The organism is Proteus sp. HMSC14B05 (assembly GCF_001808035.1).
Lineage (GTDB): Bacteria > Pseudomonadota > Gammaproteobacteria > Enterobacterales > Enterobacteriaceae > Proteus > Proteus mirabilis.
In genome coordinates this window covers 183,797-229,114 of record NZ_KV791984.1, presented here as the reverse complement: position 1 = coordinate 229,114, position 45,318 = coordinate 183,797, and the positions used below count along the sequence as shown (strand labels likewise).

The 45,318-nt window shown below is 35.3% G+C and carries 41 protein-coding genes; 21 read left to right on the top strand and 20 right to left on the bottom strand.

The genetic code is table 11. The features are described from left to right. Positions 1-619 (top strand): FKBP-type peptidyl-prolyl cis-trans isomerase (locus HMPREF3129_RS18890; protein WP_368072760.1); only part of this gene is annotated, 619 nt, incomplete at its 5' end. Between the two features lie 57 nt (positions 620-676). Here HMPREF3129_RS18890 and HMPREF3129_RS07985 read toward each other — a convergent pair. Both HMPREF3129_RS07985 and HMPREF3129_RS07980 read right to left on the bottom strand, forming a co-directional pair. Next, entirely contained in the window at positions 677-1,537 is an 861-nt protein-coding gene (locus tag HMPREF3129_RS07985; RefSeq protein ID WP_004244001.1) for a T3SS regulon anti-activator ExsD domain-containing protein, read from the bottom strand. 66 nt (positions 1,538-1,603) lie between these two features. Continuing rightward, complete coding sequence (locus tag HMPREF3129_RS07980; RefSeq protein ID WP_004244000.1) at positions 1,604-2,440, bottom strand: helix-turn-helix domain-containing protein; 837 nt, start codon at positions 2,438-2,440, stop codon at positions 1,604-1,606. 1,261 nt (positions 2,441-3,701) lie between these two features. Here HMPREF3129_RS07980 and HMPREF3129_RS07975 point away from each other — a divergent pair. Beyond that, positions 3,702-4,214 carry a bactofilin family protein gene (locus HMPREF3129_RS07975; protein WP_004248516.1) on the top strand — a complete coding sequence of 171 codons (513 nt, stop codon included), beginning with the start codon at positions 3,702-3,704 and terminating at the stop codon, positions 4,212-4,214. A gap of 74 nt (positions 4,215-4,288) precedes the next feature. Beyond that, positions 4,289-4,849: a GNAT family N-acetyltransferase gene (locus tag HMPREF3129_RS07970; RefSeq protein ID WP_012368174.1), complete on the top strand. Its 561-nt coding sequence runs from the start codon at positions 4,289-4,291 to the stop codon at positions 4,847-4,849. Here the strand turns inward: HMPREF3129_RS07970 and HMPREF3129_RS07965 are convergent. Then, complete coding sequence (locus tag HMPREF3129_RS07965) at positions 4,827-5,174, bottom strand: nitrous oxide-stimulated promoter family protein (protein WP_070486929.1); 348 nt, start codon at positions 5,172-5,174, stop codon at positions 4,827-4,829. The two genes, HMPREF3129_RS07970 and HMPREF3129_RS07965, sit on opposite strands and share 23 nt — an antisense overlap. A gap of 184 nt (positions 5,175-5,358) precedes the next feature. Here HMPREF3129_RS07965 and HMPREF3129_RS07960 point away from each other — a divergent pair, with 184 nt between their 5' ends. After that, complete coding sequence (locus HMPREF3129_RS07960; RefSeq protein ID WP_012368173.1) at positions 5,359-5,604, top strand: DinI-like family protein; 246 nt, start codon at positions 5,359-5,361, stop codon at positions 5,602-5,604. 112 nt (positions 5,605-5,716) lie between these two features. Here the strand turns inward: HMPREF3129_RS07960 and HMPREF3129_RS07955 are convergent, their stop codons facing one another. Together HMPREF3129_RS07955 and HMPREF3129_RS07950 are read right to left on the bottom strand one after the other, a co-directional pair. Then, the gene (locus HMPREF3129_RS07955; RefSeq protein ID WP_004248513.1) at positions 5,717-5,956 is read right to left on the bottom strand and encodes a YecH family metal-binding protein; all 240 of its coding nucleotides are present in this window, start codon (positions 5,954-5,956) and stop codon (positions 5,717-5,719) included. A 144-nt stretch (positions 5,957-6,100) separates the two neighbouring features. Further along, entirely contained in the window at positions 6,101-6,316 is a 216-nt protein-coding gene (locus tag HMPREF3129_RS07950; RefSeq protein WP_004243991.1) for a DUF465 domain-containing protein, read from the bottom strand. Between the two features lie 263 nt (positions 6,317-6,579). Here HMPREF3129_RS07950 and eco point away from each other — a divergent pair, with 263 nt between their 5' ends. After that, complete coding sequence (gene eco / locus HMPREF3129_RS07945; protein WP_004248511.1) at positions 6,580-7,059, top strand: serine protease inhibitor ecotin; 480 nt, start codon at positions 6,580-6,582, stop codon at positions 7,057-7,059. Between the two features lie 62 nt (positions 7,060-7,121). Here the strand turns inward: eco and HMPREF3129_RS07940 are convergent, their stop codons facing one another. Further along, on the bottom strand, positions 7,122-7,559 hold the full coding sequence (locus HMPREF3129_RS07940; RefSeq protein ID WP_004248510.1) for a universal stress protein: 438 nt from the start codon (positions 7,557-7,559) through the stop codon (positions 7,122-7,124). A gap of 540 nt (positions 7,560-8,099) precedes the next feature. On the opposite strand from HMPREF3129_RS07940, the gene HMPREF3129_RS07935 reads away from it, so the two are divergent. Beyond that, the gene (locus tag HMPREF3129_RS07935) at positions 8,100-9,017 is read left to right on the top strand and encodes a cation diffusion facilitator family transporter (RefSeq protein ID WP_036918766.1); all 918 of its coding nucleotides are present in this window, start codon (positions 8,100-8,102) and stop codon (positions 9,015-9,017) included. Between the two features lie 75 nt (positions 9,018-9,092). Here the strand turns inward: HMPREF3129_RS07935 and ghrB are convergent, their stop codons facing one another. Then, positions 9,093-10,052: a glyoxylate/hydroxypyruvate reductase GhrB gene (gene ghrB, locus HMPREF3129_RS07930; RefSeq protein ID WP_017827165.1), complete on the bottom strand. Its 960-nt coding sequence runs from the start codon at positions 10,050-10,052 to the stop codon at positions 9,093-9,095. Between the two features lie 431 nt (positions 10,053-10,483). Between ghrB and galE the strand changes: the two genes are divergently transcribed. The 10 genes from galE to HMPREF3129_RS07880 all read left to right on the top strand — a co-directional run bounded on the left by galE (position 10,484) and on the right by HMPREF3129_RS07880 (position 23,667). After that, entirely contained in the window at positions 10,484-11,500 is a 1,017-nt protein-coding gene (gene galE / locus HMPREF3129_RS07925) for a UDP-glucose 4-epimerase GalE (RefSeq protein WP_004248507.1), read from the top strand. Between the two features lie 48 nt (positions 11,501-11,548). Next, positions 11,549-12,607 carry a UDP-glucose--hexose-1-phosphate uridylyltransferase gene (locus HMPREF3129_RS07920; RefSeq protein ID WP_004243985.1) on the top strand — a complete coding sequence of 353 codons (1,059 nt, stop codon included), beginning with the start codon at positions 11,549-11,551 and terminating at the stop codon, positions 12,605-12,607. Between the two features lie 111 nt (positions 12,608-12,718). Further along, positions 12,719-13,891, top strand: a complete 1,173-nt coding sequence (galK, locus tag HMPREF3129_RS07915) for a galactokinase (RefSeq protein WP_070486927.1) — start codon at positions 12,719-12,721, stop codon at positions 13,889-13,891. After that, positions 13,878-14,948 carry a galactose-1-epimerase gene (gene galM, locus HMPREF3129_RS07910; protein ID WP_012368169.1) on the top strand — a complete coding sequence of 357 codons (1,071 nt, stop codon included), beginning with the start codon at positions 13,878-13,880 and terminating at the stop codon, positions 14,946-14,948. Before galK ends, galM begins: the two co-directional genes overlap by 14 nt. A 179-nt stretch (positions 14,949-15,127) precedes the next feature. After that, positions 15,128-16,138: a substrate-binding domain-containing protein gene (locus HMPREF3129_RS07905; RefSeq protein WP_004243980.1), complete on the top strand. Its 1,011-nt coding sequence runs from the start codon at positions 15,128-15,130 to the stop codon at positions 16,136-16,138. A gap of 376 nt (positions 16,139-16,514) precedes the next feature. After that, the gene (locus HMPREF3129_RS07900) at positions 16,515-18,149 is read left to right on the top strand and encodes a sodium/sugar symporter (protein ID WP_004243978.1); all 1,635 of its coding nucleotides are present in this window, start codon (positions 16,515-16,517) and stop codon (positions 18,147-18,149) included. 237 nt (positions 18,150-18,386) lie between these two features. Then, on the top strand, positions 18,387-20,426 hold the full coding sequence (locus HMPREF3129_RS07895; RefSeq protein ID WP_004243977.1) for an IreA family TonB-dependent siderophore receptor: 2,040 nt from the start codon (positions 18,387-18,389) through the stop codon (positions 20,424-20,426). Between the two features lie 110 nt (positions 20,427-20,536). Then, entirely contained in the window at positions 20,537-21,364 is an 828-nt protein-coding gene (locus HMPREF3129_RS07890; protein WP_223302939.1) for an alpha/beta hydrolase, read from the top strand. 358 nt (positions 21,365-21,722) lie between these two features. Further along, positions 21,723-22,889: an MFS transporter gene (locus HMPREF3129_RS07885; protein ID WP_004248501.1), complete on the top strand. Its 1,167-nt coding sequence runs from the start codon at positions 21,723-21,725 to the stop codon at positions 22,887-22,889. Between the two features lie 124 nt (positions 22,890-23,013). Then, a complete protein-coding gene (locus tag HMPREF3129_RS07880; protein ID WP_017627947.1) occupies positions 23,014-23,667 on the top strand; it encodes a DUF1287 domain-containing protein in 654 nt (217 codons plus the stop codon). A 467-nt stretch (positions 23,668-24,134) separates the two neighbouring features. Here HMPREF3129_RS07880 and HMPREF3129_RS07875 read toward each other — a convergent pair whose 3' ends face one another. Together HMPREF3129_RS07875 and HMPREF3129_RS07870 are read right to left on the bottom strand one after the other, a co-directional pair. Then, positions 24,135-24,518: a YkgJ family cysteine cluster protein gene (locus HMPREF3129_RS07875; protein ID WP_004243972.1), complete on the bottom strand. Its 384-nt coding sequence runs from the start codon at positions 24,516-24,518 to the stop codon at positions 24,135-24,137. A gap of 387 nt (positions 24,519-24,905) precedes the next feature. Beyond that, positions 24,906-25,250, bottom strand: coding sequence for a DMT family protein (locus HMPREF3129_RS07870; RefSeq protein ID WP_004248496.1), 345 nt, complete (start codon positions 25,248-25,250; stop codon positions 24,906-24,908). A 456-nt stretch (positions 25,251-25,706) separates the two neighbouring features. Here HMPREF3129_RS07870 and umoC point away from each other — a divergent pair, with 456 nt between their 5' ends. Then, positions 25,707-26,120 (top strand): flagellar biogenesis regulator UmoC, encoded by a 414-nt coding sequence (gene umoC / locus HMPREF3129_RS07865; protein WP_036918758.1) that lies wholly within the window; start codon positions 25,707-25,709, stop codon positions 26,118-26,120. 106 nt (positions 26,121-26,226) lie between these two features. Here the strand turns inward: umoC and HMPREF3129_RS07860 are convergent, their stop codons facing one another. From HMPREF3129_RS07860 to HMPREF3129_RS07840, 5 genes are all read right to left on the bottom strand, one after another. Beyond that, positions 26,227-26,931 carry a LutC/YkgG family protein gene (locus tag HMPREF3129_RS07860; protein WP_004248495.1) on the bottom strand — a complete coding sequence of 235 codons (705 nt, stop codon included), beginning with the start codon at positions 26,929-26,931 and terminating at the stop codon, positions 26,227-26,229. A 1-nt stretch (position 26,932) separates the two neighbouring features. After that, the gene (locus HMPREF3129_RS07855; protein WP_004243964.1) at positions 26,933-28,354 is read right to left on the bottom strand and encodes a LutB/LldF family L-lactate oxidation iron-sulfur protein; all 1,422 of its coding nucleotides are present in this window, start codon (positions 28,352-28,354) and stop codon (positions 26,933-26,935) included. A 10-nt stretch (positions 28,355-28,364) separates the two neighbouring features. Beyond that, on the bottom strand, positions 28,365-29,084 hold the full coding sequence (locus tag HMPREF3129_RS07850; protein ID WP_036918755.1) for a (Fe-S)-binding protein: 720 nt from the start codon (positions 29,082-29,084) through the stop codon (positions 28,365-28,367). A 136-nt stretch (positions 29,085-29,220) separates the two neighbouring features. Next, a complete protein-coding gene (locus tag HMPREF3129_RS07845) occupies positions 29,221-30,747 on the bottom strand; it encodes an L-lactate permease (protein ID WP_004243961.1) in 1,527 nt (508 codons plus the stop codon). Positions 30,748-32,375: 1,628 nt separating this feature from the next. Then, positions 32,376-33,548 carry an MFS transporter gene (locus tag HMPREF3129_RS07840; protein ID WP_004250414.1) on the bottom strand — a complete coding sequence of 391 codons (1,173 nt, stop codon included), beginning with the start codon at positions 33,546-33,548 and terminating at the stop codon, positions 32,376-32,378. 318 nt (positions 33,549-33,866) lie between these two features. Here HMPREF3129_RS07840 and HMPREF3129_RS07835 point away from each other — a divergent pair, with 318 nt between their 5' ends. The 3 genes from HMPREF3129_RS07835 (at position 33,867) to HMPREF3129_RS07825 (ending at position 36,395) form a co-directional block, all read left to right on the top strand. Beyond that, positions 33,867-34,445, top strand: a complete 579-nt coding sequence (locus HMPREF3129_RS07835) for an NAD(P)H-dependent oxidoreductase (RefSeq protein WP_070486925.1) — start codon at positions 33,867-33,869, stop codon at positions 34,443-34,445. 28 nt (positions 34,446-34,473) lie between these two features. Then, positions 34,474-35,052 (top strand): histidine phosphatase family protein, encoded by a 579-nt coding sequence (locus HMPREF3129_RS07830; RefSeq protein ID WP_004248493.1) that lies wholly within the window; start codon positions 34,474-34,476, stop codon positions 35,050-35,052. 419 nt (positions 35,053-35,471) lie between these two features. Next, on the top strand, positions 35,472-36,395 hold the full coding sequence (locus HMPREF3129_RS07825; protein WP_036918752.1) for an AEC family transporter: 924 nt from the start codon (positions 35,472-35,474) through the stop codon (positions 36,393-36,395). A 111-nt stretch (positions 36,396-36,506) separates the two neighbouring features. Here HMPREF3129_RS07825 and mqo read toward each other — a convergent pair whose 3' ends face one another. From mqo to HMPREF3129_RS07800, 5 genes are all read right to left on the bottom strand, one after another. Beyond that, positions 36,507-38,003 carry a malate dehydrogenase (quinone) gene (mqo, locus tag HMPREF3129_RS07820; RefSeq protein ID WP_036918749.1) on the bottom strand — a complete coding sequence of 499 codons (1,497 nt, stop codon included), beginning with the start codon at positions 38,001-38,003 and terminating at the stop codon, positions 36,507-36,509. A gap of 11 nt (positions 38,004-38,014) precedes the next feature. Next, complete coding sequence (locus tag HMPREF3129_RS07815) at positions 38,015-38,410, bottom strand: cupin domain-containing protein (protein WP_004243954.1); 396 nt, start codon at positions 38,408-38,410, stop codon at positions 38,015-38,017. Between the two features lie 591 nt (positions 38,411-39,001). Further along, a complete protein-coding gene (locus tag HMPREF3129_RS07810; protein ID WP_036918747.1) occupies positions 39,002-39,688 on the bottom strand; it encodes a fimbrial protein in 687 nt (228 codons plus the stop codon). A 703-nt stretch (positions 39,689-40,391) separates the two neighbouring features. Next, positions 40,392-40,649, bottom strand: coding sequence for a MafI family immunity protein (locus tag HMPREF3129_RS07805; protein ID WP_004248486.1), 258 nt, complete (start codon positions 40,647-40,649; stop codon positions 40,392-40,394). Further along, a complete protein-coding gene (locus HMPREF3129_RS07800; RefSeq protein ID WP_036918745.1) occupies positions 40,639-41,100 on the bottom strand; it encodes a hypothetical protein in 462 nt (153 codons plus the stop codon). Before HMPREF3129_RS07800 ends, HMPREF3129_RS07805 begins: the two co-directional genes overlap by 11 nt. A gap of 694 nt (positions 41,101-41,794) precedes the next feature. Between HMPREF3129_RS07800 and HMPREF3129_RS07795 the strand changes: the two genes are divergently transcribed. Next, entirely contained in the window at positions 41,795-44,653 is a 2,859-nt protein-coding gene (locus HMPREF3129_RS07795) for a tetratricopeptide repeat protein (protein ID WP_070486922.1), read from the top strand. A 116-nt stretch (positions 44,654-44,769) separates the two neighbouring features. Here HMPREF3129_RS07795 and HMPREF3129_RS07790 read toward each other — a convergent pair. Next, a partial coding sequence (locus HMPREF3129_RS07790) for a fimbrial protein (protein WP_254668239.1) occupies positions 44,770-45,318 on the bottom strand: 549 nt, incomplete at its 5' end.

Here is a 45,318-nt window from a genome sequence, read left to right as displayed (position 1 = left end):
TAATGAAGTCTCTAAGCAGCTTGAAGCTCGGCGTACGCTAACGAAGACTCTTGAAGAAAAAGAATTAAAATTAAGTGAGCAATTAAAAGAAAAAGAGAGTGAAATTAAAAAAATAAATAGCGAAAGTGCGAGTGTTCAAAAAGAGAATAAAACATTAAAACAGCAATTGGATAAAGCTATGGGAGAAGGGCAGATTATTGCAAGTCAGCTTGCATATGCCTATTCAATTATCGGTAAAGATAATGCCCAACGAAATAAATCAATTCTGTCGGAAATACAAAAACAGAACTATGTGCAATACGATGATAACACTTACTTTAAAATCCTAAAACAAGGGAAACCTGTGGATTCAATTGCAGGTAAAACAGTTGTTTTCGCTATGCATGAACAATTAACCGATGGTACAGTAACACTTAATTATGACAAAGCTAAGCCGTTAATTTTACCATACCGCCAACTTCCACTGCCTCTTAATACTTTTGTTGCTAAAGCAGGCTTAAATGGCAAAGCTAAAATTTATATTAAACCTGATGGAGGGTATGGGAAAGATGGTATCCCAGGGCAAGTACCTCCAGAATCGATGTCTATAGTGACAATTGAAATTTTAGCTATCAAATAGCATCCTTTAATAAATTACCGTTGTCAGCTCTTCTATAAATAATGAAGAGCTGATATTTTATACATGCCACATAAATTCATCATTAATTAAACATAAAGAGTGTTCTACTAGCCAGTGTTTTAGTTTTTTACAATTTTCAGGGTGTTGTGGAATAGTGATTAAAATATCCCATAATGGTTGTAATAACTCAGAATGCGGTTGTGTATTTTGTAAGTACTCTAATGTATTATTTATTTTTTTATTGAATACCGGCTCTTTTTCCCAAGCTTCTATAACTAATTTAATATCCTTTTTCAGCAAATCATCTATCACAACGATCCGTGCTTTATCAGCTTCTAATTTTGTTTTTATATCTTCTAAAGATAAAAAAGAAGAGGCTATATTTGATGGTTCCTTTTCTTCAAATAATTTAATGTTTTCACATTGATTAATTTGATATTCGAGATCTTTTTTTATCTCATAAAGTGTAAATATATGCGGTGTTATATGCTCAACCCACCAAATAAAAATGGGTTTTATGATAGCTTGAATTAAACGTGCATGATCAGCAATGTTGATTTTTGCATTTAAAGCGTTCCAATTAATATCTGATATATTAGATTGGTATTTATTAGCCAAATTTACTACGGCATTAATATTTTCTTTAGTTAATGGCACTGAGCAATGTTTTTTGCGTAAAAACCATGTGGATTGCAATAAACTGTCTACAGCTTCACGGCATAATAAACGAGATAATATTTTAATTTGTTTCTCATTTATATCATTATTTGTAATAAGTAAAGAAAACTGAAGATTAAATAAATTATCAACAGTTTTCTTATTTTCATCTGCCATCATTTTTTTTAGCAAATTAAAATAACGATAATATTGGTATTTGCTAGTATTAGTTTGTCGCTTTATCACAATAGTTTCACTCATCAGAACAAATTTTGCATATTCTAGCGATGAATTGAATGATGATATTATGATAATAGGTCGGATTTTTTATAATTTTAATTTAAGATGTCTCGCTTTACTCGGTGTCATATTAAAACGTCGATGATAGCTTTGTGTAAAGTAAGATTGGCTAGAGAATCCTGACTCCATAGAAATATCGACAATACTCATTTCTGTTGTTAATAATAATTGATGTGCGTAAATAATTCTTCTTTCGCATATCCATGTTCTTGGCGATGTTCCATAAACATGATTAAATAACTCTTTAAATGTGGTGAGACCCATACCAAACTCGCGAGCAAACTGTTTTAGCTTCCAATTTTTTAGATGGTTTTTTTCCATAAATATTTTCAAGCGATCAACTTGCCTATGACTTAATTGGCGTAGTAACGCCATAAGATTGGCACCTTGCTCGGAAGAAAGTAATAGAATGAGCATTTCTTCAATACGTAATTGAGTAAAAGTATCTGGACAATTTTGTGAAGAAAGATAATCAAAACCATTACTACAAAAATGGATCAGAGGTGAATCTTCAAAACAGATAAAAGCCGATGAGAAATTTTCCTCTCTATCGATATTACTGAGAATATCACTATTTTTTGACATGAAATTTCTTAAGAAATCATCAGAAAGAGGAATATAAATTGTTTCACAAGGCTCATTGCCTAGCGTTTTTATGGTATAATTTCCTTGTTGTAAGAAAATAATCTGATCTTTGTTAATAGTTATTGTATTTGTGCAGTTTTGTAATACCAGCGCATTATTTCTGATTATGTATAAAGCTTTTTGGTTATTTTCTAATATTTGATATTGCGGATAAAAATAAGAGAGTTTTTGAATAACGCAATCTTGTTTAGTGTTTTCACCACATTGTATTGTATTCATTTTTCGCCCAAAATTATTATATAAGTATCACTGTATTTAATACCAATAAATAAAAAGAATATAAAGTAGTAGCTTCTTTATTATTTAAAGAGTATTAAAAATAAAAAATAGAATGTTTTCTTTATTATGATGTGGTTTTTTTTTAGATATTAGACATTGAAGTTGCCATTTCTAATTTAAGATAAATCATTTGTTTAATTTAATGTCATTTTTTATAGATTGCAAAAACAATTTAATTAAGCTAGTCATTTAATGAAAAGAATGCGACAAAATTTAGTAGAATTTTGTAATAATATATTGACAGATAATGAAATAGAGTTATTTATTCTATAAATAACAATTAGTTATATTTCATTTTAAAATTTACACTGTAAAGCATAATAAGGGTGTTTTTTAAACACTATAAAGTTGTTTAATATGAGTTGTTAATAAATTTTTGTGTATATGTTTTTATTTTGTATATTAAATGAGTGTTTTTTGCAATGAATTTATTTGATAAAAAAAATAAAATGTAATTTTTATAGGTTATTTTCACTATATATTATTATCTTTTTTAGTATGGCAAAGAAGCAAATAAACTTGCTATAAATTTTCCCCAAGTATATTTTTTCGTCTTTATATAGTTTTAACATTATGAAAACATAAAAATTAACGTCTATCATAAAAATGGCCAGTAATGTATCAAGAAATTAGTCTTAAAAATAGACGGTGGTTTATTTTTGTGACTAATGTCTCATATTTTATCTGTGATGGTTTTATTGCTGTTTTGTTAGCTCTCCTCCATTTGTTGAAGATTTTTGAATAATCAAGTTGTTATCAATAGATGCGATTAGCTATATGTTAATTCGTGTTATAAATTATCATCATTATAGGATGGGAAAGTGTGCATCTTATTCATAAATTAGCAAAAAATTAATTGTTATCTCTTTTTTATCTACTTATAAATCGACCTTTTCCCTAAAAAGCAAAGCCCAAAATTGGGGATGATATATGGCGTTATTATCGCCATCGACTTGAATAATTATTTATTAAAATAATAAGTAGAGCTGGTGTATTTATTATCAGGGAGGTTCAGATATAGCTAATTATGGATAATAAGCGAACACAGCGGGATATTATATTTAGCATAATATGGATTATTTGGTCATGTGCATTAATGGCTTTTTGGCGATATCAAATAGCTGGTGAGCTTTTGATCACCCTTATCCTAATTTTTAGCATTATTATTTACTCTATAACTTTGAGGTTAAAAAAAACGGCAATGTTTAGTCGAAAAACAGAAACACCAAAAGCCGCGGAGCCTATTGCTCCAGTTATGGCAGAAGAAAAAAAGCCTATGCCGGAGCAAAAATTGTATACCATTATTGCTAAAGGCACTGTATTTCAAGGTGATATTAACGTTGATGGTGATATTCAAATTTGGGGTAAAATTTCAGGGAATATCAATGTAAAAGATGGCGTGATCCGTGTTATGCATGCAGGCCAAGTTGAAGGGGAATTAACGGCGCCAGACATCATTATTGATGGTTTTGTTAAAGGTATTTGTGCCGCAAACAATCTTGATATTCTAGAGCATGGTGAACTACGTGGCACTAGTCGTTGTGGCAGTATGTCAATTAAACGTGGCGGTGTCTTTACTGGACAATCTGAACAGGTTGAACACCAAGCTAAAGCCGTTGCACAGCAACGTGTTGTATCTATTAAAGAAGGTACAGTTAATACCAATAAAGAGTCTGTAACTGCAGAAAGTAAACTAAAAGAAAATAAAAAATAAAAGCGATTCTCTTTTTATTACTTATGATCTGTTTTATTTTATCATTATTATCCTAACTAATTAGAATGAGAATAATGATGGAATTGGCTACTCCTCGATTACGTTTACGAGAATGGCGTGAAAGTGATAAAGCGCCATTTTTTTTACATATTAACGCCTCAGCATCGGTGATGCGTTATTTCCCTTCACCACTTACCCGCGCAGAAAGCGATGCAATGGTTGATACATTGCGTGATAAATTTATTCAGCAAAATGGTTGGGGACTTTGGGCCGTTGAATTAAAAGAGACTCAAGAGCTTATTGGCTTTGTTGGATTAAATATTCCTAATGCCCCTTTGCCTTTTAATCCGTGTGTTGAAATAGGTTGGCGTATTGCACAATCTCATTGGCGTAAAGGGTACACTTATGAGGCGGCCTTAACAGTATTAAAATATGCTTTTGAACAGTTGAAACTGGAAGAAGTGGTGGCATTTACCGCCGTGACCAATTTACCCTCAGAAGGGGTGATGAAAAAACTCGGTATGAAGAAGTCTGAATATTTTATGCATCCATCTCTAGATAAAACACACCCTTTAGCACAACATGTATTATACCGATTAAAAAAAGCAGACTTTATTTTCCCGATAAACGTTTAGATTTTTTAGCCGGTAATGCAGGAACGGGTTTCTTATCATCAATAAGATGTCTAATTGCTAAATAGGGATGATAAATTAGCATTCGAGGCCCCGCCCAACGCATGACTTGTTTCATTGCTGATCTTTTTACTGGCTGATAGCAGTGAATTGGACATTGTTTGCAGGCGGGTTTTTCCTCACCATAGCGACATTTATCTAGTCTTTTATAAGCATATGTCACTAATTGCTGATAATACTCGGGGTCGGTATTAGGATGCGCTCGTTCATACAGAGCAACCATTTTTTGGATGGTTTTCTTCTCTCGATTAATTCTTTTACCTGACATGGTACTCTCACTTCTTATTGTTGCATTTAAAATGCATTTTATCATAACGCATGACTGGGATGATAAATTAATTGGCTATTTTTAAGGCAAAAAAAGAAAAAATTTTGCAAAAATACTTTTCTTTTTTTTGATTATATAATACTGTATTTATATACAGTTTATTTGCCTTGGTATGGTGAAAATAATGCGTGTGGAAATTTTATTTAACAAACAATCTAATGTCACTGACTCACTATTTCCGCTGTTAGAACATGAACTAAGAAAAAAAATTATTCCTATTTATCCTGATATGCAGTTTCGTATCGCTTTTAGTAGCATGAATACGATCCAAGTCACGGGCGTAAAAGATGAAGCTAAGCATGAGCATATTATGGAGTTAATTCAAAGTGTTTGGGAAGATGATAGTTGGCTCCAAACGAATGATGATTAACGACCAATTAAGTTAAACAGAGATTGCCAGAGCATCTTACTTTTATTGATCAGATAGATAGTTAACAACATGCCAAACATGTTGCTTACTGGCAATCTACTTATTGATATTACTAATGGCGACAAATTTTGTTTTCACTGGTAGTAAAACCGCCATCAGCAGCAATAAATTTTCCTTTTTTTTCTAAAAATGCCACTAATTCGGCCGCTGTCATATTCTCAGCAGAACAGGTATGAAAGCGCGCTTCTTCCCCAAAACGTTGATGAATTGCCTCGATAAGTGATCTTTGCGTAAACGCCACTTTTGATGAAAGGATCATATGTAATACTTCATGACCATGTATAGATGCCATTTGTTAGCCCTTAATTATATAAGATGTATTTATTATGCATCTTTTTAGGAGGGAAACTTTGTTTTTAATCATAAAAAAGCGATGACAAAAGGTCATCGCTTCAGGTCGCTGATAAATAATATTTGCGCCGTAGTAAAGAACGGTTTATTTCTCAGCTTGTTGAAGTATTTTTTGCATTTCATCTTTTAGATAGAGTTTTTCTTTTTTTAGTTTTGCAACTTCATCATTGTAGCCTGCGCCATTAGGTCCTTCTAATTTAGCAATTTCTTGATCAAGTCGATGGTGTTTATCATAGAGAGCTTGGAAACGAGGATGGGTATTTTTTAACTGAGAAACCAGTGATTGTCTTTCTGAGAACATATAACCTCCTAATGAAAGAAATTGCGATCTCTATTTCAGTATAATCATAGATAGCTGATCTGCACGTTAGTGCATCACAAATTTACATTTCATCAATAAAAGAATGAGTTCTTTAAAAATTATCAGAATAATCCTCTCAGAGAGAGATCTGCTAAAGTGTTAGCATCTATATTATAAAATGCTAGTATTAAGATGATTACTAATAAAAATATCTAAGCAAAATTTGTTAACAGCGATTTGGCGCTGTGAATATGGAGAAAATGATGAATAAAGTAATTTTATCTTTGGTTGCAGCGATGTCTTTGTCTGCTTGCGCACAAGCGGTTGATAGTTTGGAAAAAGTCGCTCCTTATCCTAAAGCAAAGGAAAATCAAATTCGTCATGTTATTGAGTTAGAACAAAAAGAAAACGAAGGCAATTACCAAGTTGAGTTGATCGTGGGTAAAGAGATGATGGTTGATTGTAATCGTCAATGGTTTGGTGCTGAGTTAGATAAAAAAGATCTCGAAGGTTGGGGTTATGATTACTATATCGTAAGCGACTTAAATGGCCCAATGTCTACGATGATGGGTTGTCTTGATAACACTAAAAAACCCGCCTTTGTTCAAGCTAATATGGGGCAAGCGGCATTTATCCGCTATAACAGCAAATTACCTATTGTTGTCTATGCACCAAAAGATGTAGATGTGAAATATCGTGTGTGGTCTACTTCTGACGAGGTTAAAGATTCAACAAAGAAATAATGATTGATCTTTAATGATTATTGAGTGGAAAGCCCTTTGTTTTCAAAGGGCTTTTTTTACAACTAACGGATCACCAATACCGACATTTTTGCATGGCGAACAATAGATGATGCTGTTGAGCCTAATAAGTAGGAAGAAACATTAGGACGATGTGAAGCAATAGCAATTAAATCTGCATCGATTTGACGTGCATACTCTAAAATTTCATCTTTTGCATTACCAACACCGACATTGCAAACAATTTGCTCATCGGGAATTTTCGCATCTTTGATCATATCTTGCAGAGCAATAAAAGCGAGGCGAGTGCGCTCTGAAGAGTCTTTAAATTTTTCAGGAATAGCGGCAAACTCAATACCAAAGAAAAGTTCTGCATTTGGAATAACGGTGAGGAAGTGGATCTCGGGTTTGCCAACTTGAGCAATTTGTTCAATGTGAGTGATCAGTTCCTGAGAAAGCTCGTCTTCTAGAATATCGATAGGAACTAGAATTTTTTTGTACATTACAAACCTCACTTAACGTTAGTTTTAAAATATAACTCTATTATCACTGAATATAAAAAATATAGCTGTGATCTACGTTCTAAATAAGAGTGAGAATGATTATTCTATCACTTAATTATTTATATTATAGTAATAATTAGTGCTTTTAAAATAAAAAGCTAAAAAGGCAGAATAAAACTATATCAATCTTAACTTATTGACAGGTATGAGTTAAATAAGATGATATTTAAAATAAAAGTTTTTTAATTAGCCATCTAGAGGAAAATGCACAAAAGAATGATTATCAATTATATTATTGTTCTGTATCTATAGGATTTTATTGGTAATTTTTTAGAGACTTAATCAATAAAGTATGGCATATTAACCGTTAATAGCATCTCAATATGATGTTTGGACAGCAATCTTAGTCCCTAAACAGGATTGTTATTCAGAGTCGTCCTTTATCCTCACCAATGAGTTATGGAACCTGAAATAACCTATGGAACTCTATTCGTTATAAACAAATAGGGTAGGCTATTTATACAGAATAAGATTATTATTATGACACATAATCACATTGATGATATTGAGTTGAATATGGCTGAGAAAACACAATCTGACAAATTCAAAGCGGCCAAGAAAAGCACATTGGTCAGTGTTTTTGTTAATATCTTTTTATCCATATTTCAAATCACAATTGGTTTATTCTCACATTCCCAAGGCTTAATTGCTGATGGTATTCATTCACTGTCTGATTTAATTGCTGACTTCGTGGTGTTAATTGCGAATAAAGGCAGTCAAAAGCAACCCGATGCCGATCATCCTTATGGACATTTTCGCTATGAGAATGCCGCTTCATTAGTGTTAGGGACGATTTTATTGATTGTTGGTTTGGGAATGATATTTTCTGCTATCCATAAAATGTTAGATCCTTCAATCATTCCTGATGTTCATAGCATCGCGCTTTATGTGGCTTTATTGGCATTAGCGGCTAAAGAAGGGTTATTTCGTTATATGTTAGCTGTAGCCAAAAAAGTCGATTCTAGTATGTTAGTGGCAAATGCTTGGCATGCGCGCTCAGATGCCGCCTCTTCTTTAGTGGTTGCAATAGGGATCATTGGTAGCCTTGCTGGATTTAAATTCTTTGACCCACTAGCAGCACTTATTGTCGGGCTATTTGTTGGCCGTATGGGATGGCGTTTTACCTATCAAGCTTTGCAAGATCTCATGGATAGAGGCGCTGATGAAGAAACACTTGAACAGATCACCAATACATTAATCACCACACCAGGAGTACAAGGGGTACATGATTTAAAAACCCGTCGTGCAGGTGATTATTTATTAGTTGATGTCCATTTAGAAATTAAAGGCGAATTAACGGTCAATCAAAGTCATGATATTGTGGTCAATGCCCATGATAGAGTACTTAAACAGCATGCACAGATTTTAAGTGTGATGATACACGTCGATCCTGCTTAATTTAGCGTTAACTATTTGATAGTTTAAAGGTAATAAATTGTATTTATTACCTTTTTGTTTTTATTCTTTGCTTAATTAAAAATTAACACAGTTTTCTTTTACATTATCGGTTAATGCAGCAATCAGATTGTCAACGGCACATTCAGCCATTGCATAGCGAGTCTCTTTAGTCGCAGAGCCAATATGGGGTAAGGCGACAACATTTTTCATGGTTAAAAGTGGTGAAGAGGTTGGCAGTGGCTCTTGCTCAAACACATCTAATCCGGCTCCAGCTATTTGTCGCTGCTCTAATGCGTTAATTAATGCTTTTTCATCAACCACGGCACCGCGTCCGGCATTAATTAAATAGGCGTCAGCTTTCATTAATGCAAACTGTTTTGCGCTTAACAGATGATGAGTTTCTGGCGTTAGCGGTAAAGTAATGCAGACAAAATCGGCTTGTTGTAAAAGCATCTCTAGGGAACAAAATTTAGCATTAAAATGCTGGTTAACATCGTTATATTCAGTACGAGAATGGTAAATAATATCCATATCAAAACCGAAGTGGGCGCGTTGTGCTAATGCTTTACCGATACGCCCCATACCAATAATCCCCATGGTTTTATGGTGAACATCAGTACCATACCAATCCGGCGTAATACTTTTTACCCATAAACCTTGTTTTATATTATCGGCTAGTTCAGGAATACGACGAGAGACGGCAAGAACAAGCGCCATCATTGTATCAGCGACAGTATCAGTTAATACCGTAGGTGTATGCATCAATTTGATATGACGTTCAGTGAGCGCGGCAACATCCACATTATCATAACCGACAGAAATCGTTGATACGGCTTTTAGTTTTGGCGCTTTTTCAATAAAGTGTTTATCGATATTACCGCCGGCGCCTAACAATCCTTCAGCATGAGCGAGGGTGGCTTTAAAATCGGCACAATCGAGAGAGAGCGCGTTAAACTGTTTTACCTCAGCAACGGCAGATAATTTTTGTTGCAGTTTTTCTGGAAGCGGTTGATAAAGTATTACAACGGGTTTCATAGCGTTCTCCTAATTGGTATTAACTAATAGATATAAATCACACTCTCTTCTCTTCAATTCATCTATTGAGGCTACTCTTAATTTCACTGTAAAGCATATTAGCGTGGATGTTAATAAGGTATGATAAAAACCAATTAATATCAGTTTTATCATATAATTAAAGTATTCAGTATAATGTAATCGTTTACTTTTATGGTGAAGAGGGCAGTTCTCTCTAAAATAACTATATAACGATTATTAACAATAATTTGCTGTAATACGGTTATATTAGGTCGTTTTTATTAAATAATTAAGGAATAAGAAAAGCGTGTAAACGTTTACACTAAATGTCGGTTTGATCACGAAATTAGTTTGTTGAACTTGTTAAACTCTGAGGCAATCAACAAAACCGCTTGACGCTTTTCATTTGAAATAAATCAAAAGAGGTGAATGTGGAAATTTTAGTTACGGGTGGAATGGGATATATCGGTAGTCATACATGCGTGCAAATGTTAGAAGCAGGCATGACGCCTATTATTTTGGATAACCTCAGTAATGCAAATGAAGAGGTACTTAACCGAATTGAAGCATTAACAGGAAAACGCCCACTGTTTTATCAGGGGGATATTCGTGACGAAAAACGACTGGCCACAATTTTTACTCAGCACTCTATTCAATCAGTGATCCATTTCGCTGGATTAAAAGCGGTAGGTGAATCTGTTGAAAAGCCCATCGAATACTATGACAACAATGTTAACGGTACTTTGGTGTTAGTTCGTTGTATGCGTGATGCGGGCGTAAAAAGTATTATTTTCAGCTCATCAGCCACGGTTTATGGTGATCCTCAAACTGTGCCTATTACTGAAGAGTCACCTGTTGGTGGCACTACCAATCCTTATGGCACCAGTAAATATATGGTCGAGCGTATTTTGTCTGATCTCTATATTGCAGATGAGAGTTGGTCTATCAGTTTACTGCGCTACTTCAATCCAGTAGGTGCTCATCCATCTGGCACTATGGGGGAAGATCCTAAGGGTATTCCTAATAATTTAACGCCTTATATCTCGCAAGTTGCGATAGGTCGTCGTGAAAAAGTCGCGGTATTTGGTGATGATTACCCAACAAAAGACGGTACTGGTGTACGTGACTATATCCATGTTATGGATTTAGCTGATGGTCATATTGCCGCCTTAAATGCGTTAGGAGAAAAAGCAGGGTTACATATCTATAACCTAGGCACAGGGAATGGCACCAGTGTGATTGAAATGATTGAAGCATTTCGTAAAGCCAGTGGTAAAGCAATCCCTTATGAAATTCAGCCACGTCGCCCGGGAGATATCGCACAATGTTGGTCAAGTCCTGCCAAAGCAGAAAAAGACTTACACTGGAAAGCCATTCGCTCTATTGATGATATGGCAGCCGATGCTTGGCGTTGGCAATCACAAAATCCTAACGGTTATCTGAAATAGATCATAAAAACGCTATCAGATAATCTTTAATAAATAAGAGAGAAGATTATGTCAAAACTGATTTTTGATCCCGTTGAGCATCCTCATCGTCGTTATAACCCTTTGACTGGGCAGTGGATATTAGTTTCACCCCATAGAGCAAAACGACCATGGAATGGCAAAGATGAAAAACCTCAGATAGCGACACTTCCCTCTTATGATCCACATTGTTATCTGTGCCCAGGGAATACCCGAGTTTCGGGTGATAAAAATCCTGATTACACAGGCACTTATGTTTTTAATAACGATCACTCTGCATTATTGACAGACCAATATAGTGTTGAGGTATCCGATAATCCACTCTTCCAGACTCAAGCGGTGAGAGGGATCAGTCGTGTTGTTTGTTTTTCCCCCGATCATAGTAAAACTATTCCCGAATTACCTATTAGTAGCCTACGTAAAATCATTGATACTTGGGATAACCAAATAGAAGCGCTAAGCAAAGAGTATCTATGGGTACAAGTATTTGAAAATAAAGGTGAAACAATGGGGTGCTCTCAACCTCATCCTCATGGGCAAATATGGGCGAGTGATTTTTTACCTAATGAATTAGCACGCAAAGATAGCCAATTAAAAGACTATTTTAATCAATATGGCCGTAATCTATTAATGGATTATGTTAAAGCTGAATCTGAAGACGGTAGTCGAACCGTGGTTGAAACTAAATACTGGTTAGCTGTCGTGCCTTATTGGGCATCATGGCCTTATGAAACCATGCTATTACCAAAAAGCCATATTCGCAGAATGAGTGAATTAACGGCTGAACAACGTGATGATTTAGCCTTGGCAATAAAAAAATTAACCAGTCGTTACGATAATCTATTTCATTGTTCATTTCCTTATTCAATGGGATGGCATTTTGCACCTTCTTTTAAAGAGGGCGAAAGCATTGAGCATTGGCAATTACATGCCCTGTATTATCCGCCGTTATTACGCTCTGCGACAGTACGTAAATTTATGGTGGGTTATGAAATGTTGGCTGAATCGCAACGCGACTTAACGCCAGAGCAAGCTGCTTATAATTTACGCCAAGTAAGCGATATCCATTATAAAGAGCAAGAAAATTAGCTTAACGGGTTGATGGCGGACGCTTTTTAAATCACTACCTAGCCTAGGATGCATCACTATTATATTGATGTAACAGGTTGTTATTACTTAATTTTAAGTTAAGGATTTATTATGCAGGCACTGATTAATAATGTGACTCATTCTTTTACCTCTATTTTTGGTTATGCCCCAACACATTTTATTCAAGCTCCAGGCAGAGTTAATCTGATTGGTGAGCATACTGATTATAACGATGGTTTTGTTCTTCCTTGTGCCATTGATTATCAAATGGTAGTTGCTGCCGCCAAACGAGATGATAATCTTATTCGTGTGATTGCGGTTGATTATCAGAATGCGCAAGATCAATTCTCTCTCGAACATCCCATTGAGTTTTTACCTAATAAAATGTGGGCTAACTATATTCGTGGCGTTATTCATTTTTTACAACAAGCCAAATATGTATTTCAGGGTATGGATATTGCCATTACAGGTAATGTGCCTCAAGGGGCTGGCTTAAGCTCTTCAGCTGCATTAGAAGTGGCTATAGGACAAACAGTAAAAACACTTTATCAACTTCCTATTAGTCAAAAAGAAATTGCCCTTAACAGTCAAAGAGCAGAAAACCAATTTGTTGGATGCAATTGCGGTATTATGGATCAGCTTATTTCTGCATGTGGTGAAGAGAGCCATGCACTATTAATTGATTGTCGTTCATTAGCCACTACGGCGGTAAAAATGCCAGAAAGTGCGGTAGTGATGATCATTAACTCAAATAAAAAAAGAGGGTTAGTCGATAGCGAATATAATACGCGTCGTCAACAGTGTGAGGAAGCGGCAAAAATATTAAATGTTACTGCATTACGAGATGCGACCTTAGCGCAATTGCAAGCGAAAAAAACGCTGATGGATGATAAAGTGTATCGACGTGCTCGTCATGTGATCACCGAAAATGAGCGTACTTTACAAGCGGCTGAGGCGTTAAAACAAGGCGATCTTACTAAACTTAGTGAATTGATGGCACAATCACATATCTCTATGCGTGATGACTTTGAAATAACCGTTAACGAAGTGGATACACTGGTAGAAATTGTTAAATCAGTGATTGGTTCGCAAGGTGGCGTTAGAATGACTGGCGGAGGTTTTGGGGGCTGTGTGGTGGCGCTGGTGACTCCTGATTTAGTCGCAAAAGTGACACAAGCAGTTGAAGCCCAATATAAAAACCAAACAGGTTTAAAAGAAACTATTTATGTCTGCTCTGCAAGCCAAGGGGCGGGCTATCTGGAGATAACTAATGGCATTAAATGAAAACCGTTTTTTTAAGCCTGAACAGATGACCACACAAGCCGCTTTTGATGGTTTGCCTGCTCAAGTCGTGATTTTGACAAACCGTTTTGGTATGTCTATCTCCATTATGGATATTGGTGCGACATGGCTAAGTTGTATTGTCCCTGTGAATGGCTATCGTCGCGATGTGCTTTTAGGATCTGCAGATATGAAAGCCCATCAACAGCAAACGGCCTATTTTGGCGCAACGGTAGGGCGTTTTGCTAATCGTATTGCAGGGGCTAAATTCACCATCGCCGGAACTGAGTATCGCCTTGTTGCTAATGAAGGCAACAATACGCTACATGGTGGTAAACAAAATTTTAGCCATCGTCGCTGGACTATTGTGGCGCAATCCACACAGTCGGTCACTTTAAGCTTGCTATCTGCAGATGGCGAACAAGGATTTCCCGGTACCGTCGAAGCCAGTGTGACATATACATTAACGGATGATAATGAAGTTCATATTAATTATCAGGCTATTAGTGATAAAACGACAGCGCTGAGTTTAACTAATCATGCCTATTTTAATTTAGCTGGGGAGCATACTCAGCGAACGGCTCTTGAACATGATTTAGTTATCCACGCTTCTCACTACTTAAAAAATGGCGCGGGTAATATTCCTACAGGGGAAATTGTCGATGTGACTGGGACGGGGTTCGATTTTCGTCAATTAAAACGTATTGGCATCGATTTTATGCGAGATGAATGTCAAAAAGCCGCTAATGGCTATGATCATGCGTTTATTTTAGACAAACAAAAAATAGCAGATAAAGCATCGATTGCCACAGTTATTGCCCCTGAAGGTGAGCTTAAAATGGATGTTTTTACTACCATGCCTTCTATACAGTTTTATACAGGAAATTTTTTGGCACAGAGTAAAGGAAAAACTCGTCGTTATGGTAATTATTCGGGGCTGGCTTTAGAGACACAATATTTTCCTGATGGGCCGAATCATCCTGAATGGGGTGAGAACCAAGGTATTTTAGCTGCAAATACTCCGTGGCATAGCCAAACAATATATAAATTTTATCAGTAATAGATAAAGGAAAGTGTAAACGCTTTCCTTTTTTACTGTTTATTTGATCATTTTACTTTTTAAATTTCTTATCTTCACTGATAATCATGCCACTTGTTTTATAACTTACTCTTTTTCTTAGCCATCGATTAATGACACAAGGTTTTTAATGCAGAATAAGAGTTATTTATGAGGTGGATATGGCAACTATCAAGGATGTGGCAAAAGAAGCGGGTGTTTCTGTTGCTACGGTATCTCGGGTCATTAATAACTCACCAAAAGCGAGCCGAGCATCGATAGAGATTGTCAATTCGGCAATGCAAAAATTAGGTTATCGCCCCAATGCTGCTGCGCGAGCGCTGGTCAGTCAAAGTACCCAAACATTAGGTGTTTTGGTGCATGACGTATCCGATCCCTTTTTTGGGACCTTGGTCAAAGCGGTCGATAATATCGCCAGAAAAGCGGGAAAACATATTCTGGTGTGTAATGGTTACCATGATGCGCAAGATGAACGCCAATCTATTGAACTCTTGATCAACAGCCGTTGTGATGGTTTAGTGATCCACTCTAAGGCACTTTCTGATGAAGAGTTGTTAGCTTATGCCAATGAAGTTAATAGCATGGTATTAATTAACCGTTTTATCCCAGAAATTGCGGAACGTTGTGTCGCCTTAGATAACTATAAAGGGGCATGGATTGCTACCGAACACCTTATTCGCCAAGGCCATACTCAAATCGCCTATATCTCATCCACTCACCATATTGAAGATACCAGCCAAAGGCTTGCGGGATATAAAGCTGCTTTAGCGGCTTATAATATTAGTTTGCCTGAAAGCTATGTTGAATATGGCGAGCCAGAAGGCGAAGGGGGAGAGCAAGCGATGATGCGTCTATTAACCAAGTCGATAGATTTTACAGCAGTGGTCACCTATAACGACTTTATGGCTGCTGGGGCATTATCGGTGCTTGATGAAAATGAGATCCCTGTTCCTGAAAAAATTTCAGTGATTGGCTTTGATGATGTACTTATCGCTCGTTATATTCATCCTCGACTAACCACGGTACGTTATCCGATACATATGATGGCAGAGCAAGCAGCAACATTAGCGTTAAAGCTTTCTCAAGGGGAAGTCCTAACCCAAAAGCAGCGTATTTACTCACCCACTCTGGTTCAGCGCAACTCCGTTTATAATTTAAGCCATCTTTCTTAATCATCCATTATACTTTAAACATGTTACAAACTTCTGATGCTAGGCTCAGAAGTTTGTAACAGTTTGTTTAAGCGCCTTTTTTATCTGTTTTATCGCTTAAAAATATTCTTATTATTACCTGGTTATTTCTTGTAATCGTTATCAAACTCTCTCTGTTTTGTTTATTTTTAGCGATGACTTTTTTCTCAATTAAAAGAGCATAAAGTGAAATCAGCGAATTTTGTTGATTTATTAGTTAAGGTAATCGTTTGTTATGTGCTTTATCGATCCGATTTTTAACATAGGCGATAAAATTGTGAACGGAGTAACGGAAAAAGCAAGTGGAAACGTTTACATTAATATTCTCTTCTCTCTATGGGTCTGAAAGGAAAATATTATGCATACAGAAGGTGTTGGATTAAGCACAATAGATTATGCAATCTTTGCCCTCTATGTCATCATTATTATTAGCCTTGGATTATGGGTTTCTCGTTCAAAAGATGGAGCTAAAAAAGGAACAAAGGATTACTTCCTCGCGGGTAAAACACTGCCTTGGTGGGCGATTGGTTCTTCTCTTATTGCTGCTAATATCTCAGCTGAGCAATTCATTGGTATGTCTGGCTCAGGATTTTCGATAGGTCTTGCTATTGCATCTTATGAATGGATGGCAGCATTGACGTTAATCATTGTTGCTAAATACTTTTTACCTATTTTTATTGAAAAAGGCATTTATACCATTCCTGAATTTGTTGAGAATCGTTTTAAAAGTCGTAATTTAAAGACGATCCTCGCCGTATTCTGGTTAGCACTCTTTATTTTCGTTAACTTAACATCTGTATTGTATTTAGGATCATTGGCGTTAGAAACCATTCTTGGTGTGCCGATGATGTATGCCATTATTGGTCTGGCACTATTTGCGGTTATCTACTCGCTTTACGGTGGACTTTCAGCGGTTGCATGGACGGATGTTGTACAAGTTTTCTTCCTGATCCTCGGTGGACTTTTCACCACCGTACTTGCTGTTAGCTATATCGGTGGTGATGGCGGAATAATGGAAGGCTTAAGTAAGATGACAGCCGCCGCGCCAGATCACTTTAAAATGATCTTAGCAAAAGAAAACCCACAATTTATGAATTTGCCAGGAATTGCTGTGCTAATCGGTGGGCTATGGGTTGCTAACCTCTATTACTGGGGCTTTAACCAATACATTATTCAGCGTGCTTTAGCTGCTAAATCTATTAATGAAGCGCAAAAAGGTTTAGTGTTTGCCGCTTTCTTAAAACTGATTGTGCCTATTTTAGTTGTTGTGCCGGGGATCGCAGCTTTTGTTATCACAACCGATCCTACGCTGATGGCAGGATTAGGAACAATGGCACAGGAGCATATCCCAACCTTAGCGCAAGCGGATAAAGCCTATCCTTGGTTAACACAATTCTTACCTATTGGGGCTAAAGGGGTTGTGTTTGCAGCACTGGCAGCAGCTATCGTTTCTTCTTTAGCTTCCATGCTTAACTCTATCGCGACTATTTTCACGATGGATATTTATAAAGAATATATTGGGCCAAAATCCTCAGAAACCCGCTTAGTTAATGTGGGACGTATTAGTGCGGTGATTGCATTGATTATTGCTTGCTTTATTGCGCCACTGTTAGGGGGCATTGATCAGGCATTCCAATATATCCAAGAGTACACAGGTTTAGTGAGTCCTGGTATCTTAGCTGTATTCTTGTTAGGACTATTTTGGAAGAAAACTAATGCCAAAGGGGCAATTATAGGGGTTGTACTCTCAATTCCTTTTGCTTTATTCCTAAAATTAATGCCACTAGGAATGCCATTCCTTGACCAAATGATGTATACCTTTATTTTCACCGCGGTTGTTATTGGTTTGGTCAGCTTAACCTCAACGAAAAGTGATGATAGCGTAGGGGCGATTGTATTAACTGATGCAACATTTAAAACCCAAAGTGGGTTCAATATTGCTTCTTATATCATTATGATCATCCTCTGTGTGCTTTATGCTGTATTTTGGTAATTAGTAATTAATTTTATTTATCAATGTATTACAAAAAAAAGCAGAGCCAATAGCTCTGCTTTTTTTGTCACTTCAATGCCTATTCAAATCTTCTTATCTTTGTTGCTCTAAATTGCTTTGATGCAGATTAAAAAATATCACTAAATTGCAAAAGAAAATTATTCTCACAGTCAATTGATTAAGATAATATTAATCATTCTCATTACTATAACCATTATTTGACTTCAGGGATTTGTTATGAAATTTAAAATAAGTGCTTTAACAGCCTGTATTTTAATGACTTCTTATTCACTACATGCACAAGAAGATAAAGTAGAACGATTAGTTGTATCAGCCTCAGGGTTTGCACAGCAACAAACAGATGCACCCGCTAGCATTACGGTAATCAACAAAGAACAATTAGAGAAAAAACCGATACACGATCTTGCTGATGCCGTAAAAGGGGTTGAAGGCGTCAGTGTGAATGGTAATGCAAATAAACAAGAAATTACTATTCGTGGCTTACCCGGAGAATACACACTGATTTTGGTTGATGGCAGACGTCAAAATAGTCGTGAATCACGCCCTAATGGGAGTGGTGGATATGAAGGTGGATTTATTCCTCCTGCGGATGCCATTGAACGGATCGAGGTAATACGTGGGCCAATGTCATCACTCTATGGCTCAGATGCGATGGGCGGTGTGATTAATATTATTACTAAGCCTGTTACTAAAGAGTGGCATGGTGCAGTTTCCATGGGGGGAACATTGCAACATAACCGTGACGCGGGAGATTCTATCAATGGTGATTTTTATCTTTCAGGCCCATTAATTGAAGATAAATTAGGTTTACAACTTTATGGTAGTAGCTACTTACGTGCAGAAGATAAAATTACGTATGGGCAAGGGCGTAACGATAATAAAAATATTACGGCCAAATTAGCTTTTACTCCTACAGATAACCAAACCATTTTATTAGAAGCTGGACGCAATTCGCTACAACGCACGACAACACCGGGTAAATCGATGAGCGAATTTACCAATCGTGGTGGACGTCTTGATAAAAACAAAATGCTAGAAACGAATAATGACCGTAACCATTGGGCATTAACTTATAAAAATCAGTTTGATATTTTGCACTCTGAGTTAAGTGTTTATCAAGAGCAAACCAAGCGTGTTCAAAAGACGGAAGGTGTAGATAAAGCGACAGGAAATAGCTACAAATATTATGAAGATCGCCGCCCTGAAATCACTAATACTGTTTTCGATGCTAAATTTACCGCATTCCTTCCTGATAATGTGATGACTTTTGGTGGTCAATACCAATATGCACGTTTAAAAGACGAATCTTCAGTCGGCGGTAAAGAGGTCAAACAATCTACGATCACCGCTGATCAAAAAGCGTTATTTTTAGAAGATGAATTTAGTGTCACTGATAATTTAGCCCTAACTGGGGGAATACGTCTTGATGATCATGAATACTATGGTAAGCACTGGAACCCAAGAGCATATGCGGTTTACCATTTAACCGACGAATTTACCATAAAAGGGGGGATTGCTAAGGCCTTTAAAGCCCCGAGTTTACGAGAAATTAGCCCTCAATATGGTACATCAACGGAAAAAGGGCGAGCGATTATGTATGGTAATCGTGACTTAAAACCTGAAACTTCGGTTAGCCAAGAAATTGGTGTTGGTTATGATAATGGTGATGGTTTTACCGCCAATGTGACCTTCTTTAATACAGAATTTAAAGATAAGCTTACCAACTACGATACGGGTGAAATCGATCCTATTACCGGATTAAAACTGTACCAATATGATAATGTGGGTAAAGCTAATATTAAAGGGATTGAAACCGCGGTTGCATTCCCTGTCGCTGATAACTGGCGAGTAAGTGCTAATTACACTTATATCAACTCTAAGCGTAAAAGTGATGACGAAAAATTAGGCTCTGGTGAATCATTAAAAGGTTATCCATTGGATATGACACCAAAACATAGCGCCAATGCGCGTGTTGATTGGCAATACGATGAAGCTACCAGTTTCTATGCCAATACTGCCTATACTGGTAAGCAAATTTGGGCGGCTCAACGAAATGGTTATACTGGCGCTCGTTATCGTAGTGGTTATACAACCTTTGATTTAGGAATGACCTATAACTTTAATAAAAATACCATGCTAAATTTAGCCGTATTGAATATTACCGATGAAACAGGTCCTGCGGTCAACGATAAAGGGGGAAACTGGGTCGTTGATGAAGGCCGTCGTTATTGGGCAAATATCAAATATAGTTTTTAATCTATCCCAGTAAAGGTAAGCCTCATTTATTATGGGGCTTACTGCCATCATTTGATAATAACTTACAGAGTATCTGATTGATGAGAATACTAATGTTATGTGGAATGATAATGTTATCTTCTATTGTGCAAGCAAGACCTAATCAACAAGTTCCTCAACTCACACCACAAGTATCAACCTATTATCACATTATGGAAAAAGAGGTTGAGCATCAAGGAAAGCAGTATCGCTTTTTTCTTGCGATCCCCAAAAATACGCCTAAGACAACAGTGCTGTATAGTGTTGATGCAAATGCACAATTTCCACTTATTGTGAATGAAGCACTAGCGCAAGCGAAAAAGCCATTGCCTGTTATTGCAAGCCTAGGCTATGTAGGTGAAAAGGCCTATTTTATAGCGGAAAGAACTCACGACTATACCCCAAGAGTACATGGCGAAGCCTTTGCCAAAGGCGGTAATGTTGAACAGTTTTATCAGTTTATGGTAAGCCAATTAAAACCCTATGTACTAGCACAGATGGCGCAAGAAAACATCACTATTACTGAGCAATCACTATTTGGACACTCCTTTGGTGGCGTGTTTACGCTATATGTATTATTTAACCATCCAGACGCTTTTCAACGTTATATTGCCGCTAGCCCATCTCTTTGGTGGGGAAAAGGTGAGTGGGTCACTCAAGATAAATGGCAACAGATCCCCAATAATGTTGCGGTGACCATTACATTAGGTGAATTAGAAGAAACCCCTGATTTTTCTCAAATGAGCGAAGAGCAACGCTTGCGCTATCAAACGCGTAGTAGCTGGCTTACTCCTCGACAACTCTGTGATTATCTTACTGATGCCGGCAAAACATGCCAATTTTACCTCTTTACGGGGAAAGGACATGGCAGTTCAATCCCTGATGCAATCAAAACCGCTTTAGAACAAAGTACAGAATAAGCGTTGTTATTAACGGCTATTTTATTTAATAAAATAGCCGCTATTCTGCTCTGTGCGCTGTTATCACAAAGACTATAGATTATTCTCAATTTTAAAAAATAATTTGCGCCAAGGACTACTTTTTTACCGTGAAAGGACGATAATAACGGATAGGATAAATAAAATTACTCGCTAGCATTAGATTTTATAATTTTATTTATTTTTAGTAACGAGCTATATTCACGCACCCCTAACTTAGGGACGCCACCCACTGTTTTCATCACTATTGCTTTCATCTTTTCTAGATGAAAGGAGTGCCAATGTCTGGCTTCGAGAAAACAGCGCATGATTAACCGTTTTGATTGTGGAGACGAGGGTAGTGAAACAGAACACTACTTTGGTACGCAAAGGTGACAGTACATTAGTACCTGTCGCGGGTTTAACGGTATTTGCTATCGCATCAGGCTATTTAATGAGTTTAATTCCACTATCTATGGATAGTTTTGGTATTGATACTTTTTATGCTAGCTGGTTAGCAAGCATTTACTTTATTGGATTACTTATAGGTTCAGTGATGATCGAACCTATTATTGCAAAAATAGGGCATAGGCTCTCTTTTGTGCTGTTTTTATTGTTGTTAGCATTCACCGTGAGTATTTTGCCACTGTTACCTTATTTATCGGTATGGCTAGTATCTCGCTTTTTCGGTGGTATGGCGGTTGCGGGTATCTTTGTTGTAGTCGAATCATGGTTATTAATTGGTGATAATCCTAAAGAGCGAGCTAAACGCTTGGGCTTTTATATGACATCACTTTATGGTGGCACAACATTAGGTCAGCTTGCTATTGGTGCCATTGGTACGCAAGGGGCAATTCCTTTTATCGCGGTATTGGCATTGCTATTAATTGCAGTGTTACCTCCTTTGTTTTTTAAACAAGGACAACCCCAATGCCACGAGCATAAAAGTTTGTCACTTAAACAGATTAGCCGGCTGAATAAAGCTTCTTTAGTAGGCTGTATGGTTTCTGGCGTTGTGATGGGTAGTATTTATGGCATGATGCCATTGGCTTTAAATCAAGGGCAATTTAACACCGACCAAATTGGGGTGTTGATGGCAGCAATTATTTTAGGTGGTATGGTTGTTCAGCCTATTATTAGCAAATTGTCGGTGATGATGAGTAAAACCCTATTATTAGCCATGATGTGCTTAGTTGGGGTATTTGCGATGGGCATGACTTATCTGTCTAATGACTATGTGGTGTTAATTATTGCATTAGCTTTATTAGGAATGTCATCTTTTGCACTTTATCCTATTGCTATCACATTAGCTTGTGATCATGTTAATGCGAGCTATATTGTGGCAATTACTCAGGTGATGTTATTAAGTTACAGCGTGGGTTCAGCAATGGGGCCATTAGGCGCAGGTATGTTTATGTCACAAGCAAGTAACGGCATTATGAACTTTTTCTTTGTCGTGTTATTAGCGACAGCTGTATATATGTTATTTGCCAGTTTACGACGCAAAAGCCATATTGTGCTTAACTAATTGCGTTAAACACTTTCATTCTTTGATATCAACCGAGTTGCTTTTAAGAGTAACTCGGTTTTTTTTATTGATGCGTGATGGTTAATTAAGATCTTTCTCATATTTTTACCCCACTATTTAGCAAATGATAAAGTCATTAAATAAAGATGATTTTAATTATCATCGATTGATACAACATGGAAATAATTCTTTGAAAATATTCATATTTAGCTTTCTCTCTCTGATTATCTTACCCATTTCTGTTTCCCAAGCGATAACACCGACACAAAATAAACAGCTGGTGGCTTATGCAACGGATCTACCTAGAGCCGTTATTTATGATCCAGCCTACCGTAAAATTAATTATCCTAATGGTGATGTGCCTGCTCATTATGGGGTGTGTAGTGATGTGATTATTCGTAGTTACCGAGGAATTGGCATTGATTTACAAAAATTGTTACATGAAGATATCAAAGCCAATTTTGCACTTTACCCTAGTAAACGTATCTGGGGACTTAGTCGACCTGATACTAATATTGATCACCGCAGAGTACCCAATTTGGAAGTTTTTTTCTCGCGTAAGGGAAAGGTGAAACCTATTAGCAAAGAGGCGTCAGACTACTTGCCTGGTGATATTGTTAGCTGGCGCTTAGATAATGGGCGTCCTCATATTGGTCTCGTCATAGACAAGAAAAGCAGTGATAATCAGCGCTATTTAGTGATGCATAATATTGGTTTTGGACAAGTCGCTGAAGATGTTTTATTTTCGTGGAAAATAACCGGTCATTACAGTTATTAAAATTAGATTTAAATAGAATATAAAAATATTTACTAATAACGAGTAATAGCAAAATAAAAAGAAAGTTAATTAATATAATATTAATAGACGCCCATACTAAAAATAATTATTTTGGTATGGGCGTCTATTTCTGGGGGAGAATATTTTCATCAGAAATATTCATAATTAGTCCTCTAAGCCACCGAGTAACATACTGACAACGGCAACGGAACAAATAAGGGAAAGGAAAAGAATGAAAAATGAGCTACTGATCATAGTGACCTCCTAATTTATTGCTATTTTTAAATAAAAAACCTCACTAAATACACGTTATTAATTGATTACTCTCTATACTAGATGATTTATAAATAAAGTCAAACTAACCTATTATTTTATAATGCTATTTTTGGTGAAAATTCTTTATTTTATGCAAAGAAGTGCAAAATTGTGATCAAAGAGACTCAGGAGGGGCTAGCCCCTCTGATGTTCTACGCAGAATGCGGTAGAGAAATATTAGGAAGAGGAGGAAGCCCAAAAGCGGCTCTTGCCCGATCGCAAGCTTCATTTTTTACGCCATTAGCCCAAGATTGTTCAAACTCACGGCAAGGGGATGGTCTCTGTTCATAAATTGCACAACTCACGCATTCACCAACTTCACCAATCAATTTTTCACAGCGTGGTTGTTTCTCATTAGTTCCTTTCATACATGATAGAAAAGGGGTTAAGGGTTCGGTAAATTCGTCAGGAACAACACCACCACCACTTTTCATTTCAGCCCAATAGAAAGAGACTCTAAAATAGGCGCAACATGCACCACAATGCATACAGGGATTATCCTGCATATAAATAAAATCGTTAGAATGTTTGCTCATACCAGATACCGTTTTATCTGACCTTAAAGTAATATAAGAAGTTTTTGAAAATCGTTTTCACTTAAGAGAAGCAACAAAGAAAGAAAGAGAAACAATGCCTCTCTTAGCTAGCTATTATGCGCTGAATGAAAATATTTTTTCAAGAGCAATATTTGCTTTTTGTAGTCAAATTTCTACTAATGCAGTGCATAATATGGGATGTGGTAATTTATTGAATGATATAACTTAATCTTGCCGTGAATTACTGGTTAGCACTTAATAATTGCAATCAATTATTTTGATTGTTTTTTGTTCGACTAATGCGGGACTCTACAAAACAAAAAACCTCATTTCGAAATGAGGTTTTGAAAATTTTCATTTATTTTATCAGCAACTATTTTTTATTCTTTAAAATGGCCCCTTAAAAATAAATAACGCACCCGCACCAATTAAAATAAAACCGATAAAGTGGTTAAGTGTGAAACTTTCACCTAAATAAGTCACCGAAAAAACAGCAAAAATGGTTAGTGTGATGACTTCTTGAATGGTTTTTAATTCGGCTGCGCTGTAATAGTTGTGGCCGATACGGTTTGCAGGAACTGCAAAACAGTATTCAACAAAAGCGATTAACCAACTGAGTAAGATCACTATAATTAACGGCTTGTTACCGTATTTTAAATGGCCATACCAAGCAAAAGTCATAAAGATATTGGAAATTATCAGCAGAATAATGGGGGTAAATTTATACAACATATTTGTCATACCACCAGAGGTTTTAAAGGGAGAAAGTAGCAAAAAATCAGCGATGAGATTACTGCAAAACGCTTTGTTTTGCTATTGACATCAAGTAAAAAAAGTCTATTTTTTTGCTTCTATTGCTAAAAATAGAACTTCAGAGGATCAAAAAAAATTGACTTAAATCGAGAAAAAACACTAAACCTGATTTTTTGTATATTATCCTCTCAGTAGATAAATATAACGCTTACTAAGATTATTATTAAAACACCTTTTTTTATAAAAAATACTAATAAAATAGATAGATTTAAAGACTTATTAATTATAGTTTTACTTCTTATTAAGATTTATTTTCTACACTTAATGCGACATATCCTAAATTTGTGTTTTCGCACTAATAGATGTGGTGTTAATTCTTTAATACCTTATATTTGACAGTCAAATTTAGTAAAAAATTTATTATTGGGAGCCAACGTGAAGATAGGTACGCTTTTAATTTCTTACAGTTTACTCACAATGAGTTTGATCTCTTTTTCCTCCTTTGCTCAAGTAAATCACGATCCCCTGACCAAATGTTATGAGTTGTTAACAGATGCAAGCCAAACAACCATTAAAGCTTGTCTATTAGATGAACTGAGATTATCTGAAGAGCAGTTGAATGTTATCTATAATAAAAGCAAAGGCGACCTTGAAGATAGTGACTCTATCGCGGCTAAAAGTGCTATTGATGCATTAGTCAGTTCACAAGAGCAGTTTATTCTTTTTAGAAGTAGTGAATGCCAACGTCAATCTGCTTTAATGATGGGGGGCAATGGTGCTGATGAAGTATTGCTGGCTTGTGAAATAAAATTAAATCAATGGCGAGCTAAATTATTACTCACTAATTAAGCCATAAATACAAAACACCTGTATAAAAGGTGTTTTGTATTTGGGTCAATCCGTTGACCATGACGTTAAGTTATTTGGTTATCGTTTTTATATTGTTTCGTTTAAACTAACAATCTTCAATAATAAGATAAGCGGCATGAACTGGGCCATGAACTCCCCATACTTTGATTAATTCAATATCAGCCGTTGAGCTTGCACCACCAATTAAATTGATACATGAAGGCATTCTGATCCCATCTTGTGCCATTTTGTGTAAACGCTCTGCAAGTTGAGCCACTCGCGGTAAAATGTCACTTTTGCGTAAAATAACAATCGAGGTTTCAGGTAACAGGCTGACAGAACGCCCTTTTTCCGGAGAAGAAAACAGCACAATCCCGCCAGATTCTGTTAATCCCGCTTCCGCAAAGACAATCCCTATTTGAGAACGCTCAGCATGAATAATATTTTCATGACCGAGTTTAGGATCCCAAATATAAGTTTCAAATTTTTCACTAATAGCTTGTGTTACACCAAGTGCATTTAAGCGCTCATCACCACTTATTATCACTGAGCCTTGGCAATCATAGCTTTCACAAAGCGCTATTAAGCTATTTATCACTTGTTCTGGTTTAGTGATAACGCATCTTACTTGCTGGGTTTGTGCAAAATCAGTAAATTCTTTGCATAATTCATCTTGGGTTAAATTTGTTAAGCGTGTTTTAGCTAAATTATTAATAGGGGGATCTTGTGGTTTTGGCGTATGCGTCACCTCACGTCCTAATTTTTGAGCAATAGTTTGCAGAAACTCAGCACGATTTTGTTCGTTTAACATATTATTTTTTTCCTTCTGCTTTGTGGCGCTTAAACCAACTACGGAAACTATAACCATCGGGTTTTGGGAGATCACGTGATGCCATCCAATCATTGAGTACACTTATCTTGATTGGAGTTGAGCCATTTTTGATCATCAAGCCCGCCATCTTAGCCCCTACATTCATGCCAACTTTCCAAAGCGTGGGGTGCGCATTAATGTAATTAAACATACCGGTTACACGACGCTCAGCTTTTGGTGTTAAACCACTTTCTGCCATGACTCGACGATGTTTAAGGATCAATTGTGCTAAAGGGATTTTGACTGGACAGACCACATTACATGCATTGCATAATGAGCAGGCATAAGGTAAGTCATGAAAATCTTTATAGCCTCCTAAGAGTGGCGAAATAACTGCACCGATAGGGCCGGGATAAATAGAGCCATAAGCATGACCACCGATATTACGATAAGCAGGACAGGTGTTTAGACAGGCTCCACAACGGATACAGCGTAGAATATCTTTAAATTGTGAGCCTAAAATTTCAGAGCGACCATTATCGACAATCACTAAATGAAACTCTTCAGGGCCATCAACATTACCCGCTTCACGAGGTCCAGTTACCCAAGTGTTATAACTAGTTAGGCGTGAGCCAACCGCACTACGACATAACATCGTGATCAGCGGATCGACTTCTTCAAAAGTAGGCGCAACACGTTCCATTCCCATAACGGCAATATGGGTTTTAGGTAATGTGGTCGTCATCCGTGCATTACCTTCGTTAGTTACTAAACAGACTGAGCCCGTTTCTGCAACCGCAAAGTTACAACCTGTGACTCCAATATCAGCAGAAAGAAAATCTTGTCGAATACGTTGCCTGATAAAAAGGGTCATATCTTCAGGGGTTTCACTACCTTGATAACCTAGTTTTTCATTTAGCACTTTACGTATTTGGTAGCGATCTTTATGGATCGCCGGTACAACAATATGAGAAGGGGGATCGTTATCCAGTTGCAGAATATATTCACCAAGGTCGGTTTCGATAATCTCAATACCTTCATTTTGCAAGGCTTTGTTCATACCGATTTCTTCGGTTACCATCGATTTTGATTTAACGATTTTCTTGGCATTTTTCTGTTTGGCAACGTTACAAATATAGCGTGTCGCATCTTCTGCCGTTTTGGCAAAATAGACATGACCGCCGTTTTCAGTCACTTTTTCTGATAATTGATAAAGATAAGCGTCTAAGTTTTCAAGAACATGGTTACGGATTTGTTCTGCGCGATCACGCCACGCTTCCCAATCACCTAACTCTTTTACCATTATTTGGCGATTGGCTCCAATGCGCTCTTGTGCCATAACAACGGCGTTACGCATAATGGTATCATTCATTTCATGCGCTAAGCGTGGTCTAAAATCGATATTACTGGTTTTAATAGACATTGCAGCCCCCTTATTGACTCATTAAAACTTGTGCAATATGCAGCACTTTGACAGGACGCTTTTCACGACTTAAACGGCCTTGAATATTAATTAAACAACTGGTATCTGCACCAATGACGTAATCAGGGCTGACTTCCATGATATGTTTTACTTTTTCAGTGACCATTTCACCGGAAATTTCTGACATTTTTACTGAGAAGGTGCCTCCAAAACCACAACAAGTTTCTGAATTGGCGAAAGGTAACATTTCGAGTCCTTCAACATGTTTTAATAAGGTTAAAGGTTCACTAACAACCCCTAACTTTCGCGTTAAACTACAAGAGGGATGATAAACCGCTTTACCCGCAAGGCGGGCGCCAACGTCAACCACACCTAAGGTGTTGACGATAAAGCTGGTAAGATCAATTAAACGATCGGCCACACCTTGGGCTCGCTGCGCCCATTGAGGCTCATCGGCAAGATAGCAGGGATAGCCTTTAATCGCATAAGTGCAAGAGCCTGCAGGGGAAATAATCGGATAATCATTAACTTCTAATGTCTCAATTAATGATTTCATTGCGGGTTTTGCATCATTAACATAACCGCTATTAAGTGCTGGCTGACCACAGCAACCCTGGCGCTCTTGAAATAATACTTCGCAACCTAATTTTTCGAGCAATAATACGGTATCTCGTGCCGAATCTGCTTTTAGCACATCACCAAGACAGGTTGCATAAAAATTAACTTTCATTCACCGAACTCCAAAACATCGCTCAGATGTTGTCATTTTTATTTAAGATAAAATTCTTATTGGTTATTTTTCTTTATTTTCGTTATGTCAAAGCGATAGGTGATAGCCAAGATAAGCCATCACTTATCTTGTATAGTTAATTCATTAGGTGATAAATAATGCCGATTTTGGCACCTAGAATGATGATATAGGCAATACAATATTTTAATGTTTCTCGCATAATGGCACTGCTTTGCCCATCCATTTTGGTCGCCGAAACGGCGATCGCAATGCTTTGTGGTGAAATCATCTTACCGCCAGTCGCCCCAGAGGTATTAGCCGCTGCGAGAATAAAGGGATCAACATGGAGTTTTGCCGCTGCACTGGTTTGAAGCTTGCCAAATAGTACGTTAGAGTTTGTATCGCTTCCGGTTACAAACGTTCCTAGTGCACCAATGACTGGGGCAATAAAGATAAATCCAGCGCCAGTAAAGTTAACTAATGTTTCCGCAATGCTACCAATCATGCCACTGAAATCCATTACCGTTGCCATCGCAACAATAGCCATAATGGCAATAATGGAGTTCTTTAATTGAATTGTGGTTTTTACTAATACAGAAAAGAGCGTTGAAAGGCTTGCACCTTGAATAGTGCCACCAACAAAACTCGCTAAAATAATCAATACCCCAGGCGTACTTAACCAAGCAATAGTTTGATATTCAGTTTGAGTATCACTTAATACAAAAGGAATTTTAGTTGCAATAGTTCCTACTGCGGTTTGGATTGTAGGGAATAGCGGAGAGCAGGCTAAGATAAAAATAAAAGTAAACAGATAGATAGAGCTAGCGACTAATAGCTCTTTAGCTGAGTGTTTTGTTGGCTGTTTACTTTTATCATGGCCTGTTTTCATGCGTTTAGCCAAGAAAATAACCACAATCAGACTGACTAGGCTTCCTGCAAAGGCAGGTAATTCCGCACCTAAATTAGCTGCGACAATATATTGAGGGATTAAGGTGCTGATCCCACACATTAAAGTAATAAAGCCGACACCTTTAATGGCTTTAATACCACCACCAGCAATAGCAACAATGACAAAAGGTAATAGAATATTGAATAAACCAAGTTGGATAATAATGGTTTTACTTAACACCAATACATCAAGGCCGGTATTTTGTGCCAAAATAGACACTGGAATACCAACGGCACCAAATGCGGTAGGTACCGTATTTGCGACTAGTGAAGCGACGGCTGCTTTAAAGGGATCAAAACCTAGTGCGATTAAAATACCGATAGGAATAGCAACTGCTGTACCATAACCTGCAACTGCTTCTAAAAAACCGCCAAAACACCAAGAGATAAGTAAAACTTGTACGCGTTTATCATCGCTGATCCCCGCTAATACGTCTTTTAATACCTCCATTCCTCCTGTTTTTAGCATTAGGTTATAACTGTAAATAGCCGCCAGAATAACGATAATAATCGGCCATAATCCCTTTACCGCACCATAAAGTACAGATACAGAGGCAAATTGTAGGGTGTTATTCCAATGAAAAATAGCGAGAGCCACAGTGATAATTAGCGAAACGAGGACAGCGTGATGAACGGCCGATTTCATTTTTAAAATCATAAAAATCAGAACGGCTAAAGGAACAATTCCCAGTAAAAATGATAGATAGTCTGACATAATTATTTTTATCCTTAAGTTTGCAATTTTTTATCGTTTATCACTGCACCGGCAAACCTATTCATTCGTCATTTATGTTTTGTGTAGGGCACTTAGTTTGATGGTTTTCTATTTTGCTGAAACGATAAATCATAAAGAAAAAAAGATAGTTACCTAAAGAAATAATATAAGCATTCGTTACTTAAACTATTGTCAGGTTAGGTTGTGGGCTATTGTAGGAAAAATTTAGAAAGATGTAATAGAATAAAATCAATTGTGTGACAAATATAAAAAAAATCTATTTTTGTTACTAACTAGTTATTATTTGTCTTGTTTTTTGACTTTTATCAATGTAATTAATTTATTGTTATTGTTATCAAGATGATTTTAGATAGTAAAAATAGAGTTTTTTATTACTTATACTGGTAACTTGTTCGATACATTAAAGCCTAAATTAGCTTTTTTTATTGGTATCCGGCTCATTCGACACCTATAAAACATAAATTTTTCTAATGTTTTTTGTCTGTGTTATAAAAATCAGTTTTATAAACCAAAGTACGTTACCATTTAATATATTCATTATTGATATTAATTATTTTTTATATTTTATCTTTCATTATAATTAATAAATAATAATATTTTATTTTTAAATTTATATAGAGATTAATTCTTTTTATTTTTAATTTTAAAAGTTTTTTTATTTTAAGATTTTTTATTTATTTTTTTGTGGAAAATAAAGATGATAAAAAACAAACGCTAATTTATTTTATATTGCTTTGTTCCAATAAATAAGAATATGATTAATGTTAGATATATTATTCATTCAAAATTCATAAAGAAAAGATAATATTATACAAATTGTTTAGTTGACACTTTACTATCAGTGATGAAGTTCTTTTTTATGTTACATTATGATATTACTAGTATAATAGGTAAATTATTTGTATTACAAATCAGTGTGATAATTAATATTTAAACAAGTGATTAGATAAAAATGCTGTAAATATTGAACGGCTAGTAAATATAGCTAAAGTTAAAATAGTGATCGAGATCTGCTTTTTTCTTAATAAAAAATCGTCATATATACCAAAAAGGGGATGTCTTATTATTACTCTCTATTTTTAATTGTGACTAAGACGACTATTGTTAGGGTATTAACAAAGGGGAAATAATACATACACTAGAAAATTGTCAGCATATCATTTTCACTCACTTATCTGTTTTTCCGCTTATTGTTATTTCTTTGTTATCGGGTACAAGTAGCGAAAATTTCTGCTACTTAACTATCAGGTTTATTCTGTTTTTGCTGCTTGTTTTTTCTACAGACTTTGACGCTTGTTTATTTGAAATCGCGTTAAGTACGATCGCTTATAAAGTCCGAGAGATTGAAAATAACGCCCATAAAAAGCAAGATCAGCTGATAAAAATCTTTATCGTTGATAAATAATTTCATAAGTTATGTTAGCAATGTTTTAGGATTTAACATTTGAGGTTGTTTTATGCTCAGAGTGAAAAATAGCCATGTTGTTCATAAAAAGCATCTGTATGGTGATTGTGATTAGCAGTGTTGAACAGCGATTAAATCAAAAAGCAATCAAACTGCGACTCATTATGAATCGCAGTTTGAGATTATATTGAGCTATTTACGCTTATAAAGAATTAACGCAACATTCTGAGGAGAACGATTTTTTTATTTTGATTTGTGAATAGACGAGAAGCAGGCCAATAACGCCTACCAGTGCCGCGGTTAAAGGCACAATGTTATAACTGTATTTTAATGCGATACCGCCGATGATGGCTCCGATAGCATTACCTAAATTAAACGCACCTATATTTACCGATGAAACTAAGGCGGGTGCATCATGGGCGATTTGCATTGTTTTAATTTGTAACGCGGGAACAAGTGCAAAGCTTGAGATACTCCAAATAAAAATAGTCGCCACTGCCAGATACACATTATTGGAAACTAACGGCAAAACTGACATAGAGCCGATAAGTAGGATGAAGAAAAGGATTAATGTTTTTTCGATACCGTAAGAAGATAGTTTTCCTCCTAAGTAATTCCCGATAGTAAATCCTAGACCAATAATAACTAATACCACAGCGACATGGCTTTCAGATATATGAACGGTATTGGTTAAAAAAGGAGCAATGTAGGTATACAAGGCAAAAAGTGCAGAGGCACCAAATACGGTTGTTAATAGTGCTAATACAACGGGTAAGCGAGTAAGAACACCCAGCTCATATTTAATATTAGGCTTATTTCCTTTAGGCATAACAGGTAAAAACATTAATAATCCGATTAGGGTAATAAAACCCAGACCTGAAATTAATATAAAGGCTAATCTCCAGCCATATTGTTGTCCAATCCAAGTGACTAAGGGTACACCGACTAAATTAGCGATAGTCAATCCCATAAACATAGCAGCGACGGCAGAGGCTTGTTTATGTTTTTCAACTAAACTGGCAGCAACGACAGAGCCAATACCAAAAAAAGCACCATGATTTAGGCTAGTGATCAACCGAGCTATCATTAAGCTCCAATAACTATCTGCTTGTGCGGCTAATAGATTTCCTGCAATAAATAATAATAACAATAATCCCAATGCATGACGTTTGGTTAATTTGCCAAGACTTAATGTCATAATAGGTGCACCAATCATCACCCCAACAGCATAACCAGTAATTAATCCACCTGCGGTTGCTATGGAAATACTCAGTCCATTAGCAATATTAGGTAGCAATCCCATAGGTGTAAATTCGGTGGCTCCTATGGCAAATGCTCCTGTAGCGAGGGCAAATAAAGGAAAAAATGCTTTCATTATTGTTCCTAGTAAAATAGCGTATAAAGGTAATGTTAAATTGGTAAAAAGTTTAATTAGCGCTAGATAGGCAATAAAGTAGACAATAAACAATAGACTTTTGCGATAAAAGCAATAATCCACTTTATTAAAATACACAGTGATTAATGGCTACTTTTTTAGCATTTTTAACTTATTGTTGGTTTATTTTGTTTCGATAAAAGTGATTAATACTGCAGTGTCTCTTTTGGGTGATTTTTTGCCCTGAAGTGCATCCGTTTATTTTCTGTTAAAATAGCTCATATTAAATATTTAGTAGTAAGAAAATTAGGAGTAAATATGAATATTCTACTTATTAACGGTGGACAAAAACTTGGGCATTCTGCAGGACAATTAAACCGTACATTACATGATATCGCTCTGGCACATTTAGCGACATTAGGGCATCAGGTAAAAGAAACACAAATTGAAGAAGGCTATGATATCAACGAAGAGATAGAGAAATTTATCTGGGCTGATACTATTATTTATCAGATGCCGGGCTGGTGGATGATGATGCCATGGAAAGTGAAAAAGTATATGGATGAAGTTTATACTTATGGTCACGGCAAACTATATGAAAACGATGGACGTACTCGTCATGATCCAAGCAAACAATATGGTAGCGGGGGATTGTTGCAAGGTAAGCAATATATGATCTCCGTGACTTGGAATGCCCCTATTGAAGCTTTCAATGAATTTGGTAATTTCTTTGATGGGCGAGGGGTTGATGGTGTCTATTTTGCTTTTCATAAATCACAACAATTTCTTGGTTTATCTCAGCTGCCTACTTTTATGACCAACAACGTCATTAAAGAGCCTAATATTGAGAAAGATATTGTAGAATATAAAGCACATCTAACCAAAGTCTTTGGCTAAAAATTAAACGGCTCAAAAGGAGTGTTATATGCGCTATATCATTATCTTTTTGAGCCTCATTTTATATGGATTTAATCTTATGGCTTATTCAGAACAAACGCTGGTATTTATCCGTCATGGTGAAAAGCCTGATAATGATAGCGGGCAATTAAGTTGTCAGGGATTAAATCGTGCGTTAGCGTTACCTAATCGATTGATAACACAATTTGGTCAGCCTGATGCGTTATTTGCTGCAGCACCAAAACAAAGTAAACTTGGAAATTCATTACGCTCTCTTCAAACTTTAACACCTCTTGCGGTGAAAACATCACTGCCAATCCATTTAAATTACCATGCCAAAGAGATAGACCCATTACGTAATAAACTGCTGAGCGAAGAATATCAGAATTCAGTCATTTTTATTGCTTGGGAGCATGATAATTTAGTTAAAGTAGTAAGAGATATTGTGGCGCAATTTGGTGGTGATCCAAAAGCTATTCCTAAATGGGAAAGTGGTGATTTTGATAGTATCTATATATTAAAAATAATCAAAGAAGCAGATAAGAAAAAAGTGCTCTTTGAGCAACAGCATCAACAGCTAAATGATGTGCCTAAACAGTGTCCTTAGGCTGAAAAATGCAATATAGCATTGTCATATATATTAAAATAAGCTCGATTAATCATTTCCATATGGTTTAATTTATTGCTACCTATTTTATTTTTTATTCAAAAACTATTCTTTTATTATCTGTTTATTACCATTGTTAGGTTTATTTTAAGTAAAAATACTTAAAATCCTAATTGCCGTGTTGGTTTACTTCCCTGTTTAGTTTACTCGATAAAGTATCCTGTTGATCATTGTGAAGTAATATTGTTATTTATCATTTGAATGATTTTAAATATATCCGATAATTAAAATGTTCTAATTTTTATTACTAGGTAATAATACGAATATTTTTACTTTATTCATATAATAGATAACTATTTTGTTATCAGTTATAGACATTGAATAAAGTGGGGACACTATATTAAGCAACCAGAGGTAATATGTTACTACAAACCATTTTAGCAGCGCTGGGCCCTATTATCTTAGGGCTTTTAGTTGGCTGGCTTTCCGGTAAATATGGATTTATTAAAAGAGAGTATTCACAAGCCTTTGCTGATTTTGTCGTTAAAATTGCTCTGCCTTTTTCACTCTTTTTAGCGGCAACCCAAGCTTCTCCGTCGGTTTTCTTTAATATCGACTATCTATTAGCTCTCGCGGTAGGATTAATTGTTTCTTATCTTATTGGTTTTTTAGGCGGCAAGTTCTTTTTTAAACATGATAAAAAGAACTCAGCAATGCAGGCATTATCGGTTTCATTTCCTGATATGGCTTATTGTGGACCACCAGTATTACTGGCAACAGTCGGCTCATCTGGTTTGATTGCTATGGTGGTGGGAAATTTGATCTACACGGTAATTATTTTACCTTTTACTATCATGATCATTAGTGGTGCCAAACAAGGAAAAAGCATTTTACAGTCATTGCTTAATGCTATCTCTCAGCCATTAGTTTTCCTGCCTATTTTGGGGGCTATGCTAGCTATTTTCGGCGTTAAGCTACCAGAGATTTTACAAAACTCAGTGAATGAAATAGGGAAAACATCTGGTGGTGTAGCATTATTTTTCTTAGGACTATTAATTTCAGGGCTCAAACTCAAAGTTAATACTGAAATTATTTTTAATGTGATAATAAAGAATGTTGTACAAGGGGCATTAATTTTAGGAACGGGATTTGCACTTGGATTAGAAACTGAATTATTAAAAGCCGTCTTTCTAATTGGTGTATTGCCTACTGCAACAGCGGTGCCTGCTTTAGCTATTACAAATAAGGCCTATGCTGATATGGCAACGGGCACTGTATTATTAAGTACGCTATGTTCATTACTTTCTATTATTGGTGGTATCACTATTGTAGAAATGATGTAATTTTTCTAAGTATATTTACTTGGAAAAGGGTAATTAATAATAACGATGCAAATAAAAAATAAAACAGACCTTTAATTTCCGGTCTGTTTTATTTTTATCGGTAAGATATAACTAAGGTGTTTCTAATTTTAATATCTTAGCCGTTGATGCACGAATATTACGACAAGCATCGGCATCTATTTTGAGATCAATACCATAAGTTGGAATAATCGTTTTAAGACGATCTTCCCAACCCTCATTTTCAAGTTGCTGTTTAAAGCAAGATTTAATGATATTGATGGCAATAAATGCTGCTGTAGAAGCGCCAGGTGATGCCCCCAATAACACTGAAAATGATTTATCTGCGCTACTAATTAGCTCAGTACCAAACTCTAATACGCCATGATGTTTAGCTGCGGGTTTAATAATCTGCACTCGTTGACCTGCAACAGCTTCTTGCCAATCCTCATGTTGAGCCTGAGGATAGAACTGTTTAAGCATTTCAAATTGATGTGCTGACGTTTGTAATACTTGACCAATTAAATATTCAGTTAATGACCAGTTATCTTTCGCGACATCTAGCATAGGTTCAATATTGCTGGGGCGAATTGACTCAAATAAATCTAAATAGGAGCCGTGTTTTAAAAATTTACTTGAAAATCCAGCATAAGGGCCAAAGAGTAGGGAGCGTTTACCTGCAATAATACGAGTATCAAGATGGGGGACAGACATCGGTGGTGAGCCTACATCTGCTTTTCCATAAACTTTGGCATGATGGCGAGAGCTGATTTTATCTTCATCACAACGTAGCCAAATACCACTAACAGGGAAACCACCGTAGCCTTTACCTTCTGGAATACCTGATTTTTGGAGTAAATCGATAGCGCGTCCACCGGCACCAACAAATACATATTTAGCTGTAATTAGGTATTTATCATGGGTGGTGAGATCTTTAACTTCGATATTCCAACCATCAGTCTCATTTCTTTTGATATCAATAACATCATGTTTATAGTGCAACTCAAAATTATCTTGTTGAGAAAGTTGCTTAACTAATAGATGTGTTAATGCGCCATAATCGACATCAGTACCAGTAGCTACTCGGGTGACAGCAAGCTGTTGATTCGGATCACGCCCTTCCATAATTAATGGCGCCCAATCTTCAATTTGCTGTTTGTCTTCACTGTATTGCATATTTTCATAACAGTGATTGGCAGACATTTGGCGATAGCGTTGATGAAGGAATTTAACGTTATTTGCACCCCAAACAAAACTCATATGAGGGCAAGCATGAATAAAATCACGCGGATCGGCAATTTTTCCTTTTGTTACTAAATAAGACCATAATTGGCGCGATAAATCGAACTCGGTGTTCACTTCTAACGCTTTACTGATATTAACGGTGCCGTCAGGATTTGGTGGCGTATAATTTAGCTCACAGTTAGCAGCATGTCCTGTTCCCGCGTTATTCCATGAGTTAGAGCTTTCTTGACCACAATCATTAAGTCTTTCAAACATTGCGACTTTTAAATTAGGCTCTAGTTCTTTCAGAAGTGTGCCAAGTGTTGCACTCATAATGCCAGCACCAATGAGCGCGACATCTACATGTTCACTAATAGTTTTATTCATACAGACCCCAATTACTTAGTTGTTTTGGTAGGTTTAAAACATAATCCTGCATCTTCTTTGTAAACAACATAAGCTCGTCGCCAAGGTTCATCATCCATAAGACGCCATTTATGACCAGTGCCACTGTTATCTTGCGCTAACAGCACATCACCGGGTTTAATGATAAAAGTTGAGCCATCTTTTGTTTCAAACTCTAATGTTCCTGATAACGTAATAACATAACGAGGAACGGGATCTTGATGCCAATCATATGAACCACCCGAAGTTGTTTCTCTAAACGATAACTCTGAAACAGCAATTGGCAAACTCTCACTATCACCTCGTGAACTATCCTTAAATTCGATGATACCTTCTTCAAATAAAGAGTTACCATCTTCTCCGGTCCATAAGCGAACACATCGTATCATTTCGTCAAACTCCTTTAATATTTTGATACTTAAAATTTGATATTAGTTTAGTATAGATAACTTTCTTATTATTTCTTCCAATCACTATCACAATTAGGCGTTTTTATTACTAAAATAATCGTAGCAGTAATTAAATAATATAGTTGATTATTATAGCTATTTAGTTTCTAACTTTAAGGGAAAGGTTTATTTTTATTGATGTGATATATAGATATGTTTGTGTTTTGTTTTTATTGAAAATAATTCGCTAAAAGATATTTTTTAAAGTTAATTATTTTTGGTTGTTGTGTCATATTTTAAGTATTAATACTGATAATTTATATTAATAAAAATAGTTAGAGTGCAGAGTTTGGATTAACGAAAATAGAGATATTTCCTCACGCTTTTGACGAAAGAGGGGATTCTTTTTTTGTTATCGTTATAGTAATTACTCTCTTATTGGCATGCGATTAAATTTAGTTGAAGGGCTGATTGGTGATTTTTAGGTATCAGCACGATCAGTACACAGCATTATAGATAAGTTGATAACACAAGATAATCACAATAAAAATTAACATATATTTATATTGTGATTATCAATGATTTTGAAATTTAGACACCAAAGTTAAAAGTAAAAACAGCTTCACCTATATAATCAATTCCATCAGTTAAATCGATATTGTTTTGTGCCAATTTTTTTCTTGATAAAATATACGCATACCTACTTTCGTTATAAGCTCCTATTTGTATTTTTGCATTAAACACTTTTCCAGCTATAAGTTTTAAATTATTTTTATCAACCTGGGCTTGAGGTTCACTAGTTAACGCTGTTAAGGTATCTTTAAAAATAGTTGCAGACGATCCAGTCCAAATCTTATCTGCCACTCTTCCTAAATAAGCTCGTTTATTATCAACTTTGATATCAATGACATCAATTATATATCCACCAATCTCTTGTTCTGTATTTTTTGCATTAACTAATCCAAAAACGCTAATTTTCGCTGAATCTGTTGAACTTGTTTTATAAGTATCTGATACCTTAAGTGTTAAATAATTGCTTGCATCACAGGATATTTTGATATTGGCACTCTTAGTTCCTAGTGCGTAATTTTCCTCAGCAGGAATAAAAGAGGGGGATATTACACCATAATCAATAATAATATCATTATCACCAGCATTAACGGTGCAAGTAGGGGGAGTAATATCACCGTTTATTTTTAAGTTAGCGCCTGGTGGAGTAGCTAATGCTGGTGTTGACATTACAATCAGCGTAGCAAGACTAAATAGCAATTTTTTCATATAGCCATTCCTTTTTATAAATTTAAAAATATAAATAATACTCTATAATACACAATCTATAATTTTATTTAATTACAAATTGATATATTTTTAATTTATCTAATTAAGATATTCTTAAAGTGATTGTTATTTTATATTTATTCTATTTTTAAACTGTAGCTATCCAATTATCATAGATATTACTAAAGATAAAAATAATTTTTATCTTTTTTAGAGTAAGTGTAGAGTAATTTTAAAAATTAAATTGTTATTTTTTTGATGATGGTAAGTTAATTATTTATTAATATTTGTTCTTTATAGATAACTCTATTTATATTTGTAGACGAACCATGATTAAGGACTATTCGAGTATCGCTTTCAACCATAAAAGTAGATATTTTATCTTGATTTGCAGCTACACCATTTCTATTACTCAGTCTGCGGTCTTCATATCGGTAAATAAGGTACTGCCTTGCGACTGGTGGCTGTCGGTGTGGGTTTCGCTTTTCGACGGTTGGCATTAGTGCGCAGTTGTAAGGTAAAAAGCTAGACAGCTAAAGAAGAAGAAGGGGGTAAAACCAGACAATATACAGTGGGTTACTTACCGAACAGGGGGGTAACCTAACCCTAGCCCACAACTCACTATTATCGGTAAGTGGCTGAAGGGATGAGATAAATACAAAAGATCCTAGTATTGAACTAGGATCTTTTCATTGACCCTAATTCACTTAATATTATCTGGATTTATATATAAATATCTATCATCTAACTCAAGATTTAGCTTATTTACAATACCAATGATCTGCTTATACTCATCACTGGTTATTACGACATCATAGTCAGCTATGTGATCGCATAACGTTTCAAAAGCTAAAATACTTTCTGAGTGGTCTATATATTCTAAGTCAAAATCAACAATATCAGGCGCCAAACGCCCTTTCAGATTTTCACCTAAACGTCTAATATCTTGATTAATGTCCATAACAATCGCTGACCTCTATTAGTTTTTTATTGAGGACTAACAAAATCCCTTGGCTACCCAAGCACTGGCCTTTGGCGTCGTTAACGGCCTTTAATGTCCACTGAAAATCGGCAGCGGACTCACCATCAAGACGGATAGTGGAAATGGTAAAGCAGGGTTGTTCATTTTGCGGATAATCAGGCAGCGTTAAATCAGGCTGTTGAATACGCGTATCCACAACGGGGTTGTTCTGCTGTTGTAACATGCGCTCTCGTTCTTGCTGGCGTTGTTGCTCGCGGGCATCGATAGAGAGTGCTTGATTGACGGGATCAGCCAATAAGGGGACAGAGATAAAATATAAGCTGAGTAAGCTCCATTTTAATAAACGATGTTGTTTGTCAGTATGATGTGATGTAAGGGAGAATTGTTTTTTTTGCATATTTTTGCCTAATTCATCAATCAATAATTGCATGTGTCTAACTCAATGAATTAAGGCGATGTCAGTAATGAAATATAGATCCGGACATCCTTACTAATGCAGTCACAAATCCGTTGTTACGCAGGTTAAATATAAGTTTAGGGTACGGAATTTAGCGATTAGTTGACTTTCATTGAGAATATTATCTTAAGTCAAATTTGGTGCTGATGTTTACATAAACTGACAAATGAGGCAATAAGTTAAAATCGCATTTTGGATAAATAAGATTTAATATCAAACTGTAAATCATTAATAGACACTTTCTAGTGATTTAAAATGATTTTTTTATTTTTACGGAATTTAAATTTGATAAAGATTAAGTTAATTATGGTTTGTTATAATTATAAATAATAATCTTTTTAGATCCTCTGATTATTATTCAAAAATGATTAAATATTAATCATATATATTAGTATAGTAAGGTATTTAATTTTGTCAGATGAAAGATTGTAATATTAAAAAGCTTATTTTAGTGATATTTAGACGTGAAGTAGTCAAACTATTTGCTGAATAATACGACACAACGAGGGCTGATTATAGAGTGGAGTATTGAATGTCAATCAATTTTTATAACAAATCTAAATAAATTAATATAAAAATATAAATAAAAGAATAGCAATTATATTGATTTTAATTTTTACTATTGTGCTATATTTATATAAAAATAATGAGCTTTAAAAGGAATGTTATGTCTCGTAAAATTAAAAATATACTTATCTCCATTTTTTTAGTATTTATTGCCTTGGGGCTTTATCTCAATAAAAATCAAATCCAACCAGAGTTAAAGCCAAATGGTTATAGTTATTATCAAAAAGGTGACTATAAAGAGGCGTTTAATTATTTTTCACAACATGCGCAAAGTGATCCGCAAGCGGCATTTAGTTTAGCAATGATGTATTGGGATGGCATAGGGGTTGATAAAAATGCCTTAGCTTCACAAAAATGGTTAATAAAATCAGCAAACTTACAAAATAGAAATGCACTTTATAATTTAGGATATTTACGTAACAAAGGATTAATCCAAAGTCCTACTGATGATGCTCAAGGATTAACGTCATTAACTAAAGCTGCTGATTTAGGCTCTTCAATAGCGAAAGATTTTTTACATGACCTTAATTTTCCTGTGATTTATTATGATCAAAAAGAATATACGCTACTCCCTATTTATGGTGAGCAATCTTGGTCTGAAAAAAAAAGAACACTTGAAGAATTAGAAAAATTAGCAGAAGAAGGTAATAAAGAAGCTGTATATCAATATTTAGAGAATAAGGATTCAGTAAAACAATCAAAAAAGACTAAAAATATGATACGTCCTTTTATTGAAGAAAAAGATCCTAAAATGATGTATTTAAAATATAAGTTAATAAGTCAAGATATTAACTTACTTTTTGATTCAGCATATTTGAACTATCCTGAGGCAACATATCTTCTGTATCAAATCTACAAGGGTGATAAGAAAAACTATCCCCTTCAAGAAAATTCTTTTTTAGCTAATATATATTTAAAAAAATCTGCTGATTTAGCGCATCATGATGGATTAATTAAAATAATAGAGAAATTAAATAATAGTGATACATTATCATCAAATTATTTTAGAAACTTGCTTGAAAAATATATTAATACATTATTATTGAAATATCCAAACTCTCCACAAGCCATGCTAGCGCTCGCTAATGTCTATTTAAAACCAAATAGTAGTTTTTATAATTTTGAAAAAGCACTTAAGCTGGTAGAGAGAGCATATAACATACAGCCATCTCCTGAAAGCAAATTATTATTGGCTAAATTATATTCTAATAGTGAGGGGGTTCATCAGAATATTAGAAAAGCAGTTAGTTTTCTGAAAGAAAATATAACTAATGATAAATTGACAGGTAAAAGCCAAAGAGAATTAGTAAAAATATATTTTGATTTTGGTGCTTCTGATTATCTTAAAAAAGAAGAGATTGTGAATATTTTAAGAGAGAGTGTAATTAAAAATAAATCAGCTGGTACATTTAATCAAAACTATAGCTTAGCTCATTTTTATGCAGATCTTCTTTTAGAAGAAGATGTCGCCAATAATGAAGAATATGCTTTTTCATTATATCAAAAAGCACGAGGTTATGCCTATGAAGCTACTTTTCATCAAGCAATTGCGACTATTAAATATAAAAATATAATAGATGATCAAGCTCTTATTAATATTGTTTCAGAATTGAAAGATGATTTAGAAAGCAGAAGGTTGACCGAAAAAAAACGACAGGAAGGATATAGTATTCTTTTCCGATATGGAATGGATTCACAGTATGTAATTGATTTTATTGTGGAACGTTCGCTATATGATGATAAAATAAGAAAGGCTATTCAACCATTATTAAGTCAAAATACAAATCTTGCATTTCAATATACAATAAAGAATATAATACATGAGAACTCAGCTAACAATATTAATGAAGATAATTTAAAAAAATATTATAAGGATATATTTAAATTAGCTGAAATAGGTTCTATTGATGCAATTAAATTTATTATTACAAAAGAGTATAAAGATAAGAATGCTCGCGATGAAATTTATCAAGACTATTCTTTTGATAAGTTAACTAATATCACTATTAAGGAGCGTTTGGCTTGGCGAAGAAAATGTGCAGATTTAGGTGATTTTATTTGCTTAAAAGAATTAGCTATAATTTATCGAGACGGTAAAGAGGGGGTTAGAAAGAACATTGCGAAAGCATCTGAATATGAACGACGTATTAGCATCAATTCGTCTCACTTTGAGCTGGAATCAGAAAAATATGAAATAGATAGAAGATGGAAGGAAAAAAGAGATAATACACTTGATTATTTACTAAACCAAAAAGAGAGTAGTAAACAACAACTAGAATTAGCAAGATTTTATAGTATTGAAGATAGTGGAAGAAGTTTAATTTATGCCAAAAAAGCATATGATTTAGGAAATAAAGAAGCGGCTGAGTTAATTTATTGGTACTATATGCAAAATATCTGTGAAGATAAAGATAATATCAATAAAGCAGACTACTATCTTAAAGAATGGCTAACAACAGGAGAAGAACCTAGTAAATACAGCTCTTCTAATGAATACAAATATTCTAGTATTAGTATCATTGCTGATTATTATTTAGAGTCACCGTGTTTAGTTGAACGAAACCTTGATAAGGCTATTGAGTGGTATCAATTATCGTTAGATTATCCATATGAAATAAATGATTTTTTGTATTCTGAATTAAATAATATGTATACTAATGCACCAAAATACATAAGTAAGGATCCTTTCGTGAATGTGTATTTATCTACACTAAAAAATCATAACGATTATATTTTAGATATGAATATTCGATTAGGAAAAATGAATTTTGCAATATCTTCTTTTGACAAACTTTATGAAGCACTTCTACTCAAAGGTGATGTGAAAGAAGCATATTATTATGGTTTACTATTAAATTATGATGTGAATAATGTCGCTATGTTTTATTCTTTATCTGACATTGAGCGTAAAAATATTGAATATCGTGTTGCTGATTATTTAAAAGAAATACAAAAATAATTTTATGTTATATGAGAAGTCCTTAATTATATTAAATTTTGAGGGGTTCTTATTGATAGCAAAAGATAATCACAATATAAATTTTAATTATATTGTGATTATCAATTACTTTAAAATTAGACACCAAAGTTAAAAGTGAGAACAGCCTCCCCGATAAAATCTAAACCATTAGATAAATCTATTCCTTTTTTACTTAATTCATCTCTAGATAAAATAAAGGTTTGAGTAGGATTACTTTCAATTCCCTGTCTGAAATTTGCTTGGAAAATTTCACCTGAAATTAGAGCCAGAGAGCCTTTATCAACCGATTCTGTCTGTTGTTTTGATGTCCAACCATTGGTTGGCCCTTTATATAGGACATTATAGTAGTTAGTCCCTGTGATAGCAGCATCGTTTGCTCGTGAAATATACGCAGGTTTGCCATCAACAGTCACATTATCCCATGCAAAATAAGCTGCTCCAACCGCAGTTTCAGGATTTGCTTTATCTACTAAATGAAACCAGTCTGACGTATTATTAACGCTTAATTCTGTATTATCATAAGTATCAGACGCAACAAAGGTTAAATATGTTTTTGCATCACATTCAACTGTAACTGTATTTTGAACCATACTGGCAGGATAAGAATAAATTTTCGATTGAGGGATAAGTGTTGGGCTTATGAC

Excerpts from the sequence above, each read along its gene's own strand:
- HMPREF3129_RS07895 (WP_004243977.1), top strand. The coding sequence starts at position 18,387 with ATGAAATTTAAAATAAGTGCTTTAACAGCCTGTATTTTAATGACTTCT.
- HMPREF3129_RS07880 (WP_017627947.1), top strand. The coding sequence starts at position 23,014 with ATGATAAAGTCATTAAATAAAGATGATTTTAATTATCATCGATTGATA.
- HMPREF3129_RS07900 (WP_004243978.1), top strand. The coding sequence starts at position 16,515 with ATGCATACAGAAGGTGTTGGATTAAGCACAATAGATTATGCAATCTTT.
- HMPREF3129_RS07845 (WP_004243961.1), bottom strand. The coding sequence starts at position 30,747 with ATGTCAGACTATCTATCATTTTTACTGGGAATTGTTCCTTTAGCCGTT.
- HMPREF3129_RS07920 (WP_004243985.1), top strand. The coding sequence starts at position 11,549 with ATGTCAAAACTGATTTTTGATCCCGTTGAGCATCCTCATCGTCGTTAT.
- HMPREF3129_RS07890 (WP_223302939.1), top strand. The coding sequence starts at position 20,537 with ATGTTATCTTCTATTGTGCAAGCAAGACCTAATCAACAAGTTCCTCAA.
- HMPREF3129_RS07840 (WP_004250414.1), bottom strand. The coding sequence starts at position 33,548 with ATGAAAGCATTTTTTCCTTTATTTGCCCTCGCTACAGGAGCATTTGCC.
- HMPREF3129_RS07850 (WP_036918755.1), bottom strand. The coding sequence starts at position 29,084 with ATGAAAGTTAATTTTTATGCAACCTGTCTTGGTGATGTGCTAAAAGCA.
- HMPREF3129_RS07870 (WP_004248496.1), bottom strand. The coding sequence starts at position 25,250 with ATGTTGTATAAATTTACCCCCATTATTCTGCTGATAATTTCCAATATC.
- HMPREF3129_RS07965 (WP_070486929.1), bottom strand. The coding sequence starts at position 5,174 with ATGTCAGGTAAAAGAATTAATCGAGAGAAGAAAACCATCCAAAAAATG.
- HMPREF3129_RS07815 (WP_004243954.1), bottom strand. The coding sequence starts at position 38,410 with ATGATACGATGTGTTCGCTTATGGACCGGAGAAGATGGTAACTCTTTA.
- HMPREF3129_RS07935 (WP_036918766.1), top strand. The coding sequence starts at position 8,100 with ATGACACATAATCACATTGATGATATTGAGTTGAATATGGCTGAGAAA.
- ghrB (WP_017827165.1), bottom strand. The coding sequence starts at position 10,052 with ATGAAACCCGTTGTAATACTTTATCAACCGCTTCCAGAAAAACTGCAA.
- HMPREF3129_RS07795 (WP_070486922.1), top strand. The coding sequence starts at position 41,795 with ATGTCTCGTAAAATTAAAAATATACTTATCTCCATTTTTTTAGTATTT.
- HMPREF3129_RS07855 (WP_004243964.1), bottom strand. The coding sequence starts at position 28,354 with ATGTCTATTAAAACCAGTAATATCGATTTTAGACCACGCTTAGCGCAT.
- HMPREF3129_RS07940 (WP_004248510.1), bottom strand. The coding sequence starts at position 7,559 with ATGTACAAAAAAATTCTAGTTCCTATCGATATTCTAGAAGACGAGCTT.
- HMPREF3129_RS07975 (WP_004248516.1), top strand. The coding sequence starts at position 3,702 with ATGTTTAGTCGAAAAACAGAAACACCAAAAGCCGCGGAGCCTATTGCT.
- HMPREF3129_RS07860 (WP_004248495.1), bottom strand. The coding sequence starts at position 26,931 with ATGTTAAACGAACAAAATCGTGCTGAGTTTCTGCAAACTATTGCTCAA.
- HMPREF3129_RS07830 (WP_004248493.1), top strand. The coding sequence starts at position 34,474 with ATGCGCTATATCATTATCTTTTTGAGCCTCATTTTATATGGATTTAAT.
- HMPREF3129_RS07835 (WP_070486925.1), top strand. The coding sequence starts at position 33,867 with ATGAATATTCTACTTATTAACGGTGGACAAAAACTTGGGCATTCTGCA.
- galK (WP_070486927.1), top strand. The coding sequence starts at position 12,719 with ATGCAGGCACTGATTAATAATGTGACTCATTCTTTTACCTCTATTTTT.
- HMPREF3129_RS07960 (WP_012368173.1), top strand. The coding sequence starts at position 5,359 with ATGCGTGTGGAAATTTTATTTAACAAACAATCTAATGTCACTGACTCA.
- HMPREF3129_RS07875 (WP_004243972.1), bottom strand. The coding sequence starts at position 24,518 with ATGAGCAAACATTCTAACGATTTTATTTATATGCAGGATAATCCCTGT.
- mqo (WP_036918749.1), bottom strand. The coding sequence starts at position 38,003 with ATGAATAAAACTATTAGTGAACATGTAGATGTCGCGCTCATTGGTGCT.
- HMPREF3129_RS07825 (WP_036918752.1), top strand. The coding sequence starts at position 35,472 with ATGTTACTACAAACCATTTTAGCAGCGCTGGGCCCTATTATCTTAGGG.
- HMPREF3129_RS07805 (WP_004248486.1), bottom strand. The coding sequence starts at position 40,649 with ATGGACATTAATCAAGATATTAGACGTTTAGGTGAAAATCTGAAAGGG.
- HMPREF3129_RS07800 (WP_036918745.1), bottom strand. The coding sequence starts at position 41,100 with ATGCAATTATTGATTGATGAATTAGGCAAAAATATGCAAAAAAAACAA.
- HMPREF3129_RS07985 (WP_004244001.1), bottom strand. The coding sequence starts at position 1,537 with ATGAGTGAAACTATTGTGATAAAGCGACAAACTAATACTAGCAAATAC.
- HMPREF3129_RS07950 (WP_004243991.1), bottom strand. The coding sequence starts at position 6,316 with ATGTTCTCAGAAAGACAATCACTGGTTTCTCAGTTAAAAAATACCCAT.
- HMPREF3129_RS07980 (WP_004244000.1), bottom strand. The coding sequence starts at position 2,440 with ATGAATACAATACAATGTGGTGAAAACACTAAACAAGATTGCGTTATT.
- HMPREF3129_RS07810 (WP_036918747.1), bottom strand. The coding sequence starts at position 39,688 with ATGAAAAAATTGCTATTTAGTCTTGCTACGCTGATTGTAATGTCAACA.
- HMPREF3129_RS07905 (WP_004243980.1), top strand. The coding sequence starts at position 15,128 with ATGGCAACTATCAAGGATGTGGCAAAAGAAGCGGGTGTTTCTGTTGCT.
- HMPREF3129_RS07970 (WP_012368174.1), top strand. The coding sequence starts at position 4,289 with ATGATGGAATTGGCTACTCCTCGATTACGTTTACGAGAATGGCGTGAA.
- HMPREF3129_RS07955 (WP_004248513.1), bottom strand. The coding sequence starts at position 5,956 with ATGGCATCTATACATGGTCATGAAGTATTACATATGATCCTTTCATCA.
- galM (WP_012368169.1), top strand. The coding sequence starts at position 13,878 with ATGGCATTAAATGAAAACCGTTTTTTTAAGCCTGAACAGATGACCACA.
- eco (WP_004248511.1), top strand. The coding sequence starts at position 6,580 with ATGAATAAAGTAATTTTATCTTTGGTTGCAGCGATGTCTTTGTCTGCT.